A 56,956-nucleotide genomic window follows, 5' to 3' on the forward strand; every position below is an offset into this window, starting at 1 on the left:
GTCTACGGCAAGGACCTGGATCAGACCTGGGCCGGCACCGTGACCCCGCGGTTCGACGGGTCCATCAAGGGCTTTCAGGTGGGCAACGACTTGTACGGCTCAACCCTTTCCGGGGGCCAGACCCAGCGCATCGGCTGCTTTGTCGGCCATACCGAATTGAACGGCAATGTCGATGGCTTCAACCTGGGCTTCGAAGGCCGGCGCGCCGGCAAGATCGAACTCGACGGCGACAGTTACGGGCTGTACTGGACCCTCACCGATCCCACCGGCGGCTACGTCGACGCGGTAGTCATGGGGACACGACTGGATGGCGACAACCGCTCCGAACGCGGGGTCAAAATCGATAATCGTGGGCATGCCTTGACCCTTTCGGCGGAGGCCGGCTATCCATTCGCCGTGGCCGCTGACTGGGTTCTCGAACCCCAGGTCCAGATCATTCACCAGAAGGTGTCCCTGGATACCCAGGACGATGGGATCTCCAGGGTTGAATTCGATTCCGACAGCAGTTGGACCGGCCGCCTCGGTACTCGCCTCAAGGGTCGCTATCAGGTCAGCGGCACGCCGGTGGAGCCGTACCTGCGCGCCAACCTCTGGCACACCTTTTCCGGCACTGACACGGTGACGTTCGACAACGCCCAACGGATCGAAACCCAACAGCGCGCCTCGACGGCCGACTTGGGCGTCGGCGTCATAGTGAGTCTGGCACCTACGGTCAGCATCTATGCGGGCGCGGACTACAGCAACAATCTCGACAGCAGTCAGCAACGCAGCGTGGCCGGCAATCTTGGCGTACGGGTCACTTGGTAGGGCGACTTACCCAGTTTCCATTGGATTTTTTGCCTCGAAACCAACAACCGGATAACGTCAAAAAATCAGTTATTTATAACGCCTGATTTCAGATTGCCATTCATCGTTCAGTTTCTTGACGCGACGGTATCGGTCTTCTTGACTACACCTTACTACCCCCGGAAATACAGTCAGGGGCAGGCCTCTGGAACCCGCTAGATCGGGCCGCCAGAGGCTTGCCTCAATCCATTCGGTCGCCCCTCATTCGGGGTAGGAGAGACGCCAAAAGCGAGAAACCCATGCGATTGCAAGGCAGGCCTCCATGAAAACCTCCTTCCGCCCACAAGAGATCACCACCACCTTCTGCAGCGTCTCGACGTCGTTGCTGTTGCTTTCGTCCATGGAGGTGCAGGCCTGGCCTGCCGAGGAAACAGCGCAACCCTGGTACGGTCGAACCCCCTCCGACAGCCTGAACGGCACCTTCATCGGCAACGACGCCCCATCGAACAAGAGCCCCGCCCTGTTCACGCTGCGCAACGACAGCGGGCACACCCAACGCATGGGCTTGATCAGTGGACACAACCAAGTCATCTCCACGGACGGGGGCATGCTGGTCACACCCGCCATGGCCGAACAGGGAAAAGACGCGTTGAACCTGCAAGGCCGCAGCCTGGGTGCCTACTGGAGCCTGACTGGACCTGCCGGCTGGCATGTCGACCTGAGTGCCAGCGGCGGTCGGGTCAACGGCTACAGCCGTACCGAACAAGGCCAGCGCCAGGCGGCCGAAGGCAACGCTGTGACACTGTCGGTCGAAGGTGGTTTTCCTATCGGTATCAGCACCCACTGGGTGGTCGAACCCCAGGCGCAATTGATCAACCAGCGCGTCACCCTCGACTCACCGACCGCTGACAGCGGCACCGGCAATGAGCTGAGCAGCTGGAGCGGTCGCGTTGGCGCACGGCTCAAAGGCAGTTACCAGATCAACGGCCTGGGTGTGGAACCTTACGTGCGTACCAACCTGTGGCACACGGTCCAGAGCACCGGCACCTTGACCCTGGACAAGGTCGACAAGATCAGCAGCAGCCGAAAATCCTCCACCGTCGAAGTAGGACTGGGCCTGGTGGCTCGGGTCACGCCGGTGGTGAGCCTGTATGTCAGTGCCGATTACAGCAGCGATGTCGACGACAATGACCTGAACGGCATCATTACCAGCATGGGTGTGCGGATGCGTTGGTAAAAATGCTGTTCATTCAAGTAAACGAAGACCCCGTAGAGAGAGAAATAAGCCCTGTGGCGAGGGAGCTTGCTCCCGCTGGGCTGCGCAGCAGCCCTATTTTGTGAGCGCGCTTCGTACTGGAGCGCCAGCCCGGCCCAGCGGGAGCAAGCTCCCTCGCCACGGGATCATCTGCGTGCTTGAGAGAACAGTATGGCCTGCCCATGCCTGCTTAAAAAAAACCTCCATTAAGGCGTATAACGCTAGAAGCGCTTTATGCTTGCAAGCCCATGGCTCATTTCATTGATGGAGTAACGACATGACCACAGCCCCCTTTCTTGCCAACCTGTTCCCCAGTGCCGCCGACATCCCGGACGCTTACCGCCTCGAGGGACAGATCGAGCAGCGCGAATACCTGGTCGATGGTGTCTTGAAAACCTGGCAGGGCCCCTTGGCCGTGGTGCGCAGTCCGGTCTACCTGGCCGGCGAACTGGGTGACGAGCAGGTGATACTCGGCGGTACGCCGCTGCTGGATGCCGAGACCGCCCTCACCGCACTGGATGCGGCCGTCCGGGCCTATGACCGCGGCCAGGGCCAGTGGCCAACGATGCGCGTCGCCGAACGCATCCGTCACGTTGAAACCTTCCTGGCGCGCATGCGTGAGCAACGCGAAGCGGTGGTCAAGTTGCTGATGTGGGAAATCGGCAAGAACCTCAAGGACTCCCAGAAGGAATTCGACCGTACCTGCGACTACATCGTCGACACCATCAATGCCCTCAAGGAATTGGACCGCCGCTCCAGTCGCTTCGAGCTGGAACAAGACACCCTCGGCCAGATCCGTCGTGTGCCGCTGGGCGTAGCCTTGTGCATGGGGCCTTACAACTATCCGCTGAACGAGACCTTCACCACGCTGATTCCCGCCTTGATCATGGGCAACACCGTGGTGTTCAAACCGGCCAAACTCGGCGTACTGCTGATCCGTCCACTGCTGGAGGCCTTCCGCGACAGCTTCCCGGCGGGCGTGATCAATGTGATCTACGGCAGCGGCCGGGAAACCGTCAGCGCGTTGATGGCCAGCGGCAAGGTCGACATCTTCGCCTTCATCGGCACTAACAAGGCTGCCAGTGACTTGAAGAAGCTCCACCCGCGCCCGCATCGCTTGCGTGCTGCCCTGGGGCTGGACGCGAAGAATCCCGGGCTGGTGTTGCCGGAAGTCGACCTGGACAACGCGGTCAGCGAGGCGTTGACCGGCTCGCTGTCATTCAACGGCCAGCGCTGCACGGCATTGAAAATCCTCTTTGTCCATGAAGACGTGGCACCGGCGTTCATCGAGAAATTCAACGCCCGACTCGCCGCCCTGAAGCCCGGCATGCCGTGGGAAGACGGCGTGGCGCTGACGCCGTTGCCCGAGGCAAGCAAGGTCGATTACCTGCATTCGCTGGTGGCCGATGCGACCGCCAAAGGCGCCGCGGTGACGAATGCACACGGTGGCGAATCGCGCAGTTCGTTCTTCTACCCGGCCGTGCTCTATCCGGTGAACACCGCGATGCGGGTCTACCACGAAGAACAGTTCGGTCCCGTCGTCCCCATCGTGCCGTACCGGGACCTCAATACCGTGATCGATTATGTACTCGAATCCGACTTCGGCCAGCAGCTCAGCATTTTCGGTACCAACCCGGCCGAAATCGGCAAGCTCGTGGACACCTTCGCCAACCAGGTCGGACGCATCAACATCAACGCCCAGTGCCAGCGCGGCCCGGACACCTTCCCGTTCAACGGCAGGAAAAACTCCGCCGAGGGCACTTTGTCCGTTCACGATGCGCTGCGCACGTTTTCGATCCGCACGCTGGTGGCGACCAAGTTCCAGGACAGCAATAAGGCATTGATCAGCGACATCATCCGCGAGCGGGATTCGAACTTCCTGACCACCGACTACATCTTCTGAGCCGCACCGAGCGGTGTATTACGGCAGGGCTGCGCGGCGCACCTTGATGCCCCAGCCCTGTTGCATGCCGGCAGCCGCCAGCAGGATCGCCGCCACGCCCAGCCATTGCAGCGGCTCGAGGCGATGGCCGAAGGCGAACCAGTCGACAAAGATCGCCGCAATCGGATAAATGAACGACAGTGCACCGGTCAACGCGGTCGGCAATCGTTGGATCGCGCTGTACAACAACACGTACATCACGCCGGTGTGCACCATTCCCAGGGTCAGCAGGCTGGCCCAGGCCTCGGCGTGTTGCGGCAACGCCGAGAAGTTTGCCCAAGGCGCCAACAGCAAGACGCCGGTACTGACCTGAATCAGTGCGATCAAATGCGGCGGTGTGCCGGTCAAGCGCTTGATGATCAACGCCGCGATGGCATACAGCAACGCCGCGCCCAACGCCAAGGCAATGCCCACCAGATAGTCGTCACCACCCTGCCCTTGCTCTCCGTGGGCGCTGACAATTGCCAGCATGCCGAGAAACGACACCGCCAGCCAGAACAGTTTTTGCGCGGTGATTTTTTCTCCCAGGAACAACGCCGCCAGCCCTACCAACATGAATGGTTGAACGTTGTACACCGCCGTACCGATGGCAATCGAAGCGCGGGAGTAAGAGGCGAACAACAATACCCAGTTGCCCACGATCGCCACACCACTGAGCACCGCCAACAAGAAGGTGGTGCGCGTCAGAATGTCTCGCCGCAAAAATCCGAACCCGGCGCAAATCAGCAGCAAGGTGGCGGCACCGAAGACGCAACGCCAGAACACCACATCCAGCACCGGCTGGCCCGAGACCAGCACGAACCAACCTATGGTTCCGGAAATCAGCATGGCGGCCGTCATTTCGAGCGAACCGCGGCGTAAGGTCTTGTCCATCGTCAGGCTCCTTCAGCAAGTGGGCACAGTATGCCGAGCCTGCGGGTCCCTGCTCCATGGCTTGAAAAAGGCTAAACTGCGTTTCAACCTTTTTTATCAAGGCAGTTTTTATAATTCGCCTAACGGAGCGGGAATGACTGACGATATTGACCAGATCCTCATCAGCGCCCTGATGGAAGACTCCCGGCGTTCCCTCAAAGCCCTGGCCAACCTGAGCGGCCTGTCCTCCCCCAGCGTTGCCGAACGACTTCGCCGGCTCGAAGAGCGTGGCGTGCTCAGGGGCTACACCGTCGAGGTGGACCCGAAGTGCTTCGGCTATCAACTCCAGGCCATTGTGCGTATCCGCCCGTTACCGGGACAGTTGCAGGAAGTCGAACGGCAGATCCAAGCCATCGCCGAGTTTACCGAGTGCGACAAGGTGACCGGCGATGACTGCTTCATCGCCCGGTTGCACGTGCGTTCGATGGAACAGCTGGACACGCTCTTGGACAAGCTCAATGTCCTGGCCGAAACCAACACCGCGATCGTCAAGAAGACGCCGGTCAAACGGCGATTGCCGCCGATGGCGTGAGAGAGATCCGGCCTCGGTTTTCTGTCCGAGGCCGGAGGGCAAGGCGCCGGTCAGGGCCAGTGCCATGAAAGACGGGCATATATCGAGAGCCCCCAACCGCATCACGCTTTTACAGGGGCTTCGTCCAAAACAGCATACGTCCGTGGGCCGGGTCGAACATGCCGGCGGCAAAACCGAACTTGGCATAACTGCCCTGGGCCACGGCATTGCCTTCAAGCACCTCCAGGGTGATTTTGCAGCAACCGCGCTGGCGGGCGATGTCCTCGACCTTTTGCAGCATCTTCTGGCTCAGCCCGAGCCCGCGGAAAGCCTCCATCACCGCCACGTCGTGGATATTGACCAGTGGTCGGCAGGCAAAGGTTGAAAAACCCTCGAAACAATTGACCAGCCCCGCCGGTTCGCCATTGACGAACGCCAGCACGCTGAACGCATGGGGACGCTTGGCCAGTTCCTCGGGCAGATGCAGCAGCACCTCGGCCGGCAGCGAATGGCCACCCCCCATCGGGTCCTCCGCATAACCATTGAGCACATGACAGATCGCTTCAGCATGGACCGGATTGGTGTAGCTGGCTTGCAGTACAAGGATGTCCTTGGCTTCTTCCATGACCTTCCATCTCACTTCGGTAGTACCGACGGCCCGAGGCTGTCGGCGGGATACGGGATACAGGTCAGTTGGGCTGACCAAAACGTTGCAGCTGCATTTCCTGGAGGCGACTGAGAGTACGGCGAAACGGAAATTGCAGATAGCCCTCGGTGTACAACTCATCCATCGGCACCTGAGCCGACAGGTACAGCGGCACCTTGCGGTCATAGCATTCGTCGACCAGGGCGATGAAACGCCGTACACCGTCGTCGTGAACAGACAGTTGCGGCAGCTCGCGATCCCCCGCCACAACCCGCTCGACGCCGTCTTCCGTACCACGGGCAATGCGCCCTTCGCGCTGCTCGGCGCTCAGGTTGGGCACATCACTGAGCAGGATGAACTTGAAGCGGTCGCACAGGGCCATGAAATCCAGGGCCGAGAACGGTTGCTCGCATAAATCCGGATAACGGCTCCAGAGCACCTTTTCACTGGCCTGGACCGGTGCAATCAGTCGATGACCGACTTCGATCGGCTCGCCGCTCAGCGTCTGTCCTGTTGTCAACTGACCGAAGACATCGCTCAACGGATCGGGCTTCCCGGCTTCACGCAGCCAGTAACGCTGCTGCAACGTGCCCGGGTGCTGGCGATGGTCTTGCCATCCATTGACCGGCACAACCTGCATGTGCTGCTTGATCGCGGTGATGGTCGGGATGAAGCGCTCACGGTTATGGCCGTTGGCGTAGAGCTCCTCCGGCGGCAGGTTGGAGGTGCTCACCACCACCATGCCTTGCTCGAACATCACCTGGAACAGACGACCGAGGATGATGGCATCGCCAATGTCACTGACAAACAATTCGTCGAAACACAGTACCCGTACCTCTCGACTCAACTCGCGGGCCAAGGCGTGCAAAGGGTCCGGCGTGCCGGTGAGCTGGAACGAGCGCTGGTGCACCCAGGCCATGAAATGATGAAAGTGCTGGCGGCGGGCCGGGACCTTGAGGCTTTCATAGAAACGGTCCATCAGCCAGGTCTTGCCGCGCCCGACCGGGCCCCAGAGGTAAACGCCCTTGATCGACTTGCGGCCGTCGTGCAACGCCTGGTGGCATTGCTCCAGGGCCATGATGGCCAACTCCTGGGCTTCGTCCTGAACGAAGCCGTGGTGTTCGATGGCATGCTGCCAGGCACTCAAGGGAGAGTCGAAAGTCATACGGCCCAAGTCTGGAAAACGAAGGTGGGGAGTATGCCATGCCGTTGAAGTGAGCGATCACACCACAACACAAAACCCTGTGGCGAGGGAGCTTGCTCCCGCTCGGTTGCGCAGCAACCGCAAAAGCTTGGGGCCGCTACGCAGCCCAGCGGGAGCAAGCTCCCTCGCCACGACAGCGTTCGCCTAAAAACGCTAAATCGAGATATCCAACCGACTGATCTTCCCCTGCTCATCGAGCCGGAAAGTATAGCGCAACTCCAGCGGGCTGCCGGGGAAGGTCCCGGAAATCAGGTTCTGCACCAACACCTTGCCAGTGCGTTGTTGCACGTTGAGCACTTCCACCCGTGGCTGAAAACGCCGGGCAGTGTCTTCCATCCACTGGGCGATGGCCTGGGTGCCGGCCCGATGCAGGCCTTCATCGAACACGTTGGCGTCCTCGGCGAAGAAACGCGTCACCGCCGAACTGTCACGGGCATTGGCGGCTGCAATGTAGCCGGCGATGGCTGGGGCCAGGGAAGAGACGGGATTGGACATGGCAGGGCTCCTTGTTTTATCGATCTGGCACCATGCTAGAACAGCCTTGTGTCAGTTTTTGTCAGGAGTGAAGCGCCCCGATTCATCCAACTTCATCAGCTTGAACCAGGCACGCAGCCAGTCACTGCGCCGGCCGGGATAGCGCTCGCCCTGCTCGGTAGCAGAGGCGATCCGGTCAGTGCGAAAGGTCCGATAGGCGCCGCGCAATTCGCACCACGCCACCACCACCCGTGCCTCATTGAAAAAGCCCAGTGCCAGCGGCCAGATCAATCGTTGGCTCGGGATTTTGTTCACGTCGGCGTAATCGATGTGCAGTTTGGCTTGAGCGCGAATGGCCTGGCGATAGACATTCAACTCCACCGTATTCTGCGGATAGCCATAGCCTGGCGGGCCGGGCAGCACCGTGGGGTTGCGCAGGGCGTCCCGGACGTCGGGGGCCAGCACCGCTGCGACTTTCGCCAACGCATCGGCGGCGGCCTTGCCCAACACCTCGTCGCCGCGCTGATCGACGTAGCGCAGGCCCAGCACAATGGCCTCGATTTCATCGGCAGTGAACATCAGCGGCGGCAGGAACAGGCCACTGCGCAACACATAGCCAATGCCCGCCTCCCCCTGGATCGGCGCGCCCAGGGCCGTGAGTTCGGCGATGTCGCGATACAGCGTGCGCTCGGACACTTTCAGTTCGGCCGCCAAGGTCGCGGCGGTGACCGGGCAGCGTTTGCCCCGCAAGACTTGCAGCAAAGTGAGCAGCCGAGTGGTACGCGACACGATGACGATCCGGGAGGAAAAAGTTGACGCAGATTAGCAGAGGCTGGTGTCAGAAAGTGTCAGGAGCCATTTACCGAGGTGTGGCCTAAGCGGTCGTGGCGAGGGAGCTTGCTCCCGCTGGGGTGTGAAGCAGCCCTGAAACCAGGCACCTCGGTAGGGGGTGGATTGCTTGAATTCTTGGATGAGGGGCTGCTTCGCAGCCCAGCGGGAGCAAGCTCCCTCGCCACAGGGGTTGCGGTGGTCTTGAATGTATTGTGGGTTATCGTACCCAGCAGTTTCCCGAGTTTTCTCACTTTTTGAGAGTTTATCCATGCGCAGATTCCTCGGTTTGTCCCTCTTCATGATGCTACTCAGTTTGAGCGCCTGCGCCCTTTTTCCGCACCGTGACCCGCTGAATATCAACGTCGTCGGCATCGAACCGTTGCCCAGCCAGGAGCTGGAGATGCGTTTTGCCGTGAAGTTGCGCTTACAGAACCCCAACGAAACCGCCATTGATTACAACGGCGTGGCCCTGGATCTGGAGGTCAACGGACGTACGCTGGCCTCGGGCGTCAGTGACCAGTCCGGTTCCATTCCACGATTTTCCGAGGCGGTGCTGAGCGTGCCGGTGAGCATTTCGGCTTTTTCCGTGCTGCGTCAGACTCTGGGCCTGAGCCAGACCCAAAGCCTGAACAACCTGCCCTATGTACTCAAGGGCAAACTCGCGGGAGGGTTGTTCGGCACCATGCGCTTCGTCGACCGCGGCACCCTCGACCTGCCAGGTTCCGCAGCGACTTGGTAATCAGGCGGTAAACCGCACACCGGGCTTGGCCCGCTCGTCCACCACCAGTTCGAACACGTCCGGCCGGGCGTAATGCCCGACGACGTCATAATCGTAGCGTGCCCGCACCAGTTCATCGGTATCGATTTCGGCGGTCAGTAAACCGGCCGAGCCTTTCAGCGGCCCGGCCAGCACATCCCCCATGGGGCCCACAATCACACTGCCACCCGCAATCAACGGACGTTCGGCCGGCCAATGGGCGACGTCGATGCCCAATGCCTGTGGCGAGGCCTGGACCTGGCAAGCGCTGATCACAAAGCAACGGCCTTCGTGTGCGATGTGGCGCATGGTCACCTGCCACATCTCTCGCTCATCCACCGTCGGCGCACACCAAACCTCTACGCCTTTGGCGTACATCGCGGTGCGCAGAAGCGGCATCATGTTTTCCCAACACACCGCTGCGCCCAAACGACCGACCTGGCTGTCGATCACCGGCAGGGTCGAGCCGTCGCCCTTGCCCCAGATCAGGCGCTCGGTGCCGGTAGGCATCAGTTTGCGGTGCTTGGCCACCAGGCCGGCTTCGGGCTCGAAGTACAGCGCCGTGCAGTACAGGGTGCTGCCGGCCCGTTCAATGACACCCAACACCAGACTGGACCGGGTGCGGGCCGACAGCCCGGCCAGCGCCTCGGTCTCGGCGCCGGGCACGTCAATGGCATTGGCAAAATAACGGGCAAACGCCTCGCGCCCCTCCGGTAGGCGGTAACCCAACTGAGTGCCAAAAGTCTCGCCCTTGGGATACCCGCCCAACAGCGCTTCGGGCATCACCACCAACTGGACACCGGCTTGGCGTATGGCGTCTTCATAAGACAGGATCTGCGCCAGGGTCTCGTCCTTGCCGCCGGGCAACGAGCCGATTTGCAGGGCCGCCACAATGGATTTGGGCATGGTCTTTTAACTCCTTGATCATCAGGTGTTGCTGATTCTCAGGCGTCGGCCGATCATGAATAAAGCCCCAGATGCTGCTAAATGATATGAGCCTTATGAATATCGCCGACGTCGACCTCAATCTGCTCAAGACTTTCGAAGCCTTGCACGATGAATCCAGCGCCAGTCGCGCCGCATTGCGCCTGGGGGTGACCCAGTCGGCCATCAGCGCAGCCCTGCGCAGGCTTCGACACCTGTATGACGATCAGTTATTCGTGCGCACCGGGCGCGGCCTGGCGCCGACCTTGCGGGCCAACCAGCTGAAACCGGTGATCAGCGATGCACTGGACAAATGTCGCCAAAGCCTGGCGATGGTCGACCCACATATTAGCCATTACGTGGGCCGTTCGGTCATCGTCGGGCTGTCCGATGATTTCGAGATTGCCCATGGACGACGCTTGATCGAGGAAGTAGCGCGACGTGCACCGGGGCTGCGCTTGATTTTTCGCCAGACCCACAGCCAGATCGTCGGCCGGGCCCTGATGGAGCGCAGTCTCGACCTGGCGATCACGGCGGGCGGTTTCGCAGAAAGGCTGCTCAGTCGCCAGATATTGGGCGAAGGCGACTACGCCTGCCTCGTAGACCCGGCCAGCTTGGCGGAGGGCCAGCAGAGCCTGTCCCTGGAGGCATTTGTGGCCCGTGAACATTTGCTGGTGTCGTCGGCTGGTTTCATCGGTATCACTGACGAAGGGCTGGCCGCGCTCGGTCTGAGCCGGCGGGTGTGCGCTTCCACGACCCATTTTGCCGCACTGCCATTCCTGCTCAAGGGCAGTCAGGCGGTGGCGACCATTCCGGCCCATGCCGCCCGGGCCATCGCCTCGCTCAGCGGCCTCGCGTTGCTGCCCTGCCCTCTGGCCTTGCCTCGTTATCCCATCGAACTGGGCTGGCGAACCCACACACAAATGGACCCGGCAGTGGCCAAGGTTCGCGAGGCCATTGTCATCGCCTTCACGTAGGGATTACTTGTTGGCGGCCATCAGCCGATTGACTTCACTGCGTACCATGTTGGCGTACTCCGGTGGCGACATGCCGTCCAGCTCGGCACGCACCCACTCAGACCACTTGCCCTTGCGCTTTGACCGCTCGCCAAACAGCCGGGCCGCATCGCCCTTGGCCTTGCCCAAGTTGTTTTGCCACAGCTCAAAGAGTCGGGATTTCTCGTCTTCCAGCGCCGCACGCTCGGCCAGGGGCCTGTCTGCCAGATTGAAACTCATGGGAATTACCTGTTGCGTAAATAGGCGCCATCTTACACCTTGCAGGGAAACGGCTTAACCACGATTTATGAAGGGTTGTGCTACCAATGCCACACGCTGCAACTTTTGCAGGCGCGCAACACTCCATTGTTCACTGCCATCATCCACAAGGAGTACCCCAATGGCTCGCAAAAGCACCCTGCAAGCAAACGGAGAGCAAATCAAGGATCAAGCGTTCAGCGAGCTGAAGGCATTGATCGAAGAATCGGAAAAGCTGCTCAAGAGCAGCGCTTCGCTGGTCGGCGAAGACGCGGAAAACCTGCGGGACCAGATCTCCCAGAAACTGCAACAGGCCCTGGATTCGGTCACCGAGGTTCGGGAGCGCACCCGTCCGATGGTCGACGCCACTGAAGTCTATATCGGTGGTCATCCTTGGCAAACCGTAGCGATTTCTGCCGGTTTCGGGCTGGTGGTGGGTTTGTTGCTCGGACGGCGTTGAGCGACATCCAGAAGGACGGTTATCCGTGGCGAGGGAGCTTGCTCCCGCTCGGTTGTGAAACAACCGCAAAAAAAGCGAGGGCCGCTTCGCAGCCCAGCGGGAGCAAGCTCCCTCGCCACACACCGACAACGGCTTATTGTCCAGTCAGCTCCCGCAACTGCACCAACGTCTGCTCATCCAGAGCAATCCCGCGCTCATTGGATTTACTGCGCTCACGATGCCGACGATCCCCCGGCAACCGGCGCAATCCGACGCCATGCATCTGCCTGACCAGCTCCTGGCTACGCTCGGCGAAGTTCTGGCCGGCGGCCTTGCTCGGATCGATCACGATCAGTAACTGGCCGGTCCACGGCGTCTTGGCCCCTGGATGATTGCTCCAGTCGAACTCGAAGGAAAAATTGCCACCGGTCAGGGCCGCAGCCAGCAACTCGACCATCATCGACAACGCAGACCCCTTGTGCCCGCCAAACGGCAGCAGCGCCCCACCTTCGAGAATCGCCTTTGGATCGCAGGTCGGCTGGCCGAGGCTGTCCACGCCCATGCCCGGGGGCAACAACTCGCCCTTGCGCGCAGCAATCTGGACATCACCATGGGCAATGGCACTGGTGGCCAAGTCGAAAACTATCGGCTCGCCGTCGGCCCGTGGCGCGGCGAAGGCGATGGGATTGGTGCCAAACAAGGGACGGTCCGCGCCATGGGGCACCACACAGGTCATGCTGTTGACCACGCTCAACGCCACCAGGCCTTCGTAGGCAAACGGCTCGACATCCGGCCACAGGGCGGCGAAGTGATGGGAGTTGCGAATGGCCAACACCGCAATCCCGGCGCTGCGGGCCTTTGCCACCAGCAATGGGCGCGCGGCGGCCAGGGCGGGTTGGGCAAATCCGTTACCGGCGTCCACCGCGACAAAGCCTGACGCGACATCCTCAACCGCTGGCACCGCCTTGCCGTTGACCCAACCGCTGTTCAGGGTCGAGACATAACCCGGGATGCGGAACACCCCGTGGCTGTGGGCACCGTCGCGCTCTGCTCCAGCGCAGTTTGCGGCCAGGATTCGGGCGACTTCGAGCGACGTGCCGTGACGCAGGAAAATGTTCTCCAGCAAGCTCACCAATGCATCAAAGGACAGGGTTGACGAACCAGCATGATCGGATAGCGCAGACATCTGAAGCTCCGGAGTGATTGTTGGAGGTAGCAACAGCGTAGGAACCAGCTCAGTGATTAAACACTGCTTCCTCGTGGGAGCAAAGCCTGCCCGGTGCTCTCTCAGCCTGACAGGCTTGCAGCCCTGCGTGCGGTAACTATGTACCACCTTGGCTCATTCGGCTTTTTTTAGTCTGGTTGCTTCATCCACGGGCATGCCGCCCTGCGGCGCCTTGATCGAGAAGCAACGATGACCACAGAGACTACGCCACTCTTATTTCCCGAAGTATTGGCCGCCAAGCGCCTGGACGAGTTGACCGTACCCCATCAGCTGACGCAGGCCGACCTCGACTGGCTGCATCACACTTCCTTGCCCAGCCACACCCTGCGCGCCGCACAGACGCCGGCGATGTACGCCGAAACGATCCTCCTGCAAGCCGAGGGCAAGACCCCGATCCCGCTGGCCGGCTGCTTTACCCTCAGCGCCTTGCCAAAAGCCGCCGCGTCAGACCCCAAACCCGCGTTCCTCTACACGCCCCTGGGTGGCCTCACAAAACTCGACAGCCCAGCCTCCCTCGACAAGCAGATTGAGGCCATGCTGAACACCCCGACAGCGCGTGACGACCTGTTTCGACTCCTGTCGATCTCCCAGCGTGCCGAGCTGAACAGCACAAGCGCCCTCACAAAGACCCGGCAGACCATCACCGGTGATGTCTTCAAAACCCAGGTCGAGTCCATTGAACACGCGCAAAACCTCAATGCTGTGGCCATGGTGGATGAATTGATCAAATTGCCCTCGCTGACCTCGATGCTCGACGAGGCATTGAACGAGGTGCTCTCGAACTTTGATCATAAGCAGGCGCGCGTGACATTCAGCACCGGTGTCAGCATGGGCGATCCGAAGGCAAACCAGGTGACCAGGAACCTGTCGCTGGCCGATGCGGTGCTGGTCTACTTCCACAATCAAGGCCGGCCCTCTGGGCATGACGTCGATTTCATTCACCCTGGGATAAACGCATCACCCCAGAATACCCGCCAGTGGGAAAGCATCTTGAGGGGCACCGCCAGAAACCTGATTCCCAAGCTCAGCCGATGCCTCGGCAGCTATTGGGACGCCACGGGGCCCTTCCATATTTCTCGCCGAAAGCTTCTTTCCCTGGTCATTGAGGATTCACTGCGGGCAACCATTCTGATCCAACGGGAAAAAAGGCAACTGAGCGAAACGCAAAGCCGGGAACTGCTGCGACTGTTCAGGCCGTCTCGAGTGGACGAACCGCTGCTGTTCATCGAAACGGTTCGTCTCTGGGAATATGAACCGCTATACGTAGAACTCGCCGGCGCCTTGATGATCAGCGGCAAGAACCACTACCTCTATACCCCCAGTCACGGCCTGCAGAAGGTGGACAATTACCTGGGTTTCAAGGATGCGCTGCTCGATAACCCACCCAGCGCCGCTCGCAAAGAAGCGCTCTATAGCCTTCTGAGCCTGGAGGAACGCAACCGCTTCCTACGCCTGGAGGAGCCACGAATGTCGGGGAAACCGGTGAGTTGGCCCGTCTCCGATTCATTGGCTGACCCCATCATCGACAAGCAACTGAGCAACTTGCATTACGCACTGGAAATGTCCCGCCAGGGCGAGGTGAACATCCACGCCCTCGTCGACAAGGCACTGGACATACGCGCCTTGATCAACCGAAGCCTGTTGAATCAGAAAACCAACGGACACTGGGGCACGCAACCGGCATTTTACGGAAATCTGCGACCGTCCAACTTCCTGGCCGATACGCTGGAGAGAAAGGTCAAGAGCTATGCCAGTGTCGAAGACGCCTTCAATAGCGAGTTCATGCAGCTGCCACTGTCCAACGAAGTTTCGCTGCGTAACGAACTGAGGGGCCTGCTGCTCAAACTGGCCAATGTTTTTTCCCTCGGGATACGGGCGGAGGCCGAGCTCAGAGAGCTCAATGAAACCTTGCCGCCCGCCGCCCGCGATCTCATCAGCAGCGTTTTTGCCCACAACCCCGCCTATCCGGACCGCCAGCAACGCATGGGGGTCAAAGGCTTTCGCCCCGATGTCTATGCGTTGAAGCTGACCGGTACCGCAGACGGTAAAACCGTCTCCCTGCCCCTGGCCAATTGTTTTCTGCTGACCGAGCGCGGCGGGTTGGATACGCCCTATTCGGGCCTGGGAATCCTCTGGACGCCCGCCGCTGGCCTGCAGGTTTTCGGTTCCGTCGAGCTGGCCATGCAGCACCTGAACCGACATCTGCTCGACTCCCGCAAGCGCTTTGAACTGCTCGCCAACCTCACGCCCACTCAGCGCAAGCCCCACAGGCGTTATCAACTCGAGGCGTTCGAGCTGATCGAAGACAACGTGCTGCTTAACCGGATGCACTCGTTCCTCAAACACTTCGAGGCCGAGCACGGGTATTTGCGCACATTGAAAGCCGGGGACTGGCAACTGACCGGGGCGGCCTTGGTAAAAAGCCTTGAAGCGCTGCGCCAGGAAGGCGCGCCTACCAACCTGACACGCGCCGCACGGATCGCCCAGGCCATCCGATGGCAACAGAAACTGCCGGCCTGGCTTGGCACGGCCGCCCTTGAAGATCAACGTCTGCATATTGATCTGCTTGAGCAATATAAAAACAGCGTCAGCGATGGCAAGGATTACCTGGACGGTATCGAACCCCTGCGTGCCTACGTGAGTAAAAAACTGAAGGCGCTGTTGACCACGCGCTTCGCCGCGAAAAACCTCGACCCCGAGACGATCCAGATCACACCGAACCTCGCATTGGCCGGCCCCGCCAGCACATTGACCGATTTTGCCCTGAATCATGTCAACGTCATGCAAACGACCGGTTTCAAGGTGTCCTCGACTACCCGGCAAACGCTGCCGGACAGCTTGAACGAGGCGGCTGTCCGAAAAATGTTGCTGTCCCTGGATATTGCGACCACCTATCAAGAGAACCTGAAGGACCACCTGTCCGGCACCAGCGCCGAGGGCCAGCAAAGACAGCAGCGTTTTCGCCGACAACTGCCCTGGCAACTGTTGCAGCACGCCCATGCACGGCATCTGCAGCAGCATCTTTCGCCGACGGGGTTTGACTTGATTCGCCAGGTGCTGGACATGCCGGATGCCATCGCTCGCCAAGCGGTGGAAGGCGCTAGCGCGTTGATTCGGCCACTGGAGCTGATCAAGACCGGGGGCACGACTGCGATCAAGGCACTGGGGCTTTACCTGATCGGATCAAGCGCCGATGCCAAGGCCCCCCATGTTTTGTACGCGCCCTACCATGCTGGCCATTCCTTTGCCGAATTCAAGGATGAAGCGAGTGTTATGGCAGCATTCAATACGCCGGGAGCCCTTCAGGACTTGCTGATTCGCCGACTTCCCGAGAATCAGCGGGCCACCTTCAAAAATCTGTTCGCCTCCACAGCCGGGTCTCTGTCGGAGATCACCCTGGCCTCGAATCCGATCAGGACCAATCTGCTCGATACGTTGTTCAACGACAACACAACGTTGTTGTCGAACATGCTTGCCACGCAAACCGACAAAAAAAACCCGTTCGACTGGGAAGCGGTCCTGCATCTGTTCAGCGCCGGGGTCAAGCTGGTGGGCAGGCAGCTGCCAGGCAAGCTGACTTTTATCGAGACGCTCTGGGAAAGCTATCAGGACTTCAAGGCCTCTGCCGAATCCCTGCAACAGCATGATTGGAAAGCAGGCCTGCACGATTTCATCGCCGGCGCCGCGGAAATGATCTCACTGGGGCAACTGAACCCCGACGATACATTCGGCCTGCTGGCGCCGGTCGGGCCAGGCTCGCACAACACCCCGACCGCCGCTCCGACCCATTGGAAAAACACTGCCTCCACCGCTCCGACGCGCACTAACCTGCAAGTCTTCGAAGCCACCGGGGTCAGCCTTCACGACCTGCAGAAAAACCCAATCGACGGAACCTATAAGTCAATAGAATCCGGCAAGCTCTACGTCCACGTTGCCGGTAAAGTCTTTCAGGTGGTGAAAACCAGCCAGGCCTGGCGCGTTGTCCATGAGGACGCAGAGGGGCCGATACTGCAACGAACGCCTGGCAGCCAGGACTGGACGATTGACCCACAGCGCCAGACCATTCGCTATGGCAAGGTCATGTCGACGCTGGCCAATTCATACAGTGACCACAAGGCTTCGCAATCCCTCAATATCGAAGCCAAGGGCATGGCGCAAATACGCCGCAAATACCCTCATTGTGCAAATGCAATCGTGCAGGCCCTGGAGGCAGCGCGCTATTACTCTTCCAATGCCCTCCATAACCTCGCTCAACTCAAACGACAGGTACCTTCGGGTTCTCGGCTGGATACTTTCCTAAAGGCATTTTTTGGTGTCGACAAGGTCGATGCCAGTCTGATCAGGAAAATAAACTCTGCCGTTTCACCCATCTGCCAGGCATTGGCTGATCCATCCTGGGAGTTGCTGAACGCGAACCGCATCGTGATCGGCAACCTTAAAGAGGCCAACGATACAGCGACAGCCTTTGTGCTTGAACCTGACACAGCGGGAAGAATTTATCTCACGCAGTTTTTCTTCGACGTGGGCCTGGATCATTACAAGGACCTCGTCCCGGACTCCTTCAACGTCGATGCCCATGCCCAGGCAGCGACCCTGATCCACGAAATTTCCCATCAGCTTTTCGATACGTACGATATCGTCTATCTGGAAGCGACCCTGCCCTTCCTGGACCTGATTTCGACAGCCACTCATGTCGGACAAATGAAATATGACCATCAAAAAAAACAGCAATCCAATGGCCTTTCCTTAACCACATCACGGTCCAGGCTGTTCATGGGATGGGATAGCGAAGCCCACGTGCTCAAGGGCCTGGAGCATCTTCCCGGGCTTAAGGCCACCGCCAGGGAAATCCTGAAAGTGACCGGCGCCAAGACCATGGACGAAGCACGTGATGCGTTTCTGGATCCCAATCTGCCGGACAAACGCATCGACGTCATGCTTCGAAACGCGGACTCCCTGACGCTGCTTATTTGTGAGTTGGGGCGCCAGCTCGACCCGCCATCCTCTTCTCCCACTACCTCGTCTTGACGACACAGGCGCGCGAGTCGTTGATCTTTTTTTCACGACGTTTATGGGACGCTATAGCGACGACAGACCGGTGTTTGAACCTTTGACCGAAAAAAACAGGCTCATTTGATATGTAAACGCCATGATGGTTGTTCTCGGCAGGTCATGCCGAAGGTTAGAATGCGGCAAACCAGGAAGAGTCAATGACCGAACCTACACTCTCGGAAGCTGAATACGACGCCATTACCGATGCAGCCGCCCATTGGTGCATGCGTTTGCATTCGGTTGACTGCACGGAAGCCGAACGGCTGGCGTTCAAGCAATGGCACGATGCCGATCCGATACACGCCTTCGAATACGAAGCCATGCTGGAAATCTGGGCTGTTGCCGATCATCTGCCCCGGGTAGAAACGGCGACCCCAGCCATCCCAGCGTCCCGCCCTCGGTCGCGCTGGAGCCGGTTGGCTGTCGCGGCGGCGGTGCTTGCGCTGGGCTTGCCCCTGGCCGCTTTCACGGGCTGGAACCTGGGCTGGGTTGCCAATTCGTACCAACACTTTGAAGCCGGCGCGAGCGTGCGTCATGTCACCCTGAGCGACGGCAGCCAGGTAGAGCTCAACCTGGGCAGCGAGCTGGTCTATGCCAACTACAAAAATGAACGCCGGGTTACGCTGAAAAAGGGCGAGGCGTTTTTCGACGTCAGCCATGACAAACAGCATCCGTTCGTCGTTCGTGCGGGAAAGGGCCAGGTGCGCGTGACCGGCACGCGCTTCAACGTATGGATGTACCAGGATCAAGTGCGGGTCACGCTGGTAGAGGGCTCGGTCTGGGTCACCAGCAACCAGGCGCTTGCCAGTAACGGCTCACCCCTTTCGCCGGGCATGCAGGCGAGCTACAAGACCGGCGACTACCAACCGCAGATTCGGCAGGTCGATCCCGATGACAGCTCGCTGGCGTGGCGCAACGGCAAGCTCGTGCTGGACAACCTTGCCCTGAGCGATGCGCTGCCGTTGATCAACCGCTACCTCGACCATCCCGTCATGTTGGCCGACAACAGCACCGGTGCCCTGCGTATCGGTGGTATCTACAACCTCAGCGAAGTGCAGAACCTTGTGCCTTCGCTGTCCAAAGTCCTGCCGGTTTATCTGACGCGCAACAAGGACGGCAACCCGGTCCTCAACTCTATCGGCCAACAGCCAGCCAATAACTGAAAAAGCCGCCACCCTTTCGGGTCGCGGCTTTCGTCGATGACGACAACGGTTATTGCGTCACCACCCTGCCCGCCTCATCACGCTCACGGATAATCACGGCCTGATAGTTCGGATCGGCCTTGATCTGCTGTTCGGTGAATGGCAGCACACTCCACTGCTTCTTCGAAAAGGCCTGGGTCTGGTCGGCCGAGTAAGGCGATGCTGGATCGCTGGAGATAGAAAACGCCAGCAATCCCTGGGCCTGGGGACCTTTGTTGTCAAACGTCACCATTTGCAGATAGCTGGTACCGCTGACCACTTCCTGCTTACCGTTCGCGCCCGGCACGCTCTGGATCGCGTTATAGATGCCCAGCTCCCCCGGCCCGCCGTGGATGGGCGTTTCGCGACCGCCGCTGCTGGCAACTTGAACGTCTTGCCAGCGGCTGTCTTTCGTCAATCCGGCCGCCTTCACCGCGTCCACCGAGGCGAGCATGGCTTCGCGCAGCGCCTTTAGCACGGGAGCCCGCTCAATCGCCAGGCCCCGGGGGGTATGTTGCGGATCCTTTGGATCGAACGCGACACGCCATGAATCCGGCACAGTCTGCAACCGCTGCATGATGTGCTGGAAATGAATGAAACCCAGCCCACTGTCCAGGCCGGCGGTGCGATCCCAGGACTTGAGGCGGCTACAGGCCTCGAGCAATGCCGAGGCATCGGGCCCCAGGTCACCGGCACAAAAACCGAGCAAGTCTGGCATCACTTGGTCAGCCAGGTAGACCTGGTCGTCCATGACCATGCCCTGCAAATCCTCCACCTTCACCGACCCGCTTTTGGCCAGTTGGCCCAGTCGATCCAGGGCAAAACGTGAGCGCAAGCCCAGTGGCTGGTCGTGCTGGCTGATCAACGGCGAATAACCGGACAGGGGTTGCGAAGGGTTGACCATCCAAGCGGAATCGTTGGAGTTCTGCACATAATCGCGGCGCAACAGTTGCGGAAGCTGGTCGGCGGCGTAGATACCCTTTTGCGCGGCTTTGGCATCAATGTCCCAGGCGCATTCACTGCGCGAGCCATCCAGCACGATCATCTTCAGCCCGGCCCTGGGGTCGCTGCACCGGGCCAGCTTGACGTTATCGACGTTAGGCACCACCGACAGGTTCATGTAGAGGCTTTGGCCTTGGTCGTCCACCGCCAAGGTATTGACCCAGGGAATGCCCTGGATCTCATGGACCGCATTCTGCAAATCCTTGAGCGTGACGGCCTTGTTCATGGCGTACCACTGGGCCAACACCCGATCGTTCTCCAGGTTGGCATCCCGCAGGCTGTAGGCGAAGCGATTGTCCCAGTCCAACTGACCGGGCCATTGCACGACCGGACCGAACTGCGACCCGTAGACCATGCGAGAAATCGTTTTCACCCGGCCGTCGGGTTGCTTGACCTCCACCGTGACCGCCTGCTGGCTCATAGGCACAGACTGGCCATCGAGCAGGTAGCGGGTCGGGTCCTTCGGATCGAGCTGCAGACGGTACAGGGTGAAATGCTTGGAGGTGTCGACGGTGTGGGTCCAGGCCAGGTGCCGGCTGAAACCGATGTTGATCATCGGCAGGCCGGGCAAGGCCGCGCCCATGACGTCCAGTTTGCCGGGGATGGTCAAGTGCATTTGATAAAACCGCATGCCCCCCACCCATGGAAAATGCGGGTTCGCCAGTAACATCCCGCGGCCGTTGAACGAACGCTCGCTGCCGATGGCCAGGGCATTGCTACCGCGCTCCAGGGCGAAACGTTGCTGGCGGGTCGCCGCGACGGCAAAGCTCGACGGTGCAACCCCTGTGAGGGCCGTTGCCTGGGGCGGCTGCGCTCCGGCCAAGGCTTCGGCGAACTGGCCGACGCCGCCTTCCACCAACAGGCGTCGGGTCAACTTGACCAGGTCCAACGCGGTGATCGGCCGCACCCACTCGCTCGCGCATTGCTCGGGCAAGCCTTTGACCTTGCGTTCAGCCAGTACGCGGTTGTAGCCCGCCACGTAGCCTTCGACCAATTGCTGCACTTCAGGCGTCTGGGCCTGCCAGAAACCGGACACCGCTTGCGGCGTGTTGAGCCAACTGAAGAACAGATCGCTGGCGCGGTTCTCCCGCTGCTCGACCGTGACCTGTTCAGGCCCGAAATAACGGGAGCGCTGGCCGTTGACCGTGACGATTTCATTGGCCAGCAGGCAAAGATTATCCTGGGCGTACGCATACCCGATGCCGTAACCCAACCCGCGCTCATCCTGAGCCCGGATATGGGGCACGCCAAAACGGGTGCGACCGATCTCGGCACTGGCCTGCCCTGCATCGCCTTGAGCGCTGGCAGCGGGGCTGAGCCCCAGGCTCATCCCCAAAAACACGCCTGCGAGGCCAATCCTCGATAACTGACCGGACATTCTTGCGTTCACTCCTGATCGAAACTTTCAGAACCAGGACGGCTGCCGGTATGACATAAAAGCCACCCATGTGGCCCGCCTGGAAAATCACACGCCGCGTACTGAAACGGGGTGCGCCTTCCCTAAAAACGAACAGGATGAAAAAAAATTAATGGCTTGTCAGCGGCTTTCCTATGGGAGATTGAACCGCCCAGACATTTTTTTCACCCCAAGGCCCTTATGATTGGTCGTCCTCGTTCGTCCTATTACAGGAGAGCATTTTTTCGACCTTTTCTGATCAGGCTGGTAAGGAGTTTTTGCATGCATGACACGCAACTGCCAATGGACGGTAAGTCAAGATCGACCGGCGTCTCGATGAGCGCCACGAACAGCGTGTTCGGCAGCCCAGCGGAACGAGGCGGCAATGAACACATCAGGCGTTTGCTCAAAAGCTACGGGCTCAGGACCAGTTTGATTCGCCTCAAAGTCATCGACGCATTGCTCAAGGCCGCCGATGAAGACCGCTGCCTGGGTGTGCGGGGCGTGCACAGTCAATTGCTGGGACTGGACATTCCATTGTCCTTTCTCAGCGTGCGCGAGGTGTTGAAGCGCTTGTGCAGCGAGGGCGTCGTCACCCTCAATCCCGACAAGAGCTACTGTCTGCACCCCAGCGCCATGAGCGTGCTCGCGGCGGGTGAATGAGATCGACGCTCAGGACTTGACCTTGCGCCGCATCACGCCGTTGATCACCACCACGATGACCGCCACGGCAATGGCGATGTATTGAAACAGCTGCTCGCTGATCATGCCGTTGTTCTGCATCCAAGACAGTCCCAGCATGATTGCCAGAACAACCAGGACGATCAGGATCGAGTATTTCAAGCGTTGCGATTGAGTCATTGCCAATTTCCCGAATGTATCCGTTCTGTATCCACATGCTTGCCTGGCTCATACCTTGTTTTGGGGATGAGAGGCCGCAAATGAGGTCCCATGGTACAGCCCAAGGAGCGTTTTCGCGCAACTGCGGTGTTTAACCTTGAGGATGTGGCACTAAAGCTCTATCGCGACAGGCCGATAAAAAACAGGACTTCCCATCGTGCCTGCTGCAAAAGACGCCTCCGTGCAAGGACCTCCACATGCCCGCATTCCGCACCATTCAGGCTCGCTATACGCTGTTCCTGGTTCTCTTCATGTTGGTGCTGTCCATTCTGACGGTGGCAGGCATCAGCTATCTGGTCGCGCCCAAGCTGCGCCAGACCGAAGAACAAGTAGCCCTCAACCGTATCGCCGAGGTCGCCGAGCAGATCCAGGGCGAACTGAACAAGGTGCAGGCGCAGCAACGCAGCATCACCCAAACCATCCCGTTGCTCGACAGCGATGCCATCGACAAAGTGCTGCCCGGGCTTGTCGATCAATATGGCGAGCTGAAAGTCTTCGGCGGCGGGATCTGGCCGCTGCCCAACCAGCGCGCCGAGGGACGCAGCAAATTCAGCACGTTCTGGCACCGCGATGCCTCCGGCAAACTGGTGGTCAACACCTTCTGGAACAGCGATGCCGCGCCGAACTACTACGAACAACCCTGGCACAAGGGCGGCATGGCCACCCCTGCCGGCAAATGCGCCTGGGCCGCCGCGTATAAGGATGACGCCAGCGCCGAACCGCGTACCAACTGCGCCATGGCCATTCAGAAAAACGGCGTGCCGTATGGCGTTTCCACCATCGACGTGACCTTGGGTTTCTTCAACGAACTGATCGCGCGCAAGGAAGCGGAGCTGAGTGCCGAGATGCTGATCGTCGAAGGCGACGGCAAGATCATCAGCAACAGCTCGCGCATCAGCGGCCCAATCGTACTGAAGAACATCAGCGAACTGGCGGCAACCTCGCCCTTCGCCGCTCAGGTCAAGGCCGGCCTGGCCAAACGTGACCAGCCGCTGCACCGGGTCGAGTTCGACAACAAAGGCGAGGCCAGTACGTTTTTCATGCGGCCTATCGAAGGTTCGCCGTGGTTCCTGGCTACCGTCTTGCCTACCCGCCTGATCACCGCCCAGCGCGACGACGTACTGAGCACACTGAGCCTGCTGCAAATCCCGATGGTGATCCTGCTGGTGTTGATGCAGCTGTATGCGATCCGTCAATTGACCCACCGCATGAAAGTCCTCAAAGGCAACATCGACTCGCTGTCCACGGGTGATGCCGACCTGACCCGACGCATTACCATTCGTGCCGAGGACGAGCTGGGGGCTATCGGTCACTCGGTCAACCGGTTCATCGCTTACCTGCAAGACATGATCGGCGAAGTTACCCAGGCCACCGGCGCCATGGCGTCGAGCCTGGATAACCTGCAGCGGACCTCGGCCCACACCAGCGAGATCCTGATGCGCCACGCCTCAGAAACCGACCAGACCGTGACAGCCATTACCGAAATGAGCTCCACGGCAGAAAGTGTCGCGCAAAATGCTGCCGAAACCGCGGCGTTCACCCAGCGCGCCAACGAGCATGCCGACCGTTCTCGCGTGGTGGTCGGCGAGGCATCCAATAGCGTGGTGGCGTTGATCGATGAAGTGGCCAGCGCCACCCGCAAGGTCGAAAGCATGCAGCAGGACGCCCATCGCATCACTGAGATCCTCGGTGTCATCGGTGCCATTGCCGGGCAAACCAACCTGCTGGCCCTCAACGCGGCCATCGAAGCCGCCCGGGCCGGTGAGCAGGGTCGTGGCTTCGCGGTCGTGGCGGACGAAGTCCGCGCCCTCGCCGCGCGCACCCAGGCCAGCACGTCGGAAATCAATGAAATGCTGACCCGCCTGACCCAGGGCGTGAGTTCGTCGGTCGCGGCCATGGAAAACACCCAGGCCAGCTGCCAGTCGGCCGCCGACGCCACCTCCCGCGTGAACTCGGGCCTGGATGAAATGGCCGGCTCCGTCAGCCAGATCAACAGCCTGAGCACCCAGATCGCCACCGCCGCCGAGCAACAAAGCGCCGTGACCGAGGAAATCAACCGCAGCATGGTGCAGATCCGCCACATGGTGGAGGAACTGGTGGAAAGCGGCCTGGACAGCGAGAACAACACCCGCCAGCTACTGGACGCCAACAGCCGGGTGAATGCGATCATGGGGCGGTTCAAGGTCCGCTGATACACCAATCCCCCGTGGCGAGGGAGCTTGCTCCCGCTGGGCTGCGAAGCAGCCCTTTGGATCTGTCTGACACACTGGATTGTCAGCTCAGGGGAGCGCTTCGCGCTCCAGCGGGAGCAAGCTCCCTCGCCACGGGATCATTTTCGCAGCCGCCATCACTCCAACCTGACAATTCTGTAATCCCCCCCTCAGCCCCCTGTCAGCTCGCCCTCGCTACTCTGTTATCCTCCCTCCAAACCGTTCGACACGAGACCTTCCCATGGCCAACCCCCTGCACTTGCTCGCCCTGAGCGCCCTGTTCGTGACCACACTGGCCCAGGCCGCCGAACCACTGACCATCGATGTGCACCGTGATGCCAATTGCGGCTGCTGCAAAAAGTGGATTTCGCATTTGCAAGAAAACGGCTTCAAGGTCAACGACCACGTCGAGGCCGACATGAGTTCGGTCAAGCAACGCCTGGGCGTGGCACCGAACCTGCGCTCCTGTCATACCGCCGAAATCAACGGCAAATTCGTCGAAGGCCATGTTCCTGCCGATCAGGTGTTGGCCTTGAGCAAGCGCGCTGATCTGCTCGGCGTGGCGGCGCCAGGCATGCCCATGGGCTCGCCCGGCATGGAGATGGATGGCATGAGCGATGCGTACCAAGTGATCGGCCTGAAAAAAGACGGGACTCAAACCGTGGTGGCGGATTACCCGGCCCACTGATGGGCGAGGCCTACATCGGCTTGTTCCTGGCCGCATTCGGGGCGGCGACCTTGTTGCCGCTGCAATCCGAAGCATTGTTGGTCGGTCTTTTGCTCAGTGAGCGCTATGCGCCCTGGCTGTTGCTGGGGGTCGCCACGCTCGGCAATGTCTTGGGTTCGCTGGTGAACTGGTGGCTGGGCACACGCTTGGAGCAGTTCAAGGACCGTCGCTGGTTCCCCATCAGCCCCGCCCACTTGGACAAGGCCCGCGTGCACTACCGACGCTATGGACGTTGGTCGCTGCTGCTCAGTTGGGTACCGATTATTGGCGACCCGCTGACCCTGGTGGCAGGCGTCATGGGCGAACCCTGGCGGCGCTTTCTATTGATCGTGACACTTGCCAAGGGTCTGCGTTACGGCGCACTCGCCCTCGCGACCCTGGGCTGGATGGGTTGAACGTTCGCGCCGTTCGGTTGCCTGTGGTTAATGTCGCCATAATCGGGCCGTCCCAGGATCGGCCGGATGCCCAAGGAGAGTTGACCATGTCACATTCCACCGCTCGCTGGTTGCCCAGCCTGTTCCTGACCGCCGCCCTGCCCCTGTATGCCCAGGCCGCCAATCCGCCTGAAGGTCCAGCCTATGGCCCGGAACTCCAGGGGTTCGAATATCCTTATACCCTCAAGCACTTCGCCCTCCAGTCCCAGGGTCAAGCATTGCAGATGGGCTACATGGACGTGCCGGCCCAAGGCAAGGTCAATGGCCGCAGCGTGGTACTGATGCACGGCAAGAACTTCTGCGCCGCGACCTGGGGCGACTCGATCAAGACCCTCAGCGAGGCCGGTTACCGGGTGATTGCCCCGGACCAGATCGGCTTCTGCACATCGAGCAAACCGGACTATTACCAGTACAGTTTCCAGCAACTGGCAAGCAACACCCAGGCCCTGCTCAAGGCCCTCGGCGTGCAGAAAGCCATCGTGGTGGGTCACTCCACCGGCGGCATGCTCGCCACCCGTTATGCCTTGCAGTTTCCCGATCAGGTCGAGCGCCTGGCGATGGTCAATCCCATCGGCCTGGAGGACTGGAAAGCCCTCGGCGTGCCCTACCGCACCGTGGACCAGTGGTATGAGCGCGAGCTGAAACTCAACGCCGATGGCATTCGCAATTACGAGCGCACGACTTATTACGGCGGCCGCTGGAAGCCGGAGTTCGACCGCTGGGTGGACATGCTCGCCGGACTGAACAAAGGGCCTGGCCACACGCAAGTAGCCTGGAACTCGGCGCTGATCTACGACATGATCTTCACCCAGCCGGTCTATTACGAGTTCAAGGACCTGACAGTGCCCACCCTGCTGCTGATCGGCACCTCTGACACCACCGCCATCGGCAGCGATATCGCACCGCCAGCGGTGAAAGCCAAACTGGGCCGTTATGAAGTGCTGGGCAAACAGGTTGCCCAACTGATTCCGCGCTCGACCCTGGTGGAGTTCCCCAATCTGGGGCATGCCCCGCAGATGGAAGAGCCAGGCCGGTTCCACCAGGCCTTGCTGGGCTGGCTGAACAAACCCATCCCCTGACGAGGTGTTCCATGGCGGTGCAAATAGCAGTCATCGACGATTGGCAAGACGTGGCCCGCGACGTGGTGGACTGGTCGGTGCTGGACAGCATCGGCCAGGTGACCTTTATCCACGACTTTCCCGCCGACCACGACACCCTCGCCGAGCGCTTGCAGCGCTTCGAGGTGATCTGTGTGATGCGCGAACGCACAGTGTTCGACGAAGGCCTGCTGCGGCGCCTGCCGAATCTCAAGCTGTTGCTCACCGGCGGCATGCGCAATGCCGCCCTGGACCTGAAAACTGCCGCCAAGCTGGGCATCCAGGTGTGCGGTACCGACAGCTATAAGCACGCCGCCCCCGAATTGACCTGGGCGCTGGTCATGGCCCTGACCCGCAACCTGGTCCAGGAAGCCAATGCCCTGCGCGCCGGCCTGTGGCAGCAAGGTTTGGGCGGTGATCTGCACGGCAAGACCCTGGCGATCCTCGGCCTGGGGAGCATCGGTACGCGGGTGGCGCAGTTCGGCCAGGTGTTCGGCATGCGGGTGATCGCCTGGAGCCAGAACCTCACCGCTGAAAAAGCCGCTGAAGCCGGCGTGACCTACGTCAGCAAGCAGGCACTGTTCGAGCAGGCCGACATTCTCTCGGTCCATCTGGTGCTCAGCGAACGCACCCGTGGCCTGGTGGATGCCCAGGCACTGGGTTGGATGAAACCTGGGGCGCTGCTGGTCAATACCGCGCGCGGGCCGATCGTCGATGAGCCCGCCCTGATCGATGCCCTCCAGCATAAGCGCCTGGGCGGCGCGGCCCTGGACGTGTTTGCTCAGGAGCCCTTGCCGTCCGACCACCCGTTCCGGACCTTGGATAACGTGCTGGCCACGCCGCATGTGGGGTACGTCAGCCGGCAGAATTATCGGCAGTTCTATTCGTTGATGATTGAGGATCTGCGGGCCTGGGCGGCGGGGAAGCCGATCCGGTTGTTGACGCCGGTTGGTTGAGCTGGAGACGTAGATTCCTGAGCTCCCGGCGTTTTATAGCTCGTGTGTATATCCGTTGCTGCGGTCACGGCTACTTAGGGTTCCGCCAGCCGCCGTTACAAAAAACGGATATACACACAAACCTCAGAACAAAAGATCAACCTCAAAGCCACCATCATTGATCAACCGTCCTCAACCCCGCCCGGGTCGATTTGCCCAAGGCATCGCTGAAAAAACGGCTAGCCTCCGAAATCATCGTGCGATGAATATCCTTACGATCAACGCCATCAGCATCAGTACACAACGCAGGCATCGCAACAATCTGCTCATCAGTACACGGCGCCAAAAACACAAAATGCCCCGCCCCCGCCAGCGTCTTGAAATCCGGTGCCGTGGGCAGTTTGCGAGCCAACGCTGCAGCATTCTTATCAAAGGCCACCAGCTTGTCCCCATCCCCGCTGTACAACAACACCGGCACATGCACGTCAGCCAGGGTATGACGACCGAACTTCAAGCTCAACGGTGCCATGAGCAACAACGCCCGAACGCGAGGGTCGGACACGGGCTGCAGGTCGTCACGGTCAGCGATCAGTTCACCCTGGGTGTTACAGGCGTCACGGTCATCCGGCCGCTCCTGGCAGTAATGGCGCAGGCGATTGAGGTCCGGCGTCGCACCAGACAGGATCAGCGCAGTTTCACCACCGGCGGAATATCCGATCACCCCGACCTGCCCGGCATTGACGAACGGTGAGAGCATCGGATCATTCAGCGTCGCGGTGATCGCTTCGGAAATCTGGATCGGCCGACCGTACAGGTTACTGAGGGTACCGAGCCGGCTGTGATCCTGGGCGTTATCACCAGGATGAATCACCGCCACCACCACAAACCCCTTGCGCGCCAGGGCGGTGGCCAGGTCATGCAGGGCCAGCGGTGTGCCGGTGTTGCCATGGGACAGCATCAACAACGGAAAGCGGCCGATGGCGATCTGCGCCTCTGGTGCGGCGTCGATCTGGTAGCCGCCCAACTGGCTGGACTGTTCCTTATCGATGGAGGGATAGAAAGCAATGGCGTGCATGGGCTGCTGATCCAGCGGATCGAGAAAGCTCAGCTCATGGAAACCGGCGCTCCAATGCGGATGCGGTGCCGGCGCGGCCTGCACCGAACCCAGGCTGGCGAGCAAGCACAGCAGTAGCCCTGCACCAAGACGTGTCATCGATTCTTATCCTCACCAGCAGAGAGAGGCTCTTGTCGCTCGCCGATTTGGTCGCGCATAACCTGTGCCAAAAGGCTGATGCCAGATGCAGGAAAACTCCGCACCCTGGCCATTCATGACGACCAGAATACAGAGTTTTCCCAAGGTTGCCCGAACGGGCTCGGTGTTTTTACACAAGCCTTACGCAGCGGCGAACTGCTCGCCAATTTGCGCCTTGGCTTCGCTCATGGCCTTGGTGCGCATGTCGTCACCGTAAGCCAGGCCCTCGGCGCGGACGAACTCGATGTCGGTGATTCCCAGGAAACTGAACATATGCTTGAGGTAGTCCTCATGGGCCACGCCACTGGGTTTGCCAGAATGCAGGCCGCCTGCGGTCGAAACAATCACCAGCTTCTTGCCACCGCACAGGCCTTCATAACCGCTTTCAGTGTAGCGAAACGTCTGCCCGGCCACCGCGATGCGATCGATCCAGGCCTTGAGCTGGGTCGGAATGGTGAAGTTGTACATGGGCGCGGCGATGACCACGGCGTCTGCTGCCAGGAATTCGGCCATCGTGGTCGTGCTGAGCTCAGCCTCGTGTTGTTGGGCGGCGTCGCGCAGTTCAGCGCTGGTCCCGGCGGCGACCAGGGTCTGGGCGGAAAAGTGGCTGATGGCGTCGGCGGCCAGGTCACGGTAGGTTACGACCACGTCCGCCTCGGCGGCTTGCCAGGCCTGGACCACTTCACGGCTCAATTGGCGAGAAGCGGAATTGTCGCCAAGGATGCTCGAATCGATGTGTAAAAGTTTCATATGTGTGCTCTCCAAGTGAGGATCGCGACCTGGCGATCAATTGCGGACAATCCTATCGATGAAACCAATAGTCGATAAGACGGCAAAAATGCGATAGTTCGTTCCACTGACAGGACAATCGAGCCCGGCATGCAAGACCTCAACGATCTCTACTATTTCGCCAAAGTCGTCGAATCCGGTGGATTCGCCGCCGCCGGGCGCCTGCTGGGCATCCCCAAGTCGCGGCTTTCCCGGCGTATCGCCGAGCTGGAAGCACGCCTCGGTGCCCGCCTCCTGCAGCGCACCACCCGCCAGTTGAAACTGACGGCTGTCGGCGAGCGGTATCTGCGCCATTGCCAAGCCATGCTGCTGGAGGCCGAAATGGCCGACGAGGCGGTGGCGAGCATGTCCAGCGAGCCCCGCGGGCGCCTGCGGGTATCGAGCCCCGTGGGGTTGGCCCATCAGGTTCTGCCGGTAGCGATCAGCGCCTTCCTGGCCAAATACCCCCAGGTACAACTGGAAATGATCCTGGTGAATCGCCGCGTGGACTTGGTAAGTGAAGGCATCGATGTCGCCTTGCGCGTGCGCGATGTGGGCGACGAAGACCCGTTGCTACTGACCCGGCGCTTGCGCCAGGCGCGCCTGATCGTGGTCGCCAGCCCGGCACTCATCGAAGGACGGCGGATCGAAACCCCAGAAGATCTCAAGCAACTGCCCGTGCTAGGAGCGCTGGAGGCTGATCGCCTGGTACACCTGCGCCTGCTCAATACCGATGGACAACGTGTCGAACTGGCCCTTGAAGCACGCCTGGGCATCGATGACTTCGTCGTGCGTCAAGCCTGTGTCCTCGCTGGCCTGGGTTTTACCTTATTACCCGGCATGTATTGCGAGCAGGAATTGCAGGACGGCACACTGGTGGAATTATTGCCCGGATGGTCGCTGCCCGATGGTTGGCTGCAGGCGGTCTACCCGCATCGTCGCGGCATGCTGCCGGCGGTGCGCGCATGGATCGACCATCTGGTGGAAGCGTTTGAGAGCTGTGGAGATAGAAAGCTATGAGTTTGAGCGAAGAGGATGTCGCGCGGTTTTGCCTGAGTTTGCCCGGCGCCCGGGAAGACTACAAATGGGGCGGCGTGCGGGTGTTCTCCGTCGCCGGGAACAAGATGTTCGCCCTCCAAGGCCTGCGCGGGGATTCGTTGGCGTTCAAGGTCGACAAGGACTTGTTCCTCGGTCATTGCGACCGCCCGGGTATTCATCCGGCGCCTTATCTGGCACGGGCCCAGTGGATCATCATGGAGGTGCCCTACCCGCTGGGTGCCGAAGAACTGCGTGGCCTGCTGCAACGCTCTCACCAATTGGTGGTCAGCAAATTGCCCAAGCGCGTGCAGATCGGGTTGCTGCTCTAGAACAAAGTCAGCAGACGCCCCAGGAACAGCTGGTCAATCCAGAACACTTGGTGCAGCAGCACGATGAACCAGAACACCACCTGGAACGACACTTTGCGGGTCTTGTGGCGAAACAGCTGCTGGGCCAGCAGTGCCCCCGGCCAACCACCCGCCAGCGCCACGGCATGCAACACGTTCTCTGGAATGCGCCAGACGTCGGCACGGGCCTTACGCTTGTCGCTCCAGTACAGCAGAAACGCCACCAGACTGACGAGCCCATAGGCTGTCATCGGCACCCAGGACACCGCTCGCACGCCGAGCAAAATCGACCCGAACAGCGGCAAGGCACACAGCAGCGCAAACACGATCAGCTTGAGTCGCAGATTCTGCACGGCCCCATTGGCGTTGCGCGCGGCGTGTTTGCGGGCGCCCGGATCGGTCATGGCTTGGCAGCCGTCCAGTCCACCCAACCGAACTGCCAGGTGGCCAGAATCAGCAGGCCGAAAGCGATCCGGTACCAGGCGAACACCGCATAGCTGTGGCTGGCGATGAATCGCAGCAGGCCTTTGACCGCAATCATGGCGAAAATGAACGCGGTGACGAAACCGATGGCGAACACCGGGAAGTCCGCCGGAACGAATAGCTCCCGGTACTTATAGCCGGAGTAGACGGCCGCCCCGACCATGGTCGGCATCGCCAGGAAGAACGAGAACTCGGTCGCGGTCTTGCGCGACAGCCCGAACAACAACCCGCCAATAATGGTCGCGCCTGAACGGGAAGTGCCGGGGATCATCGCAATGCACTGGGCCAGACCGACTTTCAGCGAATCCTTCCAAGTGATCTCGTCCACTGTTTCGGCGTGCACCTGGTGCTGGCGCTTCTCCGCCCAGAGCATGACCAAGCCACCCACCACCAGCGCCGCGGCCACGGTGATCGGATTGAACAGGTATTGGTGGATCAGGTCGGCAAACAGTACGCCCAACACCACGGCCGGCAGGAAGGCGATCAGCAGGTTGGCGGTAAACCGACGGGCGCTGGGTTGAGTCGGCAGGCCCAGTACCACGTCGAAGATTTTGCGCCGAAACTCCCAGACCACGGCCAGGATCGCACCCAGCTGGATGATAATGTTGAACGCCATCGAACGCTCGCCGCCAAACTCGAGCAAGTCAGCGACAATGATCTGGTGCCCCGTGCTGGAAATCGGCAGGAACTCCGTCAAACCTTCTACCACGCCAAGAATCAGTGCCGAAAAGGCGGTCCACAAATCCATTCATCCCCCAAAAAAGACCTTGTTTGTGCAGGTCTCATTTAATATTCAAGTGTCGTGCAGGTACGCGCAGCGGGTGCAAGATAACTGCGACCGCGCGAAAAAAACCAATGAAAAATCAACTAGGGCTCAGGTTTTGCGCTGCGGGGCCGAAATCCTATCAGACAAGCCCTGATAACGCTGCCGCGTTATGACTCAGGTCAATTACGGATAACTGCCGGGCGCTACAGTGCCGGCCGTCGTTATGACAAGAATAAAAAACCGGAGTGACAGCGTATGAATAGCTTGCGCAGTGTGTCGATCAGTCGACGCTTGTGGCTCATCTTGGTCGTGGCCATCGTGATGTTGTTCACGTTAGGCGCTTTTATGCTTAAACAGATCCATACCGACCTTTATCAAGCCAAGGTGCAAAAAACCCAGCATGTGGTGCAGACCGCCAATGGCGTACTGACCTACTACCATGGCCTGGAAACTGCCGGGACCCTGACCCGCGATGCTGCACAAAAGCAGGCCCTCAGTGCCGTGCGTGGCCTTCGCTATAACCAGAGCGACTATTTCTGGATCAACGACCTGACCCCGGTCATGGTCATGCACCCGACCAATCCGAAACTCGAAGGCCAAAACCTCTCGGCCATTCGCGACCCAAACGGCTTTGCGCTGTTCAACGAGATGGTCGCCATTGCCAAGGCCAAGGGTGCCGGCATGGTTAATTACCTCTGGCCGAAGCCGGGCGCCGAGGCGCCGGTGGAAAAAACCTCCTACGTCCAACTGTTCGAACCCTGGGGCTGGATCATCGGCTCGGGCGTGTACGTGGATGACGTTCAGATTGAATTCCAGTCTCAAGTGATCAAGGCCTCGGTGATCGGACTGGTGATTACCCTGGTCATGGCACTGTTATTGACCCTGATCGTGCGTAGCATCGTTCGCCCCCTGCAGGAAACGGTCAACGCCATGGCCAACATCGCCAGCGGCGAAAGCGACCTGACCCGGACCCTCGACACCCACGGCCAGGACGAGGTGACTCAACTGGCGCGGCATTTCAACGCCTTTACCGCCAAGTTGCGCCAAGTGGTGACGCAGTTGCAAGCCTCGGCCGGCGCGCTGGGGCAATCCTCCAACGAGATGGGCAACGACGCCGCCCAGGCCCAGGAGCGCAGCCAGCAGCAGTCACAGCAAATGGAACTGGTGGCCACCGCGATCAACGAAGTGACCTATGGCGTGCAGGATGTGGCGAAAAACGCCGAACACGCCGCCAGTGAGATGCGTGACGCCGAATCCCAGGCCCAGCAAGGCCAGGTCAATATCGACGGCAGCTTGCAACAGATCGACCGCCTCTCCCAGACCATTGACCAGGCCGTGGAAGTGATCCGCACCCTGGCGAGCGAAAGCACCCAGATCGGCAGTGTGCTGGAGGTGATCCGCTCCATTGCCGAGCAGACCAATCTGTTGGCCCTCAACGCCGCCATCGAAGCCGCTCGCGCCGGTGAGCAAGGCCGGGGCTTTGCGGTAGTGGCCGATGAAGTGCGGCTGCTGGCCCAGCGCACGCAAAAATCCACCGCCGAAATCCAGGCGATGATCGAACGCCTGCAGAACCATTCCGAAGCCGCGGTGAAAGTCATCAGCGACAGCAGCCGCGCCTCGCAGTTGACCATCGAACAGGCCGGCCTCGCGGGTGCCAGCCTCAGCGCTATCGGCCAGGCCCTGCGTAACCTCAACAGCCTGAACGCGTCCATCGCCAGCGCCACCCTGCAACAAGCCCATGTGGTGGAAGACATCAACCAGAACGTCACCCAGGCGGCGGGCCTGTCCCACAGCACCGCCGTGGCGGCCGAACAGTCCAGCCTGGCGAGCACACGCCTCAAGGCGCTGAGCGAAGAGTTGAACGGGCTGCTCAAGCAGTTTCGCGTCTAAGTGGGAACTGTTGTGATTCATTATGGCGAGGGAGCTGCTCCCGCTTGAGTGCGAAGCACTCACAAAAAAGGGGCCGCTACGCAGCCCAGCGGGAGCAAGCTCCCTCGCCACGGCACATTCAGCATTGATGTTGGAGCTGCCCACGCCATAACGTTTACAATCCCCGCCCTCTTTTACTTCCCCAAGGAACCGCCATGTCCGGGCTTGAACTGTTTGCCGCAGCCCTCGGCGTGATTGCTGTCTGGTTGACCGTCAAGCAGAACCCCTGGTGCTGGCCCATCGGCCTGGTCATGGTGCTCCTGTACAGCTGGATTTTCTTCGAGGTGAAGTTGTACTCGGACATGTTGCTGCAGGTGATCTATGCCGTGCTGCAACTCTATGGCTGGTGGCAATGGACCCGCGCCGGACAGCATCACGAGGGACGCCAGGTGACGCGCCTGGGCGGGCCATCGGTGCTGCTCGGCCTGGCCATCGGAGCCGCGGGCAGCTTGCTGCTGGGCGCTGCCATGGCGCACTGGACCGACGCCGCCCAGCCCTGGCTCGACGCCGCGCTCACCGGTTTCAGCCTCGTGGCTCAGTGGTGGATGGCGCAGAAACGTGTGCAATGCTGGCCACTGTGGATCGCCCTGGACATCATCTTCGTTGGGCTGTTCATCTACAAAGGCCTGCACCTGACCGCCGCGCTCTATGCCCTGTTTACCCTGTTGGCAGTGCAAGGTTGGCGCGAATGGCGTGCCGACCCGGCCCTGCGCGCATGAAAGTGGTCGTGCTGACCGGCCCGGAATCCAGCGGCAAAAGCTGGCTGGCGGCGCAACTGCAGGCGCATTTTGGCGGTTTGCGGGTGGACGAATACGTTCGCCACTTCATGGAGCAGACCCAGCGTGATACCTGCCTGGATGACATCACCGACATCGCCACCGGCCAATTGGCCTGGGAGGACGCCGCCCGTGCCCGTCAACCGGCGTTGCTGGTCCTCGATACTCATCTACTGAGCAATCTCCTCTGGAGCCAGACCCTGTTTGGCGACTGCCCAACCTGGCTCGAACCGGCCTTACTGGCGCGCCATTACGACGTGCACCTGCTGCTGAGTCCTGAACAGGTGGAATGGACCGGTGACGGCCTGCGTTGCCAGCCTGCGCTGGAGGAGCGAATGAAGTTTTTCGAAGCGCTCAAGAACTGGCTGGTCCGCCATCAGCAACCCCACCAGGTGATTGAAGGTAATTGGGCGCAACGGCGAGAGCAGGTGTTTGCAACCGTAACCCGCCTGCTCCAGTCCTGACCCTCTCCCACCGGCTGTGCTGTTTCACTCCTGATACAGCTTAACCGCGTCAAACCCGGCCCCAGAGCGCATCAACGGGATTGTCATCACTGTTGTTAACTTACTGAAACACCCTTCTTGCAGGCCTTGTTCCCCAGCCAAGCGATAGCGCACGGCCATTAGCTGTAGCGAGCCCCGTCTCACGGATGAAACAGATCCGCATCGCTGGCGCACTAAAAAACCACAAGCCATTGATTCTAAAAGTGTTTAAAAACCCGGCACAACACCTGCTCTGCCTCTCATCGCAACGCTGGACCAGGGCCAGCCCACCGAAGAAGGAATCGATGCCGTGGGGACTTTCGAGAGAAGTTTGACTTGTCTGCTGTTGATCGGCTGCGCTGCCAGCGCAACGTTCAGCCTGCCAGCACAGGCCGAGGGCAACGGCGTCATTGTGCTCAACCGTGACGTGCAACCCATTCACATCGGTCGTAATGGCGGCAAAGACCCCTACCCGACTACCGTCAGCGCCAACCCATCCGATCGAATCAATCAAGCGACCACCAGCACCGAACTGAGTGACGGCGAATTCGCCAGCGTCGCCAGTGGCTCGTCGATCCGCAACACCTTCAACCCGAACACAGGCGTGCAGGGCCTGAATGTCGTCACCAACCCCAACGGCATGCCGGGCATGAACGCCGGTCACGGTGGCGGCAGCGGTGGCGCGATCTCCGGCACCATCAACCGTTCGCTGAGTTCCGGCCTGGCCCCGCTGGGTCGGCTGGCGGGAGGGCAATGACATGCAGCTCTCCCTGTTGCTACTCGCCCTGCTCGGCTCTTCCATTGCGCTCGCCGATCAAGGCGTGGCGGTGATCAATAGCGCTGACCTGCAGGATTCCGGCAGCCACTACACCGGCAACTTCAACGTCAACCAGGCGGCTGGCGACCAGACCCAGCAGACCAATACCCGGGCCATCGCCATCGGTACCCACGCACAGGTCACCACCCGCGTGCACCAACGCCTTGACACGCAGGCCAACCCGTCCATGAACGCAACCGCTCGTATTGGCGGCAACACCTTCACCAACGGCAACGGAGTACTGGGCGTCAACCAGTCCGCCGGGGCCAATAACCAGATGGCCAATGTCATGCGAGTGGGCATCAGCGCCCATCCGCAGAGCATTGACGACAGCGCCCTTTCTCAACAGAACGTGGCGTTGCTACCAAGCTCAGGAGCAACTGGCACCCCAACCGGCAGTCGCCAGGTCGTCACCAGCGACCAGGCCTTCACCGGCAGCCGAGGGGTCATCCAGGTGAACCAGAGTGCCGGGGTGGGGAACCGAATGGCCAACACCCTGAGCATCCGGGTCGCTGACTGACCCGACACAGCAAGCATAAGAAAGTACTGACACTTAACCAACGACACGCAAGGAGAAACACCATGAAACCTACAATGGCACTCAAACCATTGGTTTTTGCTCTCGCCGCTGTCATGGCAATGGCTGCACAGGCTGGAGGAAACGGTAACAACAATGGTCATGGCAACGGCCATGGCAATGGCCATCAGCAAGGGCCAACCCTGGACCAACTGTTGTCAATCAGTGCCGGCGCCGGGGCCACGGTGCTGGACGAGCAGAACAGCGACGGCAACGTAGTGACCAACCAGGCCACCCGAAACACCGCTGAAGCCACTGACTCACTCAATGGCAGCAACGGCAACATGGGTGCCAACATCGCGGGCGGCGATGGCAACCAGCAAGACAACGCCGCAGCCCTGGCCACGGCTGATGAAAGCTTCATCTTCGGCTCGGCTGTCGCCATGTCCAGCGCCACGCAAGTCAATAACAACAACTACGTCAAAAACAACTCGACTCAAAACAACGCTTCGATGAGCAATGCGGGCAACGATGGCTCCGGCAACATCGGCATCAACGTGACCGCCGGCAACTTCAACCAACAGAAAAACAACCTGGCCATTGCTGTATCGGGCGGCCGTGTCGCACAAGCCTCTGCCGCAGCCGACCAGTCCTCCACCGGCCTTGTCGTTGACAACAAAGGCGTGCGGACCTACAAAACCGACACCCTCACCAGCACCTACGCCGCTTCTGGCACCTTCAAGGCCAAGGGTACCGGCACCGTCGAAGACGACGACCACGGTGGCTGGGGCAACAAAGGCGGCTACGGCGGCGGTCACGATGACGACAAGTTCAAGTTCTCCGCCGTGGGTACTTTCGAACTGGCCGGCAGCAACACCCAGCAAGTGCTGACCCGCGACGGTTGGAAAAACCCTGTGATCAACAACGCAACCATGACCAACTCCATGAACGGCTTCTCCGGCAACGGCGGCGCCAACGTGTCGGCAGGCGTGGGCAACCAGCAAAGCAACTCGCTGTCCATTGCAGCCGGCTGCAAAGCCTGCATGTAAGCGCGCATGAAACGAAGCCCCGGAAACGGGGCTTTTTTTCCAGGGTTCCCTCAAGGCGTATCGATCATGCATACGATTGCCCTTTCCCTGCTGCTCTGCATGGCCTGCGTAGCTGAAGCCGCGCAGATGCCAGTCGCCGCCCTGCCTGGCGGCATGCTGGTCTACAAACCGGTGCAAAGCGTACGCGAGCGCAAGTTCAGCGACATCGTCGAACAGAAAACCGATTTCAGTTGCGGTGCCGCCGCGCTGGCCACGGTGCTGCGCCAGGCCTATTGGCTGGACGTCGATGAAGAACAGGTCATCAAGGGCATGTTGGTCAATGCCGACCAGAACCTGGTTCGCACCCAAGGGTTTTCCATGCTGGACATGAAACGCTACGTGGAAACCATCGGCATGCGCGCCCGGGGCTACCGGATACCGCCTGAGAAACTCGAGGCGGTGACTATTCCGGTGGTGGTCCTGATGGAAATACGCGGCTACAAGCACTTCGTGGTGTTGCAGCGAGCCGACAAGCAATGGGTCTACATCGGCGACCCGGTGCTAGGTCACAAACGTTACTCCCACGAGGATTTCGTCAAAGGCTGGAACGGCATCGTCTTTGCCATCGTCGGCCCGGGCTATGACAAAACCAACGCATTGCGCAGCCCTCCACAACCGCTGACAGCGCGTAACAAGCTGGACGGCTTCAACCCGGTCAAGGATGCAGAACTGATGGATTTCGGCTTCATACAGAGCGACTTCTTTTAATCGCCGACCACTGCCAACAACAATAAGTACCACAAGGGGCAGGACGCTCCGGGAGCAACACATGAAAACTTCACACTGGCTGTCGCTCGCCTGCCTGGCTGCGACCGTCTCGGGCTATGCCCATGCCGGATTCAAACCCATCGAAGTCAAGGACCAGGAGCTCGCCGAGCTGCGTGGTCGTTATGTCATGCCCGGCCGAGTCATCAGCTTCGGCATCGTCATGAGCAGCACCTGGCGCAACGCCAGCGGCGACCTGATCGGCGCGAGCAGTTCCATGCAGATCCAGGCTGCCACCGTCAAACCCGAGTTCTACGTCTCGACCATCAAGCAGACCGGCAACGGCAGCGTCCCGGAACAGGGCAGCGGCAATATCACCGGTGGCGCGGGCCTTGGCACCGGCCAAGGCGTGACCCAAAGCGTACGGGCCGCCGGCGACGGCAACACCGCCTACAACAACGTCAGCATCAACGTGAAGGAGAGCAGCCACGCACCCGCATTGGCGCCGTCCCAAGGTCAGTTGCTGACCAAGGGCCAGACCATCAGCGGCAGCAACGCTGCCGGCAGCGTTGCGGTCACCGCCACCGGCAGCGGTGTGCAGATGGCGATCCAGGCCAGCCACAACCAGGGCAACGCCCTGCAACAAGTCGCCCAGGGTGGCTTGTTGCAAAACACCCGCCTGCTGGGCAACAGCAATCTGGTCAACAACATGACGCAGCTGAACGTGGTGCTGAACAATAACGGCCCCAGTGCCGGCGCACTGGACTGCAACCTGACCCAATTACGCGGCCTTCGTAACCTCGGTTATTGAACTACGCTGATTTGCGACCATTGGGCAAATAGGGACGGCATATTTCATGTATCGATCCGTATCGTTGCGCGCTGTAATGTGTTTAAGCACGTTGTTCCCGGCGACCGTGTTGCAAGCGGCACCGGACGCTGACATCGAGGCTCTCAAACAGGAACTTCTCGAGCTCAAGCAACGATACGAGGTCCAACAAAAAGCCCTGGCGGTACTCGAACAGCGGGTCCGACAGGTGGAGGACCAGCCCGCCGTCCCAGCCCCCAAGCGCTTGGCCAAATCTCCGGCCGACATGAAGGGCAACCAGACCGTGGCCGGCAGCGGTGCGGCAGCGGCCGGCGGCAGCGGCTATGGGCAATCCCTGGCCGATGATTCTCAACCGGCCCAGAGCGTCTCCAACCTCTATGACGAAGCCAGCGGCTTCTTCGGCGGCGGAAAATTCAGCTTCGAAACCGGTGTGACCTATTCGCGCTACGACACGCGGCAACTGATTCTCAACGGTTTCCTGGCCCTGGATTCGATTTTCCTGGGCAATATCAACCTCGACCGGATCAAGGCCGACACCTGGACGCTGGATCTGACCGGCCGCTATAACTTCGACAATCGCTGGCAGTTCGACCTTAACGTGCCGGTGGTCTACCGCGAGTCCACCTACCAGTCGGGAGGCGCCAACAATGGAGCCGCTGGCGTCACCAGCGAAGAAACCGTTACCCGCGATCCCACCATCGGTGACGTCAACTTCGGCGTCGCCTACAAATTCATGGATGAATCGATCAACACCCCGGACGCGGTGGTCACCCTGCGCATCAAGGCACCTACCGGCGAGGAGCCGTTCGGCATCAAGCTGCGCCAATCCCAGGCCAATACCAACCTGTTCGTGCCTGACGAGCTGCCCACCGGCAACGGCGTCTGGTCGATCACGCCTGGGCTCTCGCTGGTCAAGACCTTCGACCCGGCTGTGCTGTTCGGCAGCCTGTCCTACACCCATAACCTAGAAGAGTCGTTCGACGATATCAGCTCAACCGTCAACCAGAAGACACCGGGCAAGGTGCGCATCGGCGACAGCTTCCAGATTGGTGCGGGCGTCGCCTTTGCCTTGAACGAGAAGATGAGCATGTCCTTCTCGGTTTCTGACCTGATACAGAAGAAGAGCAAGCTCAAGCAGGACGGCGGGGATTGGCAGTCGGTGGTCTCCAGCGATGCGAATGCCGGCTACTTCAATATCGGCATGACCGTGGCAGCCAGCGACAACCTGACCATCGTGCCCAACCTGTCCATCGGGCTGACCGACGATGCGCCGGATTTCACCTTTAGCCTGAAGTTTCCGTATTACTTCTAGCGCAAGATCAGGGCCTGACAGGCCCTTGTGGGAGCGAGCTTGCTCGCGATAGCGGGGTATCAGTCACAATCATGTCACTGAACGACCGCTATCGCGAGCAAGCTCGCTCCCATATTTATGGAATGTGCAAGGCAGGCTTGGCTTAGCGAATTTGATGCTTGTGCAGCAGACGATAAAAAGTCGGCCGGGACACACCCAGCACTCTGGCCGCCACGCTGAGGTTATCGCTATGGCGATTGAGCACGTCGCTCAACGCTTGGCGCTCGGCGCGGGTCTTGTAATCCTCGAGGGTGCCCATCGGTGCAACGACACCGTGCGGGCTGGCCAGGCCAAGGTCGCGGGCTTCGATCTGCCGCCCTTCGGCCAGCACCAGGCCGCGACGAACTCGGTTGGCCAGCTCCCGTACGTTGCCCGGCCAATCATGCTTGCCCATGGCCACCAACGCATCCTCACTGAAACTTCTAGGCCGGCGGCCGGTTTCCTGGCTATAGAAATGGGAAAAGTGCCGGGCCAGCATCGACAAGTCGCCATGGCGTTCACGCAAGGGCGCCATGGCCACCTGCAGCACGTTCAGGCGATAGTACAAATCCTCGCGAAAATGTTTGTGTTCGATGGCCGCCTCCAGATCCACATGCGTGGCCGCCAGTATCCGCACATCGACTGCAATCGGCTGGCTGCCACCCACCCGCTCAATATGTTTTTCCTGCAAAAAGCGCAGCAGATTAGCCTGTAGCTCTAACGGCAAATCACCGATTTCATCCAGAAACAGCGTGCCGCCGTGGGCCGCTTCAATCCGCCCGATTTTGCGCTGGTGAGCGCCAGTGAAAGCGCCTTTTTCATGACCGAACAACTCGGACTGGATAAGGTGCTCCGGGATGGCGCCACAGTTGATGGCGATGAAAGGTTTATTGCGACGATGAGACTGGAAATGCAGCGTGCGCGCCACCAATTCCTTACCGGTGCCACTCTCGCCTCGAATCAACACCGGGGACTCGGCAGGCGCCAGTTTGCTCAACAACTTGCGCAACTCGCGAATCGGTTTGCTATCGCCCAGCAGTTCATGTTCGGGCTGATCAATGTGAATTGAACCCTGCCCTCGCAGGCGGGCCATGCCGAACGCCCGCCCCAGCGTCACCTGGACCCGGGAAACGTCGAACGGCAAGGTATGGAAGTCGAAGAACCATTCGCAGACAAAATCACCCACGTTTTGCAGGCGCAACACTTCCTGGCTAAGCACGGCGATCCACTCGGTGCCGCTGCGGCTGATCAGTTCCTTGACCGCTTCCGGGCGCTCCAAGTGAAAAGGCTGCAACCGCAAGAGCCCCACGTCGCAGGTTCGATCGCCAGCGTGTTCGAGCGAGCAGCTGTCGACATCCCAACCGATAGTACGTAGACCGGGCAATAGGCGATGACAATCATCGCAAGGATCAACCACGAGCAGACGACGCGACGTACTGACTTCGAGCATGACTGATCCTTGGCGCCAAAATTAAGAAATATGAGTAGAAACAGTCGTTTGGCTAACCTGCATGTAACAGTAGCAAGAACTTGACACATCCTTGTATCAATTGATTATCGACACTGCCCCAAAGTGGTTATAAGCAACCCGTTCGTTAGTTACCGCCTCTTAAATCTTTCATGGAGCTTTCAAACAAAAGCCGGCGAGCCTTGTCTGAAAGAAAGTCGAAATTTATTTGAAGATTGTGTGACCTGTCCCCCTGTTGAGGGCATCAGTACAAGTAACCAGCCGCACGGTACGCCCAACCGGCGGCAGATCATTTGATTGGGCACACTTAAGAGAAAATGCCATGAACGCCCCGCTCCGTATCAACGAAGCTCTTTTGATTGCCGACCGCGCATTCCGTCCTTTTCAATGCGTGGCCTGGGCTCCACAAGACGGTAACGGCGAATTGAGCCTGACCGTCATCGACCGCACCAATACTCATATTGGCCGCACTCAGATTCCTAGCAGCGCCTATACCGACCCTGCCCAACTGGCCATCCTGTTAAAACAGGCCCGTGCCGAATTGAGCCAGGAAGGTTACAAACTGCAATCCTGGTCCATGCCTGAATAACACGCTGTGGCAGCCGGTTATTGATTGAAGACTTGGTATTGGGTCGAAAAGCCATCGTTATGGCACGAATCGCCCCTGCATCTGTAGAACCTGACAGTTGTGCACTGCCGCATTCAAGGATTGAATGTTGCCCTCATGCAGACGTCGCGCCCTCCCGGCCCGGTCGACGCGCAAGGAGAGGCATGCATGCTCGATCAATCCGCGTTTGCGCTTCCGATGGCCGCGGCTCACGCCGGGCAGCTTGATCCAGGCTTTGCCAGTAGCGGTAAAGCCTGGGTTCATTTCGCCAACAGCACCTCGAGCCGGACCACTGGGCTGACCATTGACCGCGCTGGGCGGATCCTGGTGGCGGCCAGGGTCGATACGGCCCACGGCAGCCGGTTCGGGCTGGCACGGCTCAATCATGACGGCTCGACCGATCCGAGCTTCGGAAGCCGCGGCTGCGTCATCGGCTCTTTTGAACACGACTTCGAAGCAACCGCGGGCAAAGTGATTGAATTGCCCGACGGGCATATCCTGTTGTCAGGCCTGCATTACGAAAGCACCGACCACACCCTTCCGGCCCTGGCGCTGTTCGACCCCCAGGGCCGTGCCGTCCACAGCTTCGGCAACGTCGGGCGACAGGTCATCCGGCTCTGCGGCAATCTCTCCCAAGGCCTGCGCGACCCATGGCTGCCACCCGGCGTACCGGGCCTTGAAGCCTGTGACATGTGCGTGCAGGACGACGGCCGTATTCTCCTGCTGGCTAACCATCATTACCAATTGTCTGACCATGTCGGCGTCCTGATCCGCCTGTTGCCCGATGGCGCATTGGATATCTCGTTCAACAGTCGCGGCTTTGTGATGGTCCGGCGTTTACTGAAAAACACCTGGCTGGGCTGCCTGACACTCCAGGCCGATGGCAACATCGTGGTCGGCGGAGCCATCGACCTGCCCCAGCATGGCTTGATGGCCCGCTACGATCCCTGCGGCAAACTGGATGACAGCTTCGGCGAGGACGGCATGCTGGCGATCATGACGCAAGGACACAGCGTCATGATCAGCCAGGTCGTCCAACATAAAAACGGAGATTTGCAGGCGTTCGGCAGCAGCCGCGATCCGATGCATTGCCTCTCCCTGAAAGTAAGCCAGGACGGCAGGCCGGACCGCCACTGCAATCAGGGACAATGCCAGCTTCTGGAGATTGCAAACAACGCCAGTCAATGGACCGCAGCCCACGTCCAGCCCGACGGAAAACTGCTGACCGCTGGCGCCACCATTGGCGGTATCGAGGCCGACTTCGTGCTGGCCCGACATCTGCCGGACGCCAGCCTTGATCCGGATTTCGCCCAGGGCAAAGGCTGGGTCCGTACACGCATGGGTTACAGCCTGGACACCGCCACCACCCTCGCCGTTCAGGCTGACGAAAAAATCCTGGTAGGCGGCTATTCGCTCCATGGCAACTATCGAGCAGTGGTTGCTCGGTATTGGGCATGAGCAGACCGCGCCGGCCAGTCGCTATACCCCGTGCCCGGCCTCTTGCGCTTCCTCAAGTGACGTTGATATGAACTAAAAGCCCGCCATCAGGCGGGCTTCATTCATGCCTTCGAAGTGACGCAAAACCGCAGCACGAATATGCCCGCCAAAGCGGCCAGCGTAGAACCGGCCAAAACGCCCACCTTGACCTCATCAATCAAGAGCTGAGAGCCGGGAAATGCCAGGTTGCCTATGAACAAGCTCATCGTGAAACCGATCCCGCACAACAGTGACACTCCATATACCTGTCGCCACGAACTGTGAGTCGGCATTTGACCCAACCCTGTCTTGATTGCAATCAGCGCGAAGGTGAAGACGCCTATTTGTTTACCGAGCAGCAACCCTGCAGCAACGCCCAACGGTACCGGGTCAAGCAGATTGCCGATAGATACCCCAGCCAGAGACACACCGGCATTGGCGAAACCAAAAATTGGCATGACGACGAACGCAACCCAAGGCGACAGTTTTTGTTCCAGCCTGAGGGACGGTGACGCCGCTTCATCGGCGTCTTTGTTCAGCGGTATGCAAAATGCGAGTGCAACGCCCGCCAACGTCGCGTGTACGCCTGACTTCAGTACCAGCACCCACAACAACACCCCAAGTAACAGGTAGGGCAGCAGCCGGATGACCCCTGCCTTGTTCATGATGAGCATTACAGCGATAACACCCGCCGAAGCCGCAAGCATGGTCACATCCAGGCCGGCGGTATAAAACACAGCGATAATTGCGACTGCACCCAAATCATCCAGGATGGCGAGGGCAGAGAGGAAAATCTTCAGCGATATCGGCACCCTGCTGCCCAGCAGCGAGAGCACGCCCAACGCAAACGCGATGTCGGTGGCTGCCGGAATGGCCCAACCTGCCAACGTCTCAGCGGAGTGTCTATTGATCCAGGCGTAGATAATTGCAGGAACAGCCATCCCCCCCAGCGCAGCGAATCCCGGCAGCGCCCTCTGGCTCCATTTGGCCAACTCACCTATCTGCATCTCGCGCTTGATTTCAAGGCCTACCAACAGGAAGAACACTGCCATCAACGCATCGTTGACCCAGTGTTCCAAGGACATTCCCAAAAAGGTGGCATGCAGTGCACTGGTGTAAGTCGAGTAAAGGGGGCTGTTGGCCACGATCAGCGCGGCGAGCGCTGAAAGCATGAGCACGATACCGCCCGAGGACTCGGACCGCATGAAGCGTTCCAGCCGCGTGGCCGTGCGCGAACCACCGCCTTGAGTTGAGCTATTCCCCATTATTTCCTCCCATAATCCAATCTGCACCGGATTCTACTCAATACTCAGGCGATTCGTGTAGTTGTCTTATAACTTGTCGGAACAATGCTGGCCGAGGCGCAATCCCTGGCTGACTGCGCGCAGGCAAACCCACTGTGCAAGCGGGCCTGCTCGCGATGGCGGCAGTTAAGCGATGTAAATGCTGGGCATGTCTGCGGCATCGCCAGCCGCGGCGGCTCACGCAAGGGATGTGCTTGATGCTTATCGAGCCAGAATGTAGCGCTCTATCGCCAAGGCAGCGCCATCTTCGGTAACGGCTGCGGTAATGACATCGGCCTGACGCTTGATCGCCTCCTCCGCCTGCCCCATGGCAATCGACAATCCCGCGCGATGGAACATCGCCGGATCATTACCACCGTCGCCCATGGCAGCTGTTTGCTCCAGCGGCACATCCAGGAACGCCGCCAGGGTCGACAGCGCTTCGCCTTTGTTGGCCTGCATCGCTGTCACATCCAGATAGATCGGTTGCGAACGCGATACCTGGGCCTGGCCCTTGAGCAGCGGATGCAACCGCGCCTCCAGCTCCACCAATAGATCCGTGTTGGCACTGGTGGCAACGATCTTGTCGATACGCTCCAGGTAGGGTTCGAAGCTGTCGACCTGCACCGGCGGATAGCCCAGGCCCCGGGTTTCAATCGGAACCATCGGCCCATTGGCGTCACGCACCAGCCAGTCGCCGTCGGCAAATACCCAGACCTCAATGCCAGGTTGATCGGCGTACAACGCCAGCGTGGTCAGTGCGGCCTCAGGTGGCAGGTAATGCACGGCCAGGAAACTGCCGTCAGGATGAACCAGCGTACCGCCATTGAACGCCGCCGTGGGCAGGTCGACGCCCAGGGCCTCGATCTGCTGCAGCATCGCCCGGGGCGGCCGCCCGGTGGCCAGGCTGAACAGCACACCAGCCTCACGCAATGAGCGAACGGCTTCGACGGTGCGCTGGTTGAGGCTGTGGTCCGGCAGCAGCAAAGTGCCGTCCATGTCACTGAGCAAGAAGCGAATGGGGTACTTCACCTGATCACTCATCCGAGGCCATGCCAGACGCGGCCGTCGCGGGTCAGCAGGTCATTGGCGGTCGATGGACCGTCTTCACCGGCCTGATAGGGCTGGACCGTGGCGTCCTGCTGCCAGGCATCGAGGAATGGTTGTACGGCGCGCCAGCCGTTTTCAATGTTGTCGGCGCGCTGGAACAGCGTTTGATCACCGGTCAGGCAATCGTAGATCAGGGTTTCGTAACCCGTGGACGGCTGCATTTCGAAAAAGTCCTTATAGGCAAAGCCCAATTCTATGTTCGCCATGTCGAGAGCCGGCCCCGGCCGCTTGGCCAGCAGGTCGAACCACATGCCTTCATTGGGTTGAATCTGGATTCTCAAGTACGTAGGTTCCAATTCGTCGACCTCGGTATCACGGAACTGCGCGTAAGGTGCCGGCTTGAAGCAGATGACGATTTCCGTATCCCGCACGCTCATGCGTTTGCCAGTGCGCAGGTAAAACGGCACACCCACCCACCGCCAGTTATCGATCATGACCTTGAGGGCGACATAGGTTTCGGTGCTGCTGTCGGAGGCCACATTCGCTTCCTCACGATAGCCTTTGACCGCCTTGCCTGCGACTTCACCCGCTGTGTACTGGCCTCGTATGGAGTTGGCGCGCGCCTGTTCCAACGACCAAGGCCGGATAGCTCCGACCACCTTGGCCTTTTCGCCGCGTACCGCGTCTGCACCAAACGCTGCGGGCGGCTCCATGGCCACCATCGCGAGCAACTGGAACAAGTGGTTGGGCACCATGTCCCGCAGGGCGCCGGTGTGTTCATAAAAACTGCCACGGGTTTCCACGCCGACGGTTTCGGCAGCGGTGATTTGAACGTGATCGATGTAGTGGTTATTCCAGAAGGCCTCGAACAAACTGTTTGAGAAGCGGCTGACCAGAATATTCTGCACCGTCTCCTTGCCCAAGTAATGGTCGATCCGATAGATCTGTTTCTCGCTCATGACCTTGAGCAGGCAGGCGTTCAGCGCTTCTGCGGTTTGCAAGTCGGAGCCGAATGGCTTCTCGATCACCACCCGCCGGAAGGCATCCTCCTGCTCCTGAAGCAATCCGGCCGCGCCAAGGCGACTAACCACTTCACTGAAAAAGCGCGGCGCGGTCGCCAGGTAGAAAACCGCATTGCCGGTGCCGCTGGCGGCGATTTTCGCCGCCAGCGCCTGATACGTGCTGTCATCGAGAAAATCACCCTGGACGTAGCTGATGCCCGTGGCCAATTTGGCCCACAGCACCGGGTCGAGCGCCCGGTCGGCATCGCCGCCCTTGTTCGCCGCTTCGTGACGGATGAAGTCCTCGAGTTTCCTGGCAAAGTCCACATCGCTTATGGCGTTGTGGTCGACCCCGATGATCCGCAGCCCATCGCCGAGCAAACCATCACGACTGAGGTGGTAAAGCGCCGGCATCAGCAGGCGCTTGACCAGATCACCATGGGCACCGAACAGGAACAGCGTGGTCGGCGGCGCGGGTTCTGCCTTGGATTTGCTGCCGATCGAGGTCATTTTTTAGGCGTCTCCACGTGGCCGCCAAAGCCGAAGCGCATGGCCGAGAGCATTTTGTCGCCATAGGTGCTTTGCTGGCGCGAGCGGAAACGGGCAAAGAGCGAGCTGGACAGCACCGGGACCGGCACCGCTTGCTCAATGGCTGCCTCGATGGTCCAGCGCCCTTCTCCGCTGTCGGCGACCTCACCGGAAAAACCGTCCAGTTGCGGATCGCTGGCCAGTGCGTCGGCAGTCAGGTCCAGCAACCAGGAGGAAACCACACTGCCGCGCCGCCAGACTTCGGCGATATCGGCCACATTCAGGTCGAAACGTTGTTCCGGCGGCAGGCTTTCACTGGCTTTGGTCTTGAGGATGTCAAAGCCTTCGGCGAAGGCCTGCATCATGCCGTATTCAATGCCGTTGTGAATCATCTTCACAAAATGCCCGGCGCCCGCCGGGCCCGCGTGGATGTAGCCGCGTTCGGCACGGTCGTCGTCGGACTGACGGTCGCGGGTGCGCGGGATATCGCCCATGCCTGGCGCCAAACTGGCGAACAGTGGGTCCAGGCGCTTAACCACTTCGGCGTCACCACCGATCATCATGCAGTAGCCGCGTTCCAGTCCCCAAACGCCGCCGGAGGTACCGACGTCAATGTAGCTCAGGCCTTTTTCCAGCAGGGCATGGGCGCGACGGATGTCGTCCTTGTAGTACGTATTACCGCCGTCGATGATCACATCGCCTGGCTCAAGCAATCCGCTGAGGACGGTGATTGTGTCCTCCGTGGGCGCCCCCGCCGGCAGCATGACCCAGACCGCCCGCGGTTTCTCGAGGCCGGCGACCAACGCAGGCAGATCGGTTACGCCTGTGGCGCCTTCCTGGCTCAGGTTTTCGACAAAAGCGGCATTGCGGTCATAGACCACGGTGGTGTGCCCATTGAGCATCAGGCGCCGCGCAATATTGCCGCCCATGCGGCCCAGTCCAATAATCCCGAGTTGCATGTACTGATGCTCCCTACTACAAATAAAGGTAAGACAAAAATTTAGCTCGTACGACAGGTGGAGGTTAGTCCAGAGCATTGCTGCATAGTTTCCGGGTAATTCGAGCGATCACAAGGGATAACGCTCAAGATCCGGCCGAAGACACAGCGACCATGAAAAATAAAAAAGTTCCAATCACAAGCAAAAGAAATCAGAATCGGCGCCGATAGTAGAGGTGTCGACCAAAAACTGGCGGCATCTCTATAGTTGATGTAGCCATTTGCGAGGTGAGCAATGGGCCCTGTCGTTACCGCACGTCCTCCCCAAACCCTTTATGTGACCATTCGTCGCGACGAATTACGCCTACTCAAGGAAGAGCGTGATCTACTGCTTGATGAAGTGATGCAGTTGCGCATGCAGTTGCAACACGCACAGCTACCCCACCAAAGCCAGTCGCTGGCTCGGTAACTGCACCCTAGAGGTACAGCATCAGGAAGTGACCCTGGCCACATCGGTGTCACTTCCCTGTAAGCCCGGCATGCGCACTGGTGGCGCGGGGATTTTATTCCCGCTGGACTGCGTAGCGGTCCCGATCCTGCGTGTTCAGCCTGCCAGGCTGATCAGCGACCTGTTAGGGTTGCTGCGCATCCCGACGGGGATAAATCCCCTGGCCACAGATAAGCCCCCGCTACAGATAAATCACCTCGGGTGATTCGCGTCCGGCCCATCATTTTGTATCAAAAAAACTCACAAAGTTTTCACACCCCTACCGCGATACTCCCGGCCTCTTAAGATAGTTCGGCGTATGCCTGTGGACCCCCATCGGGGTGCCAAAGGCTTCGTCAATGACGGCTGGAGCGCTTGATGAGTTTGTTCAAACGCAGCAAAACGACTGCGAAAAGTTTCGACTGGGCCGGGTTCGGCTGGCTTTTTCTGTTTTTCTGGTACTTCTCGGGTATTACCCAACTGCTCATTCTGCTGACCGGCACTTCTGGCTTCACGGGGTTTCGCCAGGCGCTCCTGATGAGTGCCGTGTGGCTGGCGCCCATGCTGCTATTCCCCGCCCGTACGCGCGTGCTCGCTGCATTGATTGGCGTGGTGCTGTGGGCCTGCTCCATGGCCAGCCTGGGTTACTTCTTCATTTATCAGCAGGAATTCTCCCAAAGCGTCATCTTCATCATGTTCGAATCGAACATCTCTGAAGCTGGCGAGTACATGACTCAGTATTTTGCCTGGTGGATGGTAGCGGCCTTCCTGGCTCACACCGCTGTCGGGTACTGGCTCTGGACTCGGCTGCGTCCGGTGTACCTGTCCCGAGGGCGGGCCTGGGTGGCAGCGGTCGTGATCATAGTGGCTGTGGTCGGCTATCCGCTGACCAAGCAGACCCTGCGCACCGGCACCTTCGCCCGCGGCCTGGAGAAATTCGAAGATCGCATCGAGCCCGCGGTGCCATGGCAGATGCTGGTGGCTTATCGTCGCTACGGCGAACAGCTGGAAAACATGCAAGGCATGCTGCACAGCGCCAGCAAGATCAAGCCATTAAGCCACCTCAAGGATGCCACGGCCAACCAGCCGGCGACCCTGGTGCTGGTGATCGGCGAATCCACCAACCGCCAGCGCATGAGCCTTTATGGTTATCCAAGGGAAACCACGCCGGAGCTGGACAAGCTCAAGGACCAGCTTTCGGTTTTCGACAACGTCATCACCCCGCGCCCCTACACCATCGAAGCGCTGCAGCAAGTGCTGACGTTCGCTGACGAGGAGAACCCGGATCTGTACCTGAGCACGCCATCGCTGGTGAGCATGATGAAGCAGGCCGGCTACAAGACGTTCTGGATAACCAACCAGCAGACGATGACCAAGCGCAACACCATGCTCACGACCTTCTCTCAACAGGCCGATGAGCAGGTGTACCTGAACAACAACCGCAACCAGAACGCCGCGCAGTACGATGGCGACGTGATCGAGCCGTTCAACAAGGCCCTGACCGACAGCGCACCGCGCAAGCTGATCGTGGTGCATCTGCTCGGCACCCACATGAGCTATCAGTACCGGTATCCGCCGACCTTCAACAAGTTCACTGATCGCCAAGGCGTGCCAGCCGGTGTACGGGACAATCAGGTCCCGACCTACAACAGCTACGATAACGCGGTGCTGTACAACGATTTCGTGGTGTCCAGCCTGATCAAGGACTACGCCAAGACCGACCCTAACGGCTTCCTGCTGTATCTGTCGGACCATGGTGAAGACGTGTTCGATTCGCTGGGCCATAGCACCTTGGGCCGCAACGAAGCCAAGCCGACCGCGCCGATGTACACCATTCCGTTCATGGCCTGGGCCTCGCCCAAGTGGCGCGAAAGCCATGACTGGAACTTTGCTGGCGACTTGTCACGGCCCTACAGCAGCTCTCACCTGATCCACACCTGGGCAGACATGGCGGGCTTGAGCTTTGATGAGCTGGACCGTAGCAAGAGCCTGGTCAGCGACAACTTCACGGCCCGGCCGCTGCTGATCGGCAACCCCTATGAAAGCCAGCGTAAAGGGCTGATCGACTTCAGTCTGATGAAACCCAAGACACCAGTGACCGAGGTTGTACAGAAATAACCGGAATCGGAAATGTGCGGGGACATGGTTGACACCTAACCCGTTACTTTCAGGATTAAGCTGTATTGCGACTTGGTGCCCAGCCAAACTTGGGTATAGTCCATAAAAAAATGCCCGTAATCTTTCGATACGGGCATTTTCTTTAACCAGCCACCAGATTGCCAGGTTGTCACGCAGCCTGCGAAGCGGGCTTTTCCCTCATCGTAAATGCAATCAGTCGTCGCGACCCATCAGGCCGAACAGCTGCAGCAAGCTGACGAACAGGTTGTAGATCGATACATACAGGCTGACGGTCGCCATGATGTAGTTGCGCTCGCCGCCATGGATGATGGCGCTGGTCTGGTACAGGATGCAGACCGACGAGAACAGCACGAAGCCGGCGCTGATCGCCAGTTGCAGGCCGCTGATCTGGAAGAAGAAGCTGGCCAGCACAGCGCCCATCAACACGAAGAACCCGGCGGTGATGAAACCACCCAGGAAGCTCATGTCCTTGCGGGAGATCAGCACGTAGGCCGACAGTCCGCCAAATACCAGCGCGGTCATGGCGAAGGCCGAACTGACCACTTCGGCGCCGCCCTGCATCTGCAGGTAGCGGTTGAGGATCGGGCCGAGCAGGAAGCCCATGAAACCGGTCAGGGCGAAGGCCGATACCAGGCCCCAGGCCGAATCGCGAAGCTTGTTGGTGAGGAAGAAAAGGCCATAGAAACCGATCAGCACCACGAAGATGTTTGGGTAACCCACACGCATCTGTTGTGCGACGTAGGCCATCACACCGCTGAAAGCGAGCGTGAGTGCCAGCAGGCCATATGTGTTGCGCAGGACGCGGCTAACCTCTAGCTGCTCAGCCTGCACGCTGTTGTTCACTGCGTAATCCTGTTCGCGCATGGCGACACTCCTCCGGTTTTGAAACATTCAGTGGCAAGGATCATAACAGACGCTCTGTAACAAGCTACGTAGAGAGTTTGACAGTGTGTTTCATTCCGGTATTATGGCGCCCGCAACGCAACACGGAGGTGTGGCCGAGTGGTTTAAGGCAACGGTCTTGAAAACCGTCGACTGTAACAGGTCCATGAGTTCGAATCCCATCGCCTCCGCCATCTTTATACGAAAAAGCCCTGATTATTCAGGGCTTTTTCGTGTCTGGCGTTCAGAATGCCAGCCCGGCTCCAGCATAGGTACACAGCTATGGCAAAACCTACCCAACCGCTCAAGGAAAGAAACGTGACCAGTAAAACCATCAGCTCTCTTGTTGCAGCAGTCATAGGCGTCGTCCTGCTATGCGTCTTCTTTGGCAGTTGGTACACGGTCGACGAAACCGAGCGCGGCGTGCTGCTGCGCAACGGTGCATTGGTCGGGGTGGTGGAACCGGGGTTGTCATTCAAAATGCCGTTTATCGAGTCGGTACGCTTGATCAGTACGCAGAGCCAGGTCACCTCCTATGAAGACCTCCAGGCCTACAGCAAGGACCAACAGTCCGCGCAGCTGAAAGTATCCGTCTCCTGGCACATCGCGCCTTCCGATGTGGCGAAGGTCTATACCCAGTTCAAGGACCTTGAAGGCATCCGCGACCGGATGATCAGCCGCCAGGTGCCGACACAGGTGGAAAACGTATTCGGCAAATTCAACGCCGTGGCCGCCGTGCAGAACCGCGTGCAACTGGTCAACGATATTTCCAGCGCCATCAAGGCCACCATTACCGGGCCTGTGATCATCGACAGCGTCCAAGTCGAGAACATCGACTTCAGTGACGCCTATGAAAAAGCCATCGAGGCGCGCATGGCGGCGGAAGTACAGGTGAAGACCCGCGAGCAACAACTCGCCACCGAGCAGGTTCAAGCCCAGATTCGTGTGACCCAGGCCCAGGCGGAGGCCGACTCGCAAGTGGCCCAGGCCAAAGCGGATGCACAGGCCACCGAATTGCGCGGAAAGGCTGAGGCCGAGGCTATCAAGGCACGGGCCCAGGCCCTGGCCAGCAACCAGAACCTGGTGGAACTGACCAAGGCCGAGCGCTGGAATGGTGTGCTACCCACCACCGTACTGCCGAACAGCACCCTCCCCTTCATCGACATCAAGTAACCCCAGGCGCGGCCAGTCCTGGCCGCGCCCCCCTTCCTGGCGAAGCCCCCCCACGGCAGTAACCGTCTCGCTAACGCTACACTCACCTGACTAATGAACACGACGTTCACCGTTTGCAGGGAGCTCAACGTGTACCCAGGCCAAAGCAAGCTGACGCAACCATCGATACGCCGATTAGATTGCCCCCTCTGCGACTCACGTCTTGAGCACTTCTCCCTACTCGGGAACTCACCGACTCCTTCGCCAATCGTTCTGAACGGGAGAATAGTGTGACGACCATTATCAAAAAATATAAATGGCCCGCCTTATTGGCTGTTGCGCTTGTTGCCTTTTCCGCGCTGATATTCTTTTTGATCAAGTCATACACGTACGACTCATCGACCTACTTTGAATCCCGTGACTTCATTCGCCAGCTCAAGCAATCCGACGCCAACTGGAACGTCAAAATCCTCAGGAAAAAAATCGGCGTCAGCAACAACCTGTCGCTGGTACCGCCTCCAGCGGCGGCCGATCGATGGCTGCAGTTGGAACAGCTCAATAATTCTGGCCCCCTGGCGGCTCTTTGGGCGTCGAGGCGACAAGGTTATGTGGATGCGGTGAAGAACAAAACTGCACTGGTCGATCAATTCCAGCAACACAACGCCAATCTACGCACCGCCCTCGATGCACTGCCAATTACTGAAGACAACATTCAAACCCTGCTTAAAGAGATGACGTTCGAAAGTCCTGCAGAACGTCAAACCGCGGCCTCCAGTGTTCTTGAGCTGACGTTGACGACGCTGGAATACGCACTTTATGTCACTTCGGACAAGGCCCGGGAAGCGCAGCGCCAACTCAGCGAACTGGAACAATACATCGACCAGTTGCCTACGACCTCTCGCCCCCTTTTCATCACCCTGACCCAGCACGTCAAATCCATTATCGAGGAACAACCCGTCGTCAATGACCTGCTTGACCGCATCAGCGTTATTCCAGTTGCCCAGGAACTGGACAACATCAATGAGCTGTTGAACGAGACCCAACGCAGGACAGCCGCAACGGACCGTCAATATCATAGTTATCTGGCCGTGTGTGCCAGCCTCATGGCGTTTTTCATGATCTATCTGGCCGTGCGGCTGGTTCGCAGCTACGCCGTCATCAACCAGATCAATCACGAACTGCAATCGTCCAATGAGCGGCTTGAGGAGCGAGTACAAGAGCGCACTCGCGAGCTGAAGGAGGCCGAACGCGAACTGATGGACGCCGCACGGATGGCGGGCATGGCCGAGATTGCCACGAACGTGCTGCACAACGTCGGGAATGTGCTCAACAGCGTAAATATTTCAGCGGACCTTGTAACGCGCAAGTTAAGGAGCAGTAAGACCCTGGGCCTCGGAAAAGCAGTAAAAATGATGAATGAACACGCCGACGACCTGGGCCGTTTCATCACCCAGGACGAAAAGGGCCGGTTGTTGCCCCGCTACTTCAATGAACTGGTCGACTCCATCGCTGCCGAACAAACACTGCTGATCGAAGAGCTGGCGCAACTGACCAAAAGCATCGACCACATCAAGGAAATCGTCACCACCCAACAAACCTATGCCGGAGCCGCCAGGCTAATCGAAGAGCTCAATGTCAGTGACCTGTTCGAAGATGCGCTACGCATGAACTCGGGTGCACTGAGCCGGCATCACGTCACCGTTATCAAGGATTACCAGGACATCCCTCCCATACGGGGTGACAAGCACCGGTTGCTGTTGATCCTGATCAACCTCATCAGCAATGCCAAATTCGCGATGTCTCACGTTAGCGGCCACCCGCGGGAAATGACATTGGGCATCCGGACCCTCGATCAAACGACGCTGTGCCTCAGCGTTCAGGATCGCGGCGAAGGCATTGCGCCCGATAACCTGGCACGAATCTTCAACCACGGGTTCACCACCCGCAAGGACGGCCACGGATTCGGCCTGCACAGTTGTGCGTTGGCAGCGGTTGAAATGAATGGGCGGCTCCACGTCCATAGCGACGGGCCGGGGCACGGAGCGCAGTTCACCCTGGAAATTCCGCTGGAACTGGCGCGCCCCTGATCAGGGTTGAACCTGACAACCACATGCATGAAAGCGTCTCAGTGGGAATCCGAATCCCACAGCCAATCCCACAAACCCGGCAAGTGCACAGGCTGGGTGGTGTTCTTGACCGTGCGAACCATAGCCGCTCGCTCCAACGCCTGGCGGTCATCATAGAATGGCCTGGCGTCGGTCCTCACGCCCGTGGCACGGGCAGCGTCGAGCAGGATCTGCAGGTACTCCCGAGTGTGACGGGCGGTATAGCGGTTGAGGTCGTGGAAGGTGACGACCACCGGAATCACCCCATCAACCGTCGGCAGCTGTCCTGCGGCGATGCGCTCGCGTACTTCGGAGAGCTGGCGCGTCAGGTTCATTCGCCGTCGCGGGCTGAGGGTGATCCCCCAGACCTTGCCATCGTTGGCGCTCAGGTCGGTGAGCAATACGTGCAGTCCATGGCGCTTGTAGGCGGCAAAGGTACGTCTGTCGTAGCTCCAGAACGGCGGCCTCACCAGGCTAGGCGCCGCACCGGTGACCGCCGCGATGTCGGCAGCGCCATTGACCAGTGACTGCTCCAGCTCGTCAGGATTCAGGAACCGGTGATTGGTGTGCCAATAGGTCGCCGTATGAAAGCCCAGCACGTGGCCTTCTTGCTGCTCACGG

The 56,956-nt window shown here is 59.6% G+C and carries 52 protein-coding genes, 1 tRNA gene and 2 pseudogenes (2 of these 55 running past the window's edge); 34 read left to right on the top strand and 21 right to left on the bottom strand.

The window, feature by feature from the left end:
• The 3 genes from QNH97_RS15100 to QNH97_RS15110 all read left to right on the top strand — a co-directional run.
• Positions 1 to 807 carry the 3' end of an autotransporter family protein gene (locus QNH97_RS15100; protein ID WP_283552720.1) on the top strand. 1,617 nt of this gene lie to the left of the window's left edge, so only the last 807 of its 2,424 coding nucleotides appear in the window; its start codon lies off the left edge, out of view; the stop codon is at positions 805 to 807.
• Between the two features lie 301 nt (positions 808 to 1,108).
• Entirely contained in the window at positions 1,109 to 2,023 is a 915-nt protein-coding gene (locus QNH97_RS15105; RefSeq protein ID WP_283552721.1) for an autotransporter domain-containing protein, read from the top strand.
• Between the two features lie 295 nt (positions 2,024 to 2,318).
• The gene (locus QNH97_RS15110) at positions 2,319 to 3,944 is read left to right on the top strand and encodes an NADP-dependent glyceraldehyde-3-phosphate dehydrogenase (protein ID WP_283552722.1); all 1,626 of its coding nucleotides are present in this window, start codon (positions 2,319 to 2,321) and stop codon (positions 3,942 to 3,944) included.
• 18 nt (positions 3,945 to 3,962) lie between these two features.
• On the opposite strand, the gene QNH97_RS15115 is transcribed toward QNH97_RS15110, so the two are convergent.
• A complete protein-coding gene (locus QNH97_RS15115; protein ID WP_283552723.1) occupies positions 3,963 to 4,856 on the bottom strand; it encodes a DMT family transporter in 894 nt (297 codons plus the stop codon).
• 133 nt (positions 4,857 to 4,989) lie between these two features.
• Between QNH97_RS15115 and QNH97_RS15120 the strand changes: the two genes are divergently transcribed.
• Positions 4,990 to 5,427, top strand: coding sequence for an Lrp/AsnC family transcriptional regulator (locus tag QNH97_RS15120; protein ID WP_123344254.1), 438 nt, complete (start codon positions 4,990 to 4,992; stop codon positions 5,425 to 5,427).
• Positions 5,428 to 5,536: 109 nt separating this feature from the next.
• Here QNH97_RS15120 and QNH97_RS15125 read toward each other — a convergent pair whose 3' ends face one another.
• The 4 genes from QNH97_RS15125 to QNH97_RS15140 all read right to left on the bottom strand — a co-directional run bounded on the left by QNH97_RS15125 (position 5,537) and on the right by QNH97_RS15140 (position 8,519).
• Positions 5,537 to 6,031: a GNAT family N-acetyltransferase gene (locus QNH97_RS15125; RefSeq protein ID WP_283552724.1), complete on the bottom strand. Its 495-nt coding sequence runs from the start codon at positions 6,029 to 6,031 to the stop codon at positions 5,537 to 5,539.
• 64 nt (positions 6,032 to 6,095) lie between these two features.
• Positions 6,096 to 7,217 carry a cell division protein ZapE gene (gene zapE, locus QNH97_RS15130; RefSeq protein WP_283552725.1) on the bottom strand — a complete coding sequence of 374 codons (1,122 nt, stop codon included), beginning with the start codon at positions 7,215 to 7,217 and terminating at the stop codon, positions 6,096 to 6,098.
• A 192-nt stretch (positions 7,218 to 7,409) separates the two neighbouring features.
• Positions 7,410 to 7,751, bottom strand: coding sequence for a nuclear transport factor 2 family protein (locus QNH97_RS15135; protein ID WP_283552726.1), 342 nt, complete (start codon positions 7,749 to 7,751; stop codon positions 7,410 to 7,412).
• A 51-nt stretch (positions 7,752 to 7,802) separates the two neighbouring features.
• Positions 7,803 to 8,519, bottom strand: a complete 717-nt coding sequence (locus tag QNH97_RS15140; RefSeq protein WP_283552727.1) for a helix-turn-helix transcriptional regulator — start codon at positions 8,517 to 8,519, stop codon at positions 7,803 to 7,805.
• Between the two features lie 310 nt (positions 8,520 to 8,829).
• Here QNH97_RS15140 and QNH97_RS15145 point away from each other — a divergent pair, with 310 nt between their 5' ends.
• Positions 8,830 to 9,300: an LEA/WHy family protein gene (locus tag QNH97_RS15145; RefSeq protein ID WP_283552728.1), complete on the top strand. Its 471-nt coding sequence runs from the start codon at positions 8,830 to 8,832 to the stop codon at positions 9,298 to 9,300.
• Here QNH97_RS15145 and QNH97_RS15150 read toward each other — a convergent pair whose 3' ends face one another.
• The gene (locus QNH97_RS15150; RefSeq protein WP_283552729.1) at positions 9,301 to 10,224 is read right to left on the bottom strand and encodes a carbon-nitrogen hydrolase family protein; all 924 of its coding nucleotides are present in this window, start codon (positions 10,222 to 10,224) and stop codon (positions 9,301 to 9,303) included.
• Between the two features lie 86 nt (positions 10,225 to 10,310).
• On the opposite strand from QNH97_RS15150, the gene QNH97_RS15155 reads away from it, so the two are divergent.
• Positions 10,311 to 11,219: a LysR family transcriptional regulator gene (locus QNH97_RS15155; protein ID WP_283552730.1), complete on the top strand. Its 909-nt coding sequence runs from the start codon at positions 10,311 to 10,313 to the stop codon at positions 11,217 to 11,219.
• A gap of 3 nt (positions 11,220 to 11,222) precedes the next feature.
• Here the strand turns inward: QNH97_RS15155 and QNH97_RS15160 are convergent, their stop codons facing one another.
• Entirely contained in the window at positions 11,223 to 11,477 is a 255-nt protein-coding gene (locus QNH97_RS15160; protein ID WP_025213412.1) for a hypothetical protein, read from the bottom strand.
• Between the two features lie 160 nt (positions 11,478 to 11,637).
• Between QNH97_RS15160 and QNH97_RS15165 the strand changes: the two genes are divergently transcribed.
• The gene (locus tag QNH97_RS15165) at positions 11,638 to 11,955 is read left to right on the top strand and encodes an ElaB/YgaM/YqjD family protein (protein ID WP_283552731.1); all 318 of its coding nucleotides are present in this window, start codon (positions 11,638 to 11,640) and stop codon (positions 11,953 to 11,955) included.
• A gap of 133 nt (positions 11,956 to 12,088) precedes the next feature.
• On the opposite strand, the gene QNH97_RS15170 is transcribed toward QNH97_RS15165, so the two are convergent.
• Positions 12,089 to 13,120 carry an Ldh family oxidoreductase gene (locus tag QNH97_RS15170; protein ID WP_283552732.1) on the bottom strand — a complete coding sequence of 344 codons (1,032 nt, stop codon included), beginning with the start codon at positions 13,118 to 13,120 and terminating at the stop codon, positions 12,089 to 12,091.
• A 228-nt stretch (positions 13,121 to 13,348) separates the two neighbouring features.
• Here QNH97_RS15170 and QNH97_RS15175 point away from each other — a divergent pair, with 228 nt between their 5' ends.
• Together QNH97_RS15175 and QNH97_RS15180 are read left to right on the top strand one after the other, a co-directional pair.
• Entirely contained in the window at positions 13,349 to 18,187 is a 4,839-nt protein-coding gene (locus tag QNH97_RS15175; protein WP_283552733.1) for a dermonecrotic toxin domain-containing protein, read from the top strand.
• A 182-nt stretch (positions 18,188 to 18,369) separates the two neighbouring features.
• Positions 18,370 to 19,374: a FecR family protein gene (locus tag QNH97_RS15180; RefSeq protein ID WP_283552734.1), complete on the top strand. Its 1,005-nt coding sequence runs from the start codon at positions 18,370 to 18,372 to the stop codon at positions 19,372 to 19,374.
• Between the two features lie 49 nt (positions 19,375 to 19,423).
• On the opposite strand, the gene pvdQ is transcribed toward QNH97_RS15180, so the two are convergent.
• Positions 19,424 to 21,772: a bifunctional acylase PvdQ gene (gene pvdQ, locus QNH97_RS15185; protein WP_283552735.1), complete on the bottom strand. Its 2,349-nt coding sequence runs from the start codon at positions 21,770 to 21,772 to the stop codon at positions 19,424 to 19,426.
• Positions 21,773 to 22,072: 300 nt separating this feature from the next.
• Between pvdQ and QNH97_RS15190 the strand changes: the two genes are divergently transcribed.
• Positions 22,073 to 22,453, top strand: coding sequence for a fe2+ zn2+ uptake regulation protein (locus QNH97_RS15190; protein ID WP_283552736.1), 381 nt, complete (start codon positions 22,073 to 22,075; stop codon positions 22,451 to 22,453).
• A 9-nt stretch (positions 22,454 to 22,462) separates the two neighbouring features.
• On the opposite strand, the gene QNH97_RS15195 is transcribed toward QNH97_RS15190, so the two are convergent.
• Entirely contained in the window at positions 22,463 to 22,651 is a 189-nt protein-coding gene (locus QNH97_RS15195) for a hypothetical protein (protein ID WP_283552737.1), read from the bottom strand.
• 290 nt (positions 22,652 to 22,941) lie between these two features.
• Between QNH97_RS15195 and QNH97_RS29525 the strand changes: the two are divergent.
• From QNH97_RS29525 to QNH97_RS15220, 6 genes and pseudogenes are all read left to right on the top strand, one after another.
• Positions 22,942 to 23,976, top strand: a pseudogene (locus QNH97_RS29525) (cache domain-containing protein); the annotation flags it as partial.
• A 387-nt stretch (positions 23,977 to 24,363) separates the two neighbouring features.
• Positions 24,364 to 24,882 (top strand): annotated as a pseudogene (locus QNH97_RS29530) (methyl-accepting chemotaxis protein); the annotation flags it as partial.
• 259 nt (positions 24,883 to 25,141) lie between these two features.
• Complete coding sequence (locus QNH97_RS15205) at positions 25,142 to 25,588, top strand: DUF411 domain-containing protein (protein ID WP_283552739.1); 447 nt, start codon at positions 25,142 to 25,144, stop codon at positions 25,586 to 25,588.
• Positions 25,588 to 26,022 (top strand): YqaA family protein, encoded by a 435-nt coding sequence (locus QNH97_RS15210; RefSeq protein WP_283552740.1) that lies wholly within the window; start codon positions 25,588 to 25,590, stop codon positions 26,020 to 26,022. The genes QNH97_RS15205 and QNH97_RS15210 overlap by 1 nt, the downstream gene beginning before the upstream one ends.
• Before the next feature lie 86 nt (positions 26,023 to 26,108).
• Positions 26,109 to 27,140, top strand: a complete 1,032-nt coding sequence (locus QNH97_RS15215; RefSeq protein ID WP_283552741.1) for an alpha/beta fold hydrolase — start codon at positions 26,109 to 26,111, stop codon at positions 27,138 to 27,140.
• A gap of 11 nt (positions 27,141 to 27,151) precedes the next feature.
• Entirely contained in the window at positions 27,152 to 28,114 is a 963-nt protein-coding gene (locus QNH97_RS15220; protein WP_283552742.1) for a D-2-hydroxyacid dehydrogenase family protein, read from the top strand.
• Positions 28,115 to 28,268: 154 nt separating this feature from the next.
• Here the strand turns inward: QNH97_RS15220 and QNH97_RS15225 are convergent, their stop codons facing one another.
• Both QNH97_RS15225 and QNH97_RS15230 read right to left on the bottom strand, forming a co-directional pair.
• Positions 28,269 to 29,306: an alpha/beta hydrolase family protein gene (locus tag QNH97_RS15225; protein WP_283552743.1), complete on the bottom strand. Its 1,038-nt coding sequence runs from the start codon at positions 29,304 to 29,306 to the stop codon at positions 28,269 to 28,271.
• A gap of 180 nt (positions 29,307 to 29,486) precedes the next feature.
• Complete coding sequence (locus tag QNH97_RS15230; RefSeq protein WP_283552744.1) at positions 29,487 to 30,095, bottom strand: FMN-dependent NADH-azoreductase; 609 nt, start codon at positions 30,093 to 30,095, stop codon at positions 29,487 to 29,489.
• 129 nt (positions 30,096 to 30,224) lie between these two features.
• On the opposite strand from QNH97_RS15230, the gene QNH97_RS15235 reads away from it, so the two are divergent.
• Both QNH97_RS15235 and QNH97_RS15240 read left to right on the top strand, forming a co-directional pair.
• Positions 30,225 to 31,133, top strand: coding sequence for a LysR substrate-binding domain-containing protein (locus tag QNH97_RS15235; protein ID WP_283552745.1), 909 nt, complete (start codon positions 30,225 to 30,227; stop codon positions 31,131 to 31,133).
• Positions 31,130 to 31,480 (top strand): MmcQ/YjbR family DNA-binding protein, encoded by a 351-nt coding sequence (locus QNH97_RS15240; protein ID WP_283552746.1) that lies wholly within the window; start codon positions 31,130 to 31,132, stop codon positions 31,478 to 31,480. The genes QNH97_RS15235 and QNH97_RS15240 overlap by 4 nt, the downstream gene beginning before the upstream one ends.
• On the opposite strand, the gene QNH97_RS15245 is transcribed toward QNH97_RS15240, so the two are convergent.
• Together QNH97_RS15245 and QNH97_RS15250 are read right to left on the bottom strand one after the other, a co-directional pair.
• Positions 31,477 to 31,902: a DUF1294 domain-containing protein gene (locus QNH97_RS15245; RefSeq protein WP_283552747.1), complete on the bottom strand. Its 426-nt coding sequence runs from the start codon at positions 31,900 to 31,902 to the stop codon at positions 31,477 to 31,479. The two genes, QNH97_RS15240 and QNH97_RS15245, sit on opposite strands and share 4 nt — an antisense overlap.
• Positions 31,899 to 32,729 carry an undecaprenyl-diphosphate phosphatase gene (locus tag QNH97_RS15250; RefSeq protein WP_283552748.1) on the bottom strand — a complete coding sequence of 277 codons (831 nt, stop codon included), beginning with the start codon at positions 32,727 to 32,729 and terminating at the stop codon, positions 31,899 to 31,901. Before QNH97_RS15250 ends, QNH97_RS15245 begins: the two co-directional genes overlap by 4 nt.
• Before the next feature lie 273 nt (positions 32,730 to 33,002).
• Here QNH97_RS15250 and QNH97_RS15255 point away from each other — a divergent pair, with 273 nt between their 5' ends.
• From QNH97_RS15255 to fapF, 9 genes are all read left to right on the top strand, one after another.
• On the top strand, positions 33,003 to 34,637 hold the full coding sequence (locus QNH97_RS15255; RefSeq protein WP_283552749.1) for a methyl-accepting chemotaxis protein: 1,635 nt from the start codon (positions 33,003 to 33,005) through the stop codon (positions 34,635 to 34,637).
• Between the two features lie 194 nt (positions 34,638 to 34,831).
• Positions 34,832 to 35,395: a nicotinamide riboside transporter PnuC gene (gene pnuC, locus QNH97_RS15260; protein ID WP_283552750.1), complete on the top strand. Its 564-nt coding sequence runs from the start codon at positions 34,832 to 34,834 to the stop codon at positions 35,393 to 35,395.
• Entirely contained in the window at positions 35,392 to 35,916 is a 525-nt protein-coding gene (locus QNH97_RS15265) for an AAA family ATPase (protein ID WP_283552751.1), read from the top strand. Before pnuC ends, QNH97_RS15265 begins: the two co-directional genes overlap by 4 nt.
• A 328-nt stretch (positions 35,917 to 36,244) precedes the next feature.
• Positions 36,245 to 36,691, top strand: coding sequence for a functional amyloid chaperone FapA (gene fapA, locus QNH97_RS15270; RefSeq protein WP_283552752.1), 447 nt, complete (start codon positions 36,245 to 36,247; stop codon positions 36,689 to 36,691).
• A 1-nt stretch (position 36,692) separates the two neighbouring features.
• Positions 36,693 to 37,271 (top strand): fibril amyloid subunit FapB, encoded by a 579-nt coding sequence (gene fapB / locus QNH97_RS15275; RefSeq protein ID WP_283552753.1) that lies wholly within the window; start codon positions 36,693 to 36,695, stop codon positions 37,269 to 37,271.
• Positions 37,272 to 37,333: 62 nt separating this feature from the next.
• Positions 37,334 to 38,317, top strand: a complete 984-nt coding sequence (gene fapC, locus QNH97_RS15280) for an amyloid-like fimbrin subunit FapC (protein WP_283552754.1) — start codon at positions 37,334 to 37,336, stop codon at positions 38,315 to 38,317.
• A 66-nt stretch (positions 38,318 to 38,383) separates the two neighbouring features.
• Positions 38,384 to 39,064, top strand: coding sequence for a fibril amyloid maturation endopeptidase FapD (fapD, locus tag QNH97_RS15285; protein ID WP_283552755.1), 681 nt, complete (start codon positions 38,384 to 38,386; stop codon positions 39,062 to 39,064).
• Between the two features lie 61 nt (positions 39,065 to 39,125).
• Positions 39,126 to 39,872 (top strand): fibril amyloid subunit FapE, encoded by a 747-nt coding sequence (gene fapE, locus QNH97_RS15290; protein ID WP_283552756.1) that lies wholly within the window; start codon positions 39,126 to 39,128, stop codon positions 39,870 to 39,872.
• A 46-nt stretch (positions 39,873 to 39,918) separates the two neighbouring features.
• Complete coding sequence (gene fapF / locus QNH97_RS15295) at positions 39,919 to 41,202, top strand: fibril amyloid transporter FapF (RefSeq protein ID WP_283552757.1); 1,284 nt, start codon at positions 39,919 to 39,921, stop codon at positions 41,200 to 41,202.
• 142 nt (positions 41,203 to 41,344) lie between these two features.
• Here the strand turns inward: fapF and QNH97_RS15300 are convergent, their stop codons facing one another.
• Positions 41,345 to 42,670 carry a sigma-54 dependent transcriptional regulator gene (locus tag QNH97_RS15300; RefSeq protein ID WP_283552758.1) on the bottom strand — a complete coding sequence of 442 codons (1,326 nt, stop codon included), beginning with the start codon at positions 42,668 to 42,670 and terminating at the stop codon, positions 41,345 to 41,347.
• 340 nt (positions 42,671 to 43,010) lie between these two features.
• On the opposite strand from QNH97_RS15300, the gene QNH97_RS15305 reads away from it, so the two are divergent.
• Positions 43,011 to 43,277 carry a hypothetical protein gene (locus QNH97_RS15305; RefSeq protein WP_283552759.1) on the top strand — a complete coding sequence of 89 codons (267 nt, stop codon included), beginning with the start codon at positions 43,011 to 43,013 and terminating at the stop codon, positions 43,275 to 43,277.
• Positions 43,278 to 43,463: 186 nt separating this feature from the next.
• Positions 43,464 to 44,753 (top strand): NHL repeat-containing protein, encoded by a 1,290-nt coding sequence (locus QNH97_RS15310; RefSeq protein WP_283552760.1) that lies wholly within the window; start codon positions 43,464 to 43,466, stop codon positions 44,751 to 44,753.
• Positions 44,754 to 44,854: 101 nt separating this feature from the next.
• Here QNH97_RS15310 and nhaA read toward each other — a convergent pair whose 3' ends face one another.
• The 4 genes from nhaA to gnd all read right to left on the bottom strand — a co-directional run bounded on the left by nhaA (position 44,855) and on the right by gnd (position 49,592).
• Positions 44,855 to 46,036, bottom strand: coding sequence for a Na+/H+ antiporter NhaA (gene nhaA, locus QNH97_RS15315; RefSeq protein ID WP_283557494.1), 1,182 nt, complete (start codon positions 46,034 to 46,036; stop codon positions 44,855 to 44,857).
• 240 nt (positions 46,037 to 46,276) lie between these two features.
• A complete protein-coding gene (locus tag QNH97_RS15320) occupies positions 46,277 to 47,098 on the bottom strand; it encodes an HAD family hydrolase (protein ID WP_283552761.1) in 822 nt (273 codons plus the stop codon).
• On the bottom strand, positions 47,095 to 48,615 hold the full coding sequence (zwf, locus tag QNH97_RS15325) for a glucose-6-phosphate dehydrogenase (protein WP_283552762.1): 1,521 nt from the start codon (positions 48,613 to 48,615) through the stop codon (positions 47,095 to 47,097). The genes QNH97_RS15320 and zwf overlap by 4 nt, the downstream gene beginning before the upstream one ends.
• Positions 48,612 to 49,592, bottom strand: coding sequence for a phosphogluconate dehydrogenase (NAD(+)-dependent, decarboxylating) (gene gnd / locus QNH97_RS15330; protein WP_283552763.1), 981 nt, complete (start codon positions 49,590 to 49,592; stop codon positions 48,612 to 48,614). Before gnd ends, zwf begins: the two co-directional genes overlap by 4 nt.
• 273 nt (positions 49,593 to 49,865) lie before the next feature.
• Here gnd and QNH97_RS15335 point away from each other — a divergent pair, with 273 nt between their 5' ends.
• Positions 49,866 to 50,039, top strand: a complete 174-nt coding sequence (locus QNH97_RS15335; RefSeq protein ID WP_018601582.1) for a DUF6026 family protein — start codon at positions 49,866 to 49,868, stop codon at positions 50,037 to 50,039.
• Between the two features lie 396 nt (positions 50,040 to 50,435).
• Entirely contained in the window at positions 50,436 to 52,175 is a 1,740-nt protein-coding gene (locus tag QNH97_RS15340; protein ID WP_283552764.1) for a phosphoethanolamine transferase CptA, read from the top strand.
• 213 nt (positions 52,176 to 52,388) lie between these two features.
• Here QNH97_RS15340 and QNH97_RS15345 read toward each other — a convergent pair whose 3' ends face one another.
• Positions 52,389 to 53,060 (bottom strand): Bax inhibitor-1/YccA family protein, encoded by a 672-nt coding sequence (locus QNH97_RS15345; RefSeq protein ID WP_025213780.1) that lies wholly within the window; start codon positions 53,058 to 53,060, stop codon positions 52,389 to 52,391.
• Between the two features lie 124 nt (positions 53,061 to 53,184).
• Between QNH97_RS15345 and QNH97_RS15350 the strand changes: the two genes are divergently transcribed.
• The 3 genes from QNH97_RS15350 to QNH97_RS15360 all read left to right on the top strand — a co-directional run bounded on the left by QNH97_RS15350 (position 53,185) and on the right by QNH97_RS15360 (position 56,317).
• Positions 53,185 to 53,272: transfer RNA gene (locus QNH97_RS15350), tRNA-Ser, on the top strand.
• A 124-nt stretch (positions 53,273 to 53,396) separates the two neighbouring features.
• Positions 53,397 to 54,251, top strand: a complete 855-nt coding sequence (locus QNH97_RS15355) for an SPFH domain-containing protein (protein WP_283552765.1) — start codon at positions 53,397 to 53,399, stop codon at positions 54,249 to 54,251.
• A gap of 269 nt (positions 54,252 to 54,520) precedes the next feature.
• Positions 54,521 to 56,317, top strand: coding sequence for a DAHL domain-containing sensor histidine kinase (locus QNH97_RS15360; RefSeq protein ID WP_283552766.1), 1,797 nt, complete (start codon positions 54,521 to 54,523; stop codon positions 56,315 to 56,317).
• Positions 56,318 to 56,355: 38 nt separating this feature from the next.
• Here QNH97_RS15360 and QNH97_RS15365 read toward each other — a convergent pair whose 3' ends face one another.
• Positions 56,356 to 56,956 carry the 3' portion of a polysaccharide deacetylase family protein gene (locus QNH97_RS15365; RefSeq protein ID WP_283552767.1) on the bottom strand. 299 nt of this gene lie beyond the right edge of the window, so only the last 601 of its 900 coding nucleotides appear in the window; its start codon lies off the right edge, out of view — the gene reads right to left on this strand; the stop codon is at positions 56,356 to 56,358.

Origin of the sequence: Pseudomonas sp. G2-4 (assembly GCF_030064125.1) — a bacterium.
Taxonomy (GTDB): domain Bacteria; phylum Pseudomonadota; class Gammaproteobacteria; order Pseudomonadales; family Pseudomonadaceae; genus Aquipseudomonas.

Bases quoted from the DNA above. Each gene is read 5' to 3' on its own strand.
- QNH97_RS15105 (WP_283552721.1), top strand. From the start codon at position 1,109: ATGAAAACCTCCTTCCGCCCACAAGAGATCACCACCACCTTCTGCAGC.
- QNH97_RS15110 (WP_283552722.1), top strand. From the start codon at position 2,319: ATGACCACAGCCCCCTTTCTTGCCAACCTGTTCCCCAGTGCCGCCGAC.
- QNH97_RS15115 (WP_283552723.1), bottom strand. From the start codon at position 4,856: ATGGACAAGACCTTACGCCGCGGTTCGCTCGAAATGACGGCCGCCATG.
- QNH97_RS15120 (WP_123344254.1), top strand. From the start codon at position 4,990: ATGACTGACGATATTGACCAGATCCTCATCAGCGCCCTGATGGAAGAC.
- QNH97_RS15125 (WP_283552724.1), bottom strand. From the start codon at position 6,031: ATGGAAGAAGCCAAGGACATCCTTGTACTGCAAGCCAGCTACACCAAT.
- zapE (WP_283552725.1), bottom strand. From the start codon at position 7,217: ATGACTTTCGACTCTCCCTTGAGTGCCTGGCAGCATGCCATCGAACAC.
- QNH97_RS15135 (WP_283552726.1), bottom strand. From the start codon at position 7,751: ATGTCCAATCCCGTCTCTTCCCTGGCCCCAGCCATCGCCGGCTACATT.
- QNH97_RS15145 (WP_283552728.1), top strand. From the start codon at position 8,830: ATGCGCAGATTCCTCGGTTTGTCCCTCTTCATGATGCTACTCAGTTTG.
- QNH97_RS15150 (WP_283552729.1), bottom strand. From the start codon at position 10,224: ATGCCCAAATCCATTGTGGCGGCCCTGCAAATCGGCTCGTTGCCCGGC.
- QNH97_RS15155 (WP_283552730.1), top strand. From the start codon at position 10,311: ATGAGCCTTATGAATATCGCCGACGTCGACCTCAATCTGCTCAAGACT.
- QNH97_RS15160 (WP_025213412.1), bottom strand. From the start codon at position 11,477: ATGAGTTTCAATCTGGCAGACAGGCCCCTGGCCGAGCGTGCGGCGCTG.
- QNH97_RS15165 (WP_283552731.1), top strand. From the start codon at position 11,638: ATGGCTCGCAAAAGCACCCTGCAAGCAAACGGAGAGCAAATCAAGGAT.
- QNH97_RS15170 (WP_283552732.1), bottom strand. From the start codon at position 13,120: ATGTCTGCGCTATCCGATCATGCTGGTTCGTCAACCCTGTCCTTTGAT.
- QNH97_RS15175 (WP_283552733.1), top strand. From the start codon at position 13,349: ATGACCACAGAGACTACGCCACTCTTATTTCCCGAAGTATTGGCCGCC.
- QNH97_RS15180 (WP_283552734.1), top strand. From the start codon at position 18,370: ATGACCGAACCTACACTCTCGGAAGCTGAATACGACGCCATTACCGAT.
- pvdQ (WP_283552735.1), bottom strand. From the start codon at position 21,772: ATGTCCGGTCAGTTATCGAGGATTGGCCTCGCAGGCGTGTTTTTGGGG.
- QNH97_RS15190 (WP_283552736.1), top strand. From the start codon at position 22,073: ATGCATGACACGCAACTGCCAATGGACGGTAAGTCAAGATCGACCGGC.
- QNH97_RS15195 (WP_283552737.1), bottom strand. From the start codon at position 22,651: ATGACTCAATCGCAACGCTTGAAATACTCGATCCTGATCGTCCTGGTT.
- QNH97_RS15205 (WP_283552739.1), top strand. From the start codon at position 25,142: ATGGCCAACCCCCTGCACTTGCTCGCCCTGAGCGCCCTGTTCGTGACC.
- QNH97_RS15210 (WP_283552740.1), top strand. From the start codon at position 25,588: ATGGGCGAGGCCTACATCGGCTTGTTCCTGGCCGCATTCGGGGCGGCG.
- QNH97_RS15215 (WP_283552741.1), top strand. From the start codon at position 26,109: ATGTCACATTCCACCGCTCGCTGGTTGCCCAGCCTGTTCCTGACCGCC.
- QNH97_RS15220 (WP_283552742.1), top strand. From the start codon at position 27,152: ATGGCGGTGCAAATAGCAGTCATCGACGATTGGCAAGACGTGGCCCGC.
- QNH97_RS15225 (WP_283552743.1), bottom strand. From the start codon at position 29,306: ATGACACGTCTTGGTGCAGGGCTACTGCTGTGCTTGCTCGCCAGCCTG.
- QNH97_RS15230 (WP_283552744.1), bottom strand. From the start codon at position 30,095: ATGAAACTTTTACACATCGATTCGAGCATCCTTGGCGACAATTCCGCT.
- QNH97_RS15235 (WP_283552745.1), top strand. From the start codon at position 30,225: ATGCAAGACCTCAACGATCTCTACTATTTCGCCAAAGTCGTCGAATCC.
- QNH97_RS15240 (WP_283552746.1), top strand. From the start codon at position 31,130: ATGAGTTTGAGCGAAGAGGATGTCGCGCGGTTTTGCCTGAGTTTGCCC.
- QNH97_RS15245 (WP_283552747.1), bottom strand. From the start codon at position 31,902: ATGACCGATCCGGGCGCCCGCAAACACGCCGCGCGCAACGCCAATGGG.
- QNH97_RS15250 (WP_283552748.1), bottom strand. From the start codon at position 32,729: ATGGATTTGTGGACCGCCTTTTCGGCACTGATTCTTGGCGTGGTAGAA.
- QNH97_RS15255 (WP_283552749.1), top strand. From the start codon at position 33,003: ATGAATAGCTTGCGCAGTGTGTCGATCAGTCGACGCTTGTGGCTCATC.
- pnuC (WP_283552750.1), top strand. From the start codon at position 34,832: ATGTCCGGGCTTGAACTGTTTGCCGCAGCCCTCGGCGTGATTGCTGTC.
- QNH97_RS15265 (WP_283552751.1), top strand. From the start codon at position 35,392: ATGAAAGTGGTCGTGCTGACCGGCCCGGAATCCAGCGGCAAAAGCTGG.
- fapB (WP_283552753.1), top strand. From the start codon at position 36,693: ATGCAGCTCTCCCTGTTGCTACTCGCCCTGCTCGGCTCTTCCATTGCG.
- fapC (WP_283552754.1), top strand. From the start codon at position 37,334: ATGAAACCTACAATGGCACTCAAACCATTGGTTTTTGCTCTCGCCGCT.
- fapD (WP_283552755.1), top strand. From the start codon at position 38,384: ATGCATACGATTGCCCTTTCCCTGCTGCTCTGCATGGCCTGCGTAGCT.
- fapE (WP_283552756.1), top strand. From the start codon at position 39,126: ATGAAAACTTCACACTGGCTGTCGCTCGCCTGCCTGGCTGCGACCGTC.
- fapF (WP_283552757.1), top strand. From the start codon at position 39,919: ATGTATCGATCCGTATCGTTGCGCGCTGTAATGTGTTTAAGCACGTTG.
- QNH97_RS15300 (WP_283552758.1), bottom strand. From the start codon at position 42,670: ATGCTCGAAGTCAGTACGTCGCGTCGTCTGCTCGTGGTTGATCCTTGC.
- QNH97_RS15305 (WP_283552759.1), top strand. From the start codon at position 43,011: ATGAACGCCCCGCTCCGTATCAACGAAGCTCTTTTGATTGCCGACCGC.
- QNH97_RS15310 (WP_283552760.1), top strand. From the start codon at position 43,464: ATGCTCGATCAATCCGCGTTTGCGCTTCCGATGGCCGCGGCTCACGCC.
- nhaA (WP_283557494.1), bottom strand. From the start codon at position 46,036: ATGGGGAATAGCTCAACTCAAGGCGGTGGTTCGCGCACGGCCACGCGG.
- QNH97_RS15320 (WP_283552761.1), bottom strand. From the start codon at position 47,098: ATGAGTGATCAGGTGAAGTACCCCATTCGCTTCTTGCTCAGTGACATG.
- zwf (WP_283552762.1), bottom strand. From the start codon at position 48,615: ATGACCTCGATCGGCAGCAAATCCAAGGCAGAACCCGCGCCGCCGACC.
- gnd (WP_283552763.1), bottom strand. From the start codon at position 49,592: ATGCAACTCGGGATTATTGGACTGGGCCGCATGGGCGGCAATATTGCG.
- QNH97_RS15335 (WP_018601582.1), top strand. From the start codon at position 49,866: ATGGGCCCTGTCGTTACCGCACGTCCTCCCCAAACCCTTTATGTGACC.
- QNH97_RS15340 (WP_283552764.1), top strand. From the start codon at position 50,436: ATGAGTTTGTTCAAACGCAGCAAAACGACTGCGAAAAGTTTCGACTGG.
- QNH97_RS15345 (WP_025213780.1), bottom strand. From the start codon at position 53,060: ATGCGCGAACAGGATTACGCAGTGAACAACAGCGTGCAGGCTGAGCAG.